Here is a 57671-nt window from a genome sequence, read left to right as displayed (position 1 = left end):
GTTGCCCGAAGATCACGGCATTATATTTCCGGGTGGCTATTATCTACAGACGGGTGAATATAAGCTGTTCGATGCCAACAGTGTCGGTGCCAAAAACCTAAAGTTTAAGCGTAAGATTATCTCAACGAATGGCGAAGACGTTCTCTTCTTATTTTACGATAGAGAGCTGGGTATCACGGGGCTGTTTCCTTATAACCTGATCAAAAAACAACTGGCGAATCCGATTTATTGTAATGGTATGGCCTTGGCAGACAACGGTCGCTTGGTATTGTTCAGTGACCAAAGTGAGCCGTCGCGCATTCATCCGATGCAGATATGGCACACCCCTTACGCCTCGCCTGAGTATGTGAGCGAGTTGCCTGAGAGCACGAGCTTCTATGGCAAAATCGGTAACAAAGAGCTGGTGCGCGGTATCTCTGATCTTTATAGCATTACCCGTCTTATCGACAACCAAAGCGTGTCGCAAAAACTTTATGAAGAACTGTCGGACAATACCAGTAGATTGTTTGATAGTTACTACTGGCTGTCTGAGCCTGAGCTGGGCGACGTCGCCAGTAGTATTAAAGAAGTGACAGCGACCGCTGAGCTGGTTATTGATGAATTTGCTAAAGTCCAAAGTATCCAGAAGCAAACCCAAACCGCGCTTGCCGATGCCGAATCTCAGCAAAATGAGATTTTGCGGCAGATACGCGTCACGACGTTTGAGTCTGCAAGCGACTATGTCGATCAGCTGTCGGCATTAAGACGACAAAAAGGTCGCTTGGTTAGCCTAGAGGATTTGCGCTATTTAGACAGTGATAAGTTAGAAGCGTTGCAGGCGCAGCTAGAAGAAGCAGAAAGCGATCTTGCCGAAAAAACTGTACTGTTTTTAAGCGGTGATAAAGCGCTATCAAGCTACGAAGGGATATTGGTCGATGTCAGTGAGCGCTTAAACACGGCGGAGACCAATGCCGAATTAAAGCCAGTGCTCGATAAAATTGATGAGACGGCACAAGGATTAGACTTGTTGACCGAGCTGCTCGGTACGTTGGATGTTGCTGACGCCACCGTGCGCACGCAAATCATCGATGACATCTCGACTATTTATGCCAGTCTCAATCAGAGCAAAGCCAAGCTCAATCACAAACGCAAAAATTTAGGATCGGCTGAAGCGGTCGCGCAATTTGGCGCGCAGTTTAAGCTGTTCGGTCAATCGATTGCCAATGCTTTATCCATTGCCAATACGCCTGAAAAATCAGATGAGCAAATGGCAAAGCTGCTCGTACAGTTAGAGGAATTAGAAAGCCAGTTCGCCGATCCTGAAACCAATAGTGGTGATCAGTTCTTAGCCGACATCATCAGTAAACGTGAAGAGATTTACGAAACTTTTGAAAATCATAAGCAGCAACTGCTCGATGCACGCAATCGCAAAGCACAAAACCTAGGCGATGGCGCGCTGCGGATGCTTGAGAGTATCAAGAAGCGCACGCAAAGCACTGGTGTCACGGGCTTTACCGAAGAAGAAGCGCTCAATACGTACTTTGCCTCCGATGGTCTGGTACAAAAAGTCTGCAACATGGCAAAAGAGCTACAAGCGATGGGCTTTAGCGTCAAAGCCGATGACATTGATGCGCGCCTAAAAGCCATCCAAATCGAGAGTTATAAAAGCCTAAAAGACAAATCGGACTTATTCGAAGATGGCGGTCAAATCATTAAGCTGGGTAAGCACCGTTTTTCAGTCAATACGCAGCCATTGGACTTAACCTTGCTTAGTCGTCAACAGTCAGATGGTACGCGCGTGCTCAATTTGCATCTGACAGGTACTGACTATTACGAAGTGCTCAATAACGCTGAATTAAATGCTTTGCGTCCGTATTGGGAGATAAATATTGCCTCCGAGTCCGACAAGGTGTACCGCGCCGAGTACTTGGCCTATAACATTATCGAGAGCGCCAAAAACAGTCAAGACGGTCTGACCGAAACGCGCCTATACCAAGCATACGACGAAACTGTCATCACGTTAGATATCAACGGTGATATCGATAATGACAGTCCGCTGGCAAAACTGGTCAAAGCCTACGCGACCCCGCGTTATCAGCTCGGTTATGATAAGGGCATTCATGACCATGATGCCACGCTACTATTGATGCAAATACTGCCAACGTTACGTGAGGCCGGGCTACTGATTTATACCCCGCAAGTCCGCGCACTGGCGCAATTATTCTATTGGCAGTTAAACATCGTGCAAGCGTTGGGGCTAGATAGTCTACGTCAATTTGGCTATGACAATTGGCTGGATGAGTCAGTGCTGACCCGCGCGAGCAACTGGACAGATAGAGCGGCGACCGCCGAGCAATTGCGCCGTGTGCTCGGTAGTGATACTGCCAAATCCTTATTGGTTGAGGATATGAGCCAAGTCATGCATCGTTTTGTCGCCGCCTATCGTGACGAGCGCGTTGGTAGTAGTAATGGTGCTCATCAGCCGTCAAACAATACGTTGGAGTCAGAGCCAGATTCAACTATCAGCGATGTTCATAACACCAATATTTTTAAGCCAAGCTATGTACAGCTGGCGAGTGAATACTTGGTCAGCGTCATGGGGCAGTCGGCTGAATCGAATGCTGCCTCATATAACACAATGAACTGGCAAACCAGCAAGCAAGCCGAGCAATTATGCGAGCAGCTAAGCCAAACGCTGAATAGCTCGCCCGTCAGCACGCAAAGTAATACCAGTTTTGCGCAGCTACAATCTTCCATCGGTAAGCTCGGTTTCCAACCAAAATCAGCCTATGAGCTATTAGCTACATGGTTTCATGCCTTACTCGATAAGACTCATGGTAATAGTGAGTCAGCTAACGCAGCAGATGATGACTTGGGTGAGGCAGGTGAGGCGCTCAGTGAAGCGCAGCTGGCTGAACGTCAAGAAAAAGACGCACTACGCAAACAGCAATTAGAGAGCGGTCGTCATTATGTGCCCGAAGCGATTGCTGTTTTACTTACTCAACTGAATGATGTGCAGCGTGAAGCCTTGGTACAACGCCTGATTGATTCAGGTGCACGTTTTGATAAAGGGGGCGTGAATAAAGGCACAGCTAATGCCGCTTCCGCCTTATCGTTCTCTTCACCTCAAGCGTCATCATCAACGTCGCTGACCAGTATCAATAATCCGCTCAATCAAGTGCAAAGCTTTGAGCGTCACACGGGCAAGGTGTCGCTTGAAATACAAGTGAATAATCTACTGGGTGAGCATACGCGTATTCATCAGCAGAGCCTAACCTTTGCCGTTGATGATTTTTTAAATCGTTTGCATCATCATGATACCCAAGTGATCCCTGCCTATAGACGCTATCTGGCCATGCGCTCAGAGATATTACACGAGTCAAAAGAAACCTTGCGACTGGACGAATTTATGCCGCGTCCCTTGTCCTCATTCGTGCGTAACCGTCTGATTAATGAGAGCTACCTGCCACTTATTGGTGATAACCTTGCCAAACAGATGGGCACGGTCGGCGAGGATAAGCGGACGGATTTGATGGGTATCCTGATGATGATATCGCCACCAGGGTATGGTAAAACTACCTTGATGGAGTACGTGGCAAATCGTCTCGGCCTGATATTTATGAAGATTAACTGTCCGTCACTCGGTCATGACGTCACTTCATTAGATCCAGAAAAAGCGCCCAATGCCACGGCAAGAGAAGAGCTGAATAAAATCAACTTAGCCTTTGAGATGGGCAATAATGTCATGCTATATCTCGATGATATTCAGCATACCCATGCGGAGTTTTTGCAAAAATTCATCTCGCTCGGCGATGGGACACGCCGTATCGATGGCGTCTGGCAAGGCAAGACCAAAGCCTATGACATGCGCGGTAAAAAGTTCTGCGTGGTCATGGCGGGTAACCCATATACTGAGAGCGGCGAAGCCTTTAAAGTGCCTGACATGCTCGCCAACCGTGCCGATATCTACAACTTAGGCGACATCATGAGCGGTATGGAAGATATCTTTGCGCTCAGTTATATCGAAAACTCCCTGACTTCTAATAGTGTCCTCGCGCCACTGGCAAACCGCGACTTAAGCGATGTGCATCGCCTGATTAAAATGGCAAAAACGGACAATGCCAACCTCGCGCAAGCGCAAAGCAGCGATCTAACTTATCCGTATAGCACCTCAGAGATCAACGAGATTATCGCGATCTTGCGTCATATGTTTGCCGTGCAAGCAGTCATTCTGGACGTCAACCAAGCCTATATTGCCTCCGCTTCGCAAGATGATAAATATCGCGTCGAGCCGATATTTAAGTTACAAGGCAGTTATCGCAATATGAATAAGATGACCGAAAAGCTGTCAGCGGTCATGAATGAGAATGAGCTAAACCAGCTGATAGACGATCACTATCTGGGCGAGTCGCAGCTATTGACCCAAGGCGCAGAGAGCAACTTGCTCAAGCTTGGCGAGATGCGTGGCACCTTAACCGAGGCAGAAAAAGAGCGCTTGGCGCAGATCAAAGCGGACTTCTTACGTAATAAAGCCATGGGCGGCGAAGACGGTGATACGGGCGCGCGTATCGTCGCGCAATTAGTGGACTTGGCGAGTGGCTTCAATGCCATTAGTCGTCAGTTTGAGACGTACTTAACCAAAAATGATCCAGAGCAAATCGCTCGCTTACGAGAAGTAGAGCGTAAGGCTCAGTTAGAGACTCAGATAGAGGCGCAGCTAGCCTCACAAAAAATCCTCGCCGATAGCGTGATCAATAATGCCAAAGTCGTCAGCGATAGCATCGATAATGGCTTTGAGAAAAGCGTGAGCCAATTGCTACAGATATATAAGCACGATCACAAAGCCGAGGGCGAGTACCTCAAGCAAAACCAAGACGTGCAAAAAGCGCTGATGGTGCAGCTAGTCGATGCCGTTGAACAACTGGCACATAATATGGCAGATAGCTTGTCTCGTAGCTTAGCCGAAAGCCTAATTAAAAATGATGACAGTAAAGCCGTAGAGAACGATTCGCCTGATATTCATGAGCAGACCACACTAATGGCCAATGCCCTTAAGCAAGCGCTGGCACCATTGACGATGCGCATGGATGAGAAGCTAGCGATTGATAGCAGTACTGATCAATCTGGCAAGCTGATCGTCAACAGTCTCAATCGCCTCAATAAAATATTCGACGATTATGAGTAGTAACTGTGACTAATGGCAATGATACGTAGTAGGCTATAGTGACACGTGACTGATGTCGTAAACAAACCAATGAGAAATGTATGGCGCACAAAAAGAAGAACGTTCGAAAAAAACTCTGTCCTGTCTGTGAGCGTGAGTTTAGTTGGACGAAGAAGCTGGATAAAAACTGGGAGAGCATGGTCTACTGCTCAGACCAATGCCGTCGAATTAAGAAGTATGAGGGTGTCGAGCATCAAAAGTAAGATTTCACCACAACACGAATAGTCAAAAGTAGATGGGAGCAAACAATGGCACATAAAAAAGTAAATTTACCGCAAAAAACCTGCCCTGTCTGCCAGCGTCCTTTTACGTGGCGCAAGAAATGGGAGAAGGATTGGGAGCAGGTGATTTATTGTTCGGAGCGGTGTCGGCGGGGGAAAGACAAATCAGATTGAGCTAAAACTGAAACAATAGTAAACCCCCATATTTTCTAACCCAACGTTGCCAGAGGAGAAGTGTAGAGGTGGCGGTTCTATTACTGTTGAGTCTATTATATTTTTGAAGTATCAAAATAAACTTTAGCAAAGTTAGAAATTTTTTCATGGCGATTTAAAATTTCATTTTCTTCCCATTGAGAGTTATTTCTGATCTCGGTATAGCTGATCAAGGCAGTGTTTTGAAATAGATCTCTTTTATCTTCGAAAGATTTGTTAGTAAACTGGCTATTCTGACTCCTTGTCAATAAAGCTAGATTTCCTGATAGGTGTAGATAATCTTTCTTAAATAACTCTGAATGCTCTTTATGTTTAGGGTTTTGAGGATTAATATGTTCAATTGTATATTGATCAAACAATGCTTTATCCATCAATAACCCTGAACGACTCTGAGAGCGTAGGTGGTTTTCATACTGCCATAATACAAACTTAATTCTATTTCCACTATAATGCATTTTATCACTATCAAAATAATTATTAATTATGTTCCTGAATTTATCATTATCATTCCAATACCAGTTAAACCCTACTTCAGTAGCTTGCTTTATTTCAATATAAAGAGAATTGAAATTATAATCCTTTAGTCTGTTAAAGTAGTTTCTTGCAAAAGTAGGGAGTCTATCAGTACGATAATCACCTAGCTTTAATTTAAAACATAGAATTTCAAGTAGTTTTAATATGTTTCGATATTTATCGCCAGAATTTTCACCTTTATAATATAAGGCTAGAGCAATAATCTTCCAGTTAGCAGCATTACCAAGCAAGAAAAGATTAGCTAGCGTGCTGTCATCTTTATTCGTAACTATACTTTTAGCACTGTGAGTGAGTTCTACAAAATTTTCAAAGAATAGTTGAATCCAATTTACTCTATCGGATTGTTTTTCTAATTGTTTTTTAACATCTTCGGTTGTACCTTGGATTCCATAAAATAAAAGACAATAATTATTAAGAAGTTCGCTTTCGCTAAAATAACCTTCTACACATTCAATATATCTATATACTTTAGAAATATTATTTTGGATGTCTTTTACTGCGTTATTTGCTTGTGCATTATCTGGGCTATGAATATAAAGCTGATGCATTAAATAAGCTTTAATTATTTCAAATGTAGATAAAGACTTGCCTCTATTGTTTTGATACTCAAAGACTTGTGTTGCCTCAACTTTACTTGATATATAAAAGGTATTTATAACAGCAGTTTCAAGAGAATGCTGTAACTGAGATAATCTATCATTATCTAAATCATCTAATTTAGTTTCAAATAATACAAATGCGTTAACAATTCGCTTTTGAGAAAGCGTTTCAGTATTATCGATTTTAGATATCAAATGTTTTTGGGTTACTTTTTTGAATATAACTTGATCATCTTCAATTGTTCTAAAAACATCAGTTAAGTAAGTATCTTTAATACTTGCAGTTTCTTCGCCTCTTACAGATTTAACTTTGTTTAGAGCAGAAAGAAATAGCAGAGTGGTGGTAAGACGTTGCTGTCCATCAATAATAAAAAATTTACTTCCATCTTTCTCAAATAATAGTTGACCTAAATAATAGCTTTTGCCATTCTGCTCCATGAGGTCTTCAAAGAATTGTTCGCAATTTTTCTGCTCCCAACTATAAGCGCGTTGATAGGCTGGTATTCTAATTTTCTCTAGTTTTTCAAATAATTGTCTAATATTTTTTGGATTTTTCAATGCATTGTCATACATTATGATAGATACCTTTATGTTATGGAGTAGATAGTAATAGTGTCATTAAGTAATTTATTTCACAAGAGATAAAGATGCGAAGCAACATGCTTTCACTTTTAAGAAAGAATTTGACTTATATGTATATTTCTTTCATTTATATAAATAGTTAGTATTGATCTACAAATTTGAATTCAACCATTTCTCAGCAGTTTTAATATCCCAACCTCTATGCTCAGCATAATTCTCTAACCGATCACGGCTAATCTTGCCGACGCTAAAGCAATCATAACCAAGACACAAAAAATAAATTCCCTACTTACCGTCCCTCTTAGCAAAAATATTCGCAACCAACGCGCCACTAAAGTTATGCCATACACTAAATATCGCACTCGGTAAGGCAGCGACAGGGTTGAAATAAGTTGCCGCAAGGGCAGCGCCCAGACCAGAGTTTTGCATACCCACTTCTATCATAATCGCGCGGCGTTGTTTCTCTGTAAATCCAGACAAGCGCGCAATCACATAGCCCAAGGTATACCCCAGCATATTGTGTAGAGCAACGACAATAAAGACGATTGCACCGCTATCTAGGATAGTCGCTTTAGACACTGCGACTACGGCCGCGATGATAATAGAGATACCCAACACCGACACCATTGGCAATACCTCGGTGACGAACTCGATTTTTTTACCCAAAAACTTATGGAATATAACACCGAGTAATATGGGCAAGATGACGATTTTAGTAATGGTTATCATCATACTGGCTAGGTCGATATCGATCAGCTGACCGGCAAACACGTTTAATAGAATAGGCGTCAAAAAAGGCGCAAGTAAGGTAGAGATAGAGGTAATCGCGACACTCAGCGCCACATCCCCTTTTGCCAAAAATGTAATCACATTACTAGACGTACCGCCAGGGCAGCAACCTACCAAGATGACACCGACCGCGATTAAAGGATCAAGGTTAAAGATGACGGTTAATAGGTAAGCGATCAATGGCATCAGCGTGAACTGTGCCAACAGTCCGACCAAGACAGGCTTGGGGCGTTTGACAATTTCTAGGAAATCTTCGGTTTTGAGTGTCATACCCATGCCAAACATGATGATGCCAAGTATCGGCACAATCAAAAAAGCTAATGAAGCAAAAAATGTAGGAAATACAAAGCCCAACACAGCACTGACCAATGCCCAGATTGCAAAGGTTTTGCCAATCCAACTAGAGAGTAATGCAATCTGATTCATAGCCTGTCTCACAACAATAAAAGTAATATAGCAGACAATAATCTAGCATGGTTATCGACCATGAATGATAAAAGTATTTTGCTATGAACGTAGCGATAAGTTTGCTGATAGTAAATAAAGGATGCGCCATAAAAAATGGCTTACTCATATTAAATGAATAAGCCAAAAAACAGCGATAAATTATTTAAGCATTGACTGAGTTTTAAAATCTACAAGTTCGGATTTAACCATTTCTCCGCCGTTTTTATATCCCAGCCTTTACGCTCAGCATAGCTCTCTAACTGATCACGACTGATCTTACCGACATTGAAGTATTCACTCTCAGGATGTGAGTAATAGAATCCGCTGACCGATGACGCAGGCCACATCGCATAGCTTTCAGTCAAGGTCGTACCGATTGCCTCGACCGTACCGAGCCAGTCAAACAATTTGCCTTTTTCGGTATGCTCAGGGCAAGCAGGGTAGCCAGGGGCAGGGCGGATGCCGACGTATTTTTCTTTAATCATTTCCTCATTGGTGAGTGACTCGGTTGGCTGATAGCCCCAATATTCTTTACGGATGAGCTCATGCAGATGCTCGGCAAAGGCTTCAGCTAAGCGGTCAGACAGCGCTTGCACCATAATGGCGTTGTAGTCATCGCCTGCCGCTTTATAGTGCTCAGCGAGCGCTTCTGTACCGACGATAGAGACGGTAAAACCGCCCAAATGATCGGTATGCGTGTCTGATGGCGAAATAAAGTCCGCCAAGCTCAGGTTTGGCTTACCACTGGCTTTGTCGCTCTGCTGACGTAAGTGTTCGAACTGATAGGTCGGTTTGCCACCATCAGCAGGCGCATCGTTATACACGGTAACGGTGTCTGAGTCAGTACGGCGCGCTGGCATGAGTTTGAACACGCCTTTTGCGACGATTGATTTTTCGTCAATCATTTTGTGTAGCAGCTCTTGCGCGTTTTCAAACAGATCACCCGCCGCTTCACCAACCACCTCATCTTGCAAGATTTTCGGGTATTTACCCGTCAGACCCCAAGAGATAAAGAACGGCGTCCAGTCAATGTATGGCAACAGATTGGTAATAGGATAGTCATCCAATATCACTTGTCCTAACTTGTTTGGCACTGGTGGTACGTAGTTTTCCCAATCATACTGAAAGCCAATTTTGACCGATTCAGCATAGGTGACCTTGGCGGCTTTTGGTTGACGCTTAGCCAGTCGCTCACGTACTTTGATGTACTCTTCGCGGGTCTCATCGATGAGGGCGGTACGGTGCTCTTTGGATAGCAGCTTGGTCACCACGCCGACTGAGCGCGAGGCATCCGAGACATAGATGACCGCATCGTTTTGATACTGCGGCTCTACCTTGACGGCGGTATGTGCTTTCGACGTCGTTGCGCCGCCGATCATCAAGGGTAGGGTCATGCCGCGCTCTTGCATTTGCTTGGCGACATAGACCATCTCATCGAGACTTGGCGTAATCAGCCCTGACAGACCGATGATATCGACTTTTTCTTTGATAGCGGTATCGAGGATGGTTTCGCACGGTACCATCACGCCCAGATCGACGATGTCGTAACCGTTACAGCCAAGCACCACGCCGACGATGTTTTTGCCGATATCATGCACGTCGCCTTTGACGGTTGCCATCAGGATTTTACCTTTGACTTCGCCTTCGACTTTTTCCGCTTCGATATACGGGTTTAGCCACGCGACGGACTGCTTCATGACGCGAGCAGATTTTACGACTTGCGGTAGGAACATCTTACCGGCACCGAATAGGTCACCGACGATATTCATACCGTCCATGAGTGGCCCTTCGATGACTTCTAGCGGTTTAGGATATTTCTCCCAAGCTTCTTTGGTGTCTTCTTCGATAAAGGTGGTCACGCCTTTGACAAGGGCATGGGCGATACGCTCTTCTACTGTGCCTTCACGCCAACTCATATCGACCGTGCTATCTTTTTTCTTGCCGCCATCTTGATAGTTTTCAGCGACCGTCATGAGACGCTCAGTCGCATCCTGACCCGTTTCACCTTGATTGCGGTTGAGCATGACGTCTTCGATAGCGTCACGCGCCTCGACAGGAATATCATCGTACAGCTCAAGCATGGCTGGGTTGACGATACCCATAGTCAGACCGTTTTTGATCGCGTGAAATAGGAACACAGAGTTGATCGCTTCACGAATCGGGTTACCACGGAAACTAAACGATACGTTGGACACCCCGCCTGAGACCATAGCATTTGGCAGATTCTCAGTGATCCAGCGCGTGGCATTGATAAAGTCCGCGCCGTAGTTGTTGTGCTCGATGATACCCGTGGCGACGGCAAAGATATTGGGGTCAAAGATAATGTCCTCGCTAGGGAACCCCACTTCATTGACCAGTACGTCATAGCTGCGCTTCGATATCTCAATTTTGCGCTCGTAAGTGTCAGCTTGTCCGTCTTCATCGAACGCCATGACAATAACGGCTGCACCATAGCGCATACACAATTTGGCGCGCTCGACGAACTCAGCATGACCTTCTTTTAGGGAGATGGAGTTGACGACAGATTTACCCTGCGTACGCTTGAGGCCTTCTTCGATGATGTCCCATTTCGACGAGTCAATCATCAGCGGCACACGGCTGATATCTGGCTCGCCTGATACCAAGTTGACGAAATGAATCATCGCTTGCTTGGAGTCAAGCATGCCCTCGTCCATATTGATATCGACGATCTGCGCGCCGCCCTCGACCTGATCGCGAGCGACATCAAGAGCCTCGGTATAGGCTTCGGTCTTAATCAAACGTAGGAATTTCTTTGAGCCTGTGACGTTGGTACGCTCACCGACATTGACAAACAAACTGTCAGCATTGATGGTAAAAGGCTCTAGCCCTGATAAGCGGCAGGCAGGCGGAATTTCAGGAATCACGCGTGGCGCATAGTTTGCTACCATTTTAGCGATTTGGCGGATATGCTCAGGCGTTGTACCACAGCAGCCGCCAACGATGTTTAAGATTCCCGCTTTGGCAAAGCCTTCGAGTAGGGCGGCGGTTTCTTCAGCGGTTTCGTCATACTCACCAAACTCATTGGGCAGACCTGCGTTTGGATGCGCAGAGACGTAAGTATCAGCGATATTTGACAATGTTTGGATGTGCGGACGCAGCGCATCCGCCCCAAGCGCACAGTTAAAGCCAACAGATAGTGGTTTGGCATGGCGAATCGAGTTATAGAACGCTTCCGCCGTTTGACCAGATAGCGTGCGACCTGACGCATCAGTGATTGTGCCCGAAATCATAATTGGCAGCTCAAAGCCGATATCTTCGAACACACCTGTGATGGCAAATATTGCCGCCTTGGCATTGAGCGTATCAAAGATCGTCTCAATCAAAATAAGATCGACGCCGCCTTCTATCAGGCATAAGGTCGCTTCACGGTAGTTTAGGACCAACTCATCAAAGGTAATGTTACGAAAGGCAGGGTCATTGACATCAGGTGATATCGAGCACGTGCGTGAGGTTGGGCCAACGACACCAGCGACAAACCGCGGCTTTTCAGGTGTTTTTGCCGTAAACTCATCAGCGGCTTCGCGTGCAATCTTGGCTGCTGTTTTATTCAGCTCGGGTACCAAGTACTGCATGTCATAGTCAGCCATCGACAGACGCGTACCATTAAAGGTATTGGTCTCGATGATATCCGCACCAGCCAACAGATGATCGTGATGAATATCTTTAATCATATGCGGCTGGGTTAGCACCAGCAAATCATTATTGCCGCGCACATCTTGGTCAATGTCGGCAAAACGCTCACCACGATAATCTGCTTCTTCTAGTTTATAGGTCTGAATCTGCGTACCCATTGCGCCATCTAACATCAAAATGCGTGATGCCATCTGCTCAGTAATGCGGGCGCGCGCGGTGAGTTGCTGCTCCTTATAAGGAAAGACAGCAGGCGGCGTCAAAATAAAGTCATCAGCGGATGATGCGTCAGAAGTAGTATCAGAGTGAGAAGAGGTCGGTGAGGTCATCGTTTGAGTCATAGGTGCGCTGCTTATATCGTCAATATTATAAAAGGAAGGAGTAACAAACCAATAGAGTACAAAGTCTTATAAAGGAAATCGTCAAATTTGAATTATTCTAGCATGAAAAATATAGCACACATGGATACTGCCCATTCTACTTTTACCATAGACAAGCAGATACCTATTCACTGAGCTGCTGAGCATAGCGTTACATTGTATTTCACGAAGAATATGTGCACAAATGAATATCATTTCGCTTATGGATTACACAAAGCTTTGCTTCTGCAAATGAAAGCCAACGCTTATGCTTAAAAGTCCGACACAGTTTACACCTGTACTACAAAAAGTTGCGTAAAGGCAGGTTGATAAAGGTTTCATACATGTTAATTTGATTTCAGAAGAATTAGGTCTTTGTAAGTTTTGCTTATAAGTCACTTATGGGCAAAAAGTTATTATTGTTCTGTTGGTCTATCTAGATGTTGCTTATCAAAAAGATAAGAATTGGACAGCACGAGCAACTGATATCAGAAGACAATCTAACCTGTAAGACAATAAGCAAATACATACTCAATCATTAAGGATAATGTTATGAAACTGACTAAAATTGCAACTATCGGTACGCTAGCTATCTCTATCGCTGGCCTAAGCGCTTGTAATAATATGATGCCAGCAAAAAGCGCAGATATGAAACCACCAATGCATAGCCAAACTATGGCAAAAATGAATGTGGTACAAGTTGCTCAAAGTAATTCTGATTTTTCAGTCTTAGTAGAAGCGGTACAAGCAGCAGGTCTAGCAGGTATGCTGTCTGATCCGAATGCACACTATACGGTATTTGCACCAACTAACGCTGCATTTATGCAAGCGCTACAAGAAACAGGTATGACCAAAGCGCAACTATTTGCTGATAAAGCAATGCTAAGAAAAGTATTAGGTTATCACGTCATAAGCGGTGATATGGCCATGTATGCCAAAGACGTGAAGCCTGGTAACGTCATGACCGCTAGCAAAGACACGCTAATGGTAACCAACCAAGGTAAATTGATGGACGAAAACGGCCGTACTGCAAACATCGTAAAAACAGATATTGCCGCTACTAATGGTGTTGTCCATGTCATCGATAGAGTGCTACTACCTAAATAAGCTTTAGCGAAATAACATCTACATTTGTGATGAAGCTTAAGTAAGCAGCTATTATTTGATGAGTTTATCATTTGATAATGGCTGTTTTAGTATTTGATAATCAATCATGCAGCATGAAATACAAATTACAGCAGTTTTAACGATTATAGACATCAAATAAGCGCAATTGTGTTTTAAAGAACGCAATAACGAGTATACAAGTTGATAATGCTATATACGTGATTGATACAGTGCTACTACTTAAGTAAGTATCAATTAAAAATTAAACCTTTAGAATTATAGTTATTGATATAGCGGACTTAAAACTATGGCTGGTTATTTAGTCATATCCACGATTTATCAGTCACTGTTAAATTTATTAAAAGTAACTGTCTGTTAAACACATGACGCAACCAATCATTTAAAAGGAAATACCCATGTTAAAGAAGAATCTATTATCTATCGCAGTCGTAACAGCAGCCATGTCATTAGCAGCATGTAATGACACTGAAACTGTCGCAGATCCAGTTGAGCCTGAGGTTACTACTGAAGAAGTCGTAGTAGAGCCAGTAGCTGAGACGGATCCAATGGTTGAGACTGAAGCAGCGCCAATGGCAGACGACATGAATATGGAAGCGACTCAAACCATCGCCGAAATTGCAGCAAACAATGAAAACCTAACCATTTTAACAGCTGCATTAAAAGCTGCTGGTCTTGATACGATGCTAATGGAAGATACTAAGTACACTGTATTTGCACCAACTGATGATGCATTTGCTCCAGTACTAGAAAAGCTAGGCGTAACGAAAGAAGAATTACTGGCTAACACAGACTTGCTGAAAAAAGTATTGCCTTATCACGTAGTACCTATGGAAGTGAAAGCGGCTGATATCCCTTATGGTACTGATATCGAAACGGCTAATGGCAAAACGATTTCTATTAGCGATGCCAACGTAATTACTGATGCGACTGGTAACACAGCTAACATCACAGGTACTGATATCATGGCAACCAATGGTGTGGTTCACACTATCGATGCAGTATTGATGCCTGAGTAAGTTTTTCTTTAACTCAGTTGTGATAAGAACTTAGCTGTCATAAGCTAATAAGTATATTAAAGAGGCCCAGCTATAAAGCTGGGTTTTTTTGTGGTTACAAATCAGGGATATAGTAGTTAGGTATCAAAACATAGGCTTTGCTTATTCGTGATAAAAGCACTATTCAGATGGTCCGAATTTTTTAGCAACTAAGAGGAACGTAAAGGGAAAAAGATTTAGAGCAATCGTCTAGAGACAAATAGCCGAGTGTTTTCTATAGGTTTATAGGACGCTGTAAATTGCGTAGGCCTAGTTTGAATATTGAATTGAATGGTAATGCATATGAAAGTACTTCAATAAAAAAGCCCGAGACCATTGCCTCGGGCTTTTAGTAAGACTGAATAAGATTGAGCAGTAGCTACGTTAGCGCATATTATTTATGTTACTTACGTAGTGGATCTACATTCGTTCTTTTTTGTTCTGCTAGATGACGCGCTTCCCAATAAGGTGCGTTTTTGATACCGAATTTTGCAGGATCAAAACTGTAGCGTGCCACACCAGCTTTACGTTGTGCTTCGTAGTCTTTAAGCATGGTAAGCGTTGGACGAGCCACGATAAAGATAACAAGGATACCAACAATGTTGAGCCAAGCCATAAGGCCAACACCAATGTCACCAATTGCCCAGATATAACCAGCTGAGTTTAGACCACCGTAAGCAACCATCACCATGATCAATACTTTTACTAAGAATAGACCTGTTTTATTGGCACCGCGACCGAGGAAGCGTGTCAAGTAAGCCACGTTTACTTCAGCGATATAGTAATAAGCTAGGATGGTTGTAAAGGCAAAGAAGAATACAGCGATTGCGATAAAGGCATTACCAAACGTACCGTATACCGATTCCATTGCCATTTGCGTAAAGGCAGGGGCGTTGATTTCAGTAGTAGCGGCAACGTTTTGAACGATGAACTGACCATCTGGTAATGTACCTTGGATGTTGTACATGCCAGTAGATAAAATCATAAAGGCAGTCGCAGAACAAACCAGTAGCGTATCAACATATACTGAGAATGCCTGAACAAGACCCTGCTGTGATGGATGCTCAACTTCAGCAGCAGCAGCAGCGTGAGGACCTGTACCCTGACCCGCTTCGTTAGAGTAAATACCACGCTTAACACCCCAACCGATTGCTGCACCAAAACCTGCTTGTGCAGTGAATGCATCGCCAACGATCATGCCGAATACATCTGGGATCAAGCTAAAGTTACTGAACATGATGATTAAGGCCAAGGCAATATAACCAATTGCCATAAACGGAACGGCAAACTCAGTAAAGGTTGCAATACGCTTAATACCACCAAAGATGATGACACCTAGTACGACTAAGATGATGGCTAAGCCGACCAAGCGCATAGAGCCGACTTCTAGGCCTGCCACGTTCATGATCGTACCTTCACCCATTAACTGTGCGAATGCACTGATAACACCGTTGGCCTGTACGCCAGGTAAGAACATACCACATGATAAAATAGAAGCGATGGCAAAGAGGATGCCGTACCACTTTTGACCAAGGGCACGCTCAAAGTAATAAGCAGGGCCACCGCGATATTCGCCAGTCACCACATCTTTTTCTTTGTAAATCTGTGCAAGGGTAGACTCGACATAGGCAGTAGATGCGCCTAGGAAGGCCACGATCCACATCCAAAATACGGCACCTGGACCACCGAAGCCGATAGCAGCAGCTACCCCAGCGATGTTACCCATGCCTACACGTCCTGCGAGGGAAACGGCTAGTGCCTGAAAGGATGAAATACCATCAGTACTAGACTTACCACTGAATAGCAATTTGATCATTTCACCGAACAAACGCACCTGTACGAAGCGCGTCAAGATGGAATAGAACAGACCAGCGCCCAAGCACAGATAGATCAGTGCTGGGCTCCAGATAATTCCGTTTACTAAGTTAACTAAACCTTCCATATGTATATTCCTAGTACTGTCTCAAGGTGGCTCTGTATGCTAGGAGTAAATTAACTGGTTAACTTACTTATTTAAGTTAAGCAGTTAAATTATCTGCATCGACTCATATCTATATTAGTTAAGTCTCATACGTGCTTAGCCACCAAGAATGGACTGTAGTTGTCTGTATTTATCCGCTTGGCTTCATCAGTGACACAGACTATTTTTATAGCGCTTATCATTGATAGCATTGATATCAGCTGTGTGTTTGATTGTTCTACAGCTTCAACTACTGCGGTGTCCTATCATCACGTTATGAATGAGATGAGTTATAAGTTAACCCGCGGATAAAACAGGCGGTTATATAATTGAATACTCATCATGATGAGGGTATTCAATTTGCTATGAGCCGTCCCGATTGGCTACACTGCTGGTATGGCGGATTGAATGTATTAGTGGAGTATCTAAGAGTGAGTAACTGCTTTTTTATCACAGCTGTCAACTCTCTAATACGTATCAAACTATAAGTCCACTACCAAATGTATTCAAACCGTACGGCTACGTAACTGCAATTTGCCATATTTTTGTACCAATTACTAGAAATTTCTTTGTGTATGGACGGATAATTTTTGTTTTGATGCCATCATTTCACTTACAACTGACTGCAATAATGACCTAGATCTATTCACTGTAAATTATTTAGTAGACTTTTGTTTTATATATTAATATTTAGCTCAAATGAATGCTTTTAAAACAAAATAGCAGTCGAAAGTTGCGGTTGTGTTTTGGTAACGGTCAATTGTAAAAGCATCATGATAGCGCCATTATGAGCAGTATATCTTGTAGCCTATAAGATTGAGCAATATGCATGAGAGGTTTTTCATGTTGTGTCTGTATATATAGAAGCTACAAGCACGCCTTTATACAAAATATAGAACGCATATGACCGTTAGATGATTGTGAAGGCATAAGCGCAAAAAAATTATTAAAAAACGTGTTACCAGATATTTGTTATTTATCATTATTAGGAGAAACAACGATGACGCGTAAATCTATTATGAAGCCGATGTTGCTAGCAGCACTATTGACGACATCTACTGTCGGTCTGAGCGGCTGTGGTTATAACAATCTTCAGGCGCAAGACGAGCAAGTAACGGCTTCATGGTCAGAAGTGGTCAACCAATATCAGCGCCGCAGCGATTTGGTACCAAACTTGGTCAAAGTCGTACAGCAGTATGCTGAACAAGAGCAAGAAGTGTTCACCCAAGTGGCGGAAGCACGTTCACGTGCGGGCGGCATCACTGTGACGCCTGAAGTACTCAATGACCCAGAAGCAATGGAGCGTTATGCTGAGGCGCAGGAACAAATGACAGGCGCACTGTCACGTTTGATGGCAGTGTCTGAGCGTTATCCTGAGCTAAAATCAGATGCGCTGTTCCAAGATTTGCAAGCACAGCTAGAAGGCACTGAAAACCGTATCGCAGTCGCGCGTAATCGCTATATCCAAGAAGTACAGGGCTACAATACCACTGTGCGCCAGTTCCCAACCAATATCACCGCAAAAGTATTTGGCATGGATACCAAGCCAAACTTTACCGTTACTGATGAAGATGCCATTTCGACAGCGCCAAGTGTTGATTTTGGCGATTCTGCAAAAGCAGAGTAGAAAGCATTAGAAATATACAAAAATAGAGCGGTGTATGCCGCTCTATTTATTTAGCTGATGACTATTAGTTAATGTCTATTAATTTATAAAAATGTCATTTGAGGTGGTAGAGATTAGATGAATAATTCAAAAGCAATCTTATCAGCATTACTGTTTACACTGAGCGTCAGCGGTGCATCAGTGCTGCATGCTGCGCCCAATACCGATGCTGGCAATAATGCTGCGGCGACAGATAGCACCTCGAATCTACAAAACCGTAGTGTCGAAGACTTGGTGGCCATTGCCAAAGCTGGGGAATCCAACGAAGCGATCAATGATGCAGTGCTGAATAATGACGCCATCAATGGTGCGGTGCTTGGTAATGATGCTATTAATCAAAGCGCGGCAAATGACGAGGCAACCGCTAGTGCGCAAGCGCCAGCTCAGCCACCAGTAACCTCAAGTGCCCAGAGCGTTGATGCTGACAAACTGATACTCAACGAGCCGGTCGTTGATCAGGCTAATATCTTAAATCCGCAAGAAAAGCAGCGCTTAGAGGCGCAGCTGAGAGATATCTATCAGCAAGGTTTGGCACAAGCGGCGGTTGTTATCGTACCGACCACCAATGGCCTGCCTATATTTGATTATGCCTTACAAGTAGCTGAAAAATGGCAATTGGGCGACAAGGATATTGATGATGGTCTGCTAATCGTCGTTGCAGTTAATGACCGTGATATGTATATCCTAACCGGCTATGGTCTAGAGGGCGTGTTGCCAGATGCAGCGGTCAACCGTATCATCCGTGCAGACATCACACCATTATTTAAGCAAAATGACTATGGCGCTGGGATACTGGCTGGCGTGGATGCACTCAAGGCACGTCTAACGGCTGATCCTGAGGTATTGGCACGTGCTGATGCGCAAGCTGCTGAGCGTAGTGCCGAGCAAGGCTCAGATGAGCTACCATCACCTATTTTCTTATTTATTATGGCTATGATATTTGGCAGTTTTATTACCAACATCTTAGGCCGAGTATTTGGTTCTATTATCACGGCAGGCGGCTTTTTTGCGGGTTCCTTGGCGCTTGGTGGCGGCTTTTTTATGACATTAATTATGGCGATATTTATATGGCTGTTTTTAATCTCACGTGGCGGCGGTGGTGGCAAAGGCGGCGGCGGTAAAGGTGGACGCAGAGGCGGCGGCATGATTTTCTTACCAGGTATGGGTGGGGGCAGTAGTGGTGGTGGTTTTGGTGGCGGCGGCTTTGGTGGTGGTGGCGGCGGTTTCGGCGGCGGCGGTGCTGGTGGCTCGTGGTAAGTGTCTATTTATTAAGAGCTCAGATTAGTTATTAGAAGCTCAGATTAGTAAAGACTCAAATTAATAAAAGCCAAAAATAGAGTCCCAGTAAATAGACCCAAATAACCATCAAAAATGACGTAATTGAGGAAAAATATAATGGCAGAAAACCACGCTTCAACTTCTAGCTTTGCTCGATGGTGGCGTCAGGTCTTGTTTGTACCTTTGCTGCATAGCAAGTGGCTGACAGCAGAAGCCAAGGCACGCCTGACAGATGAGGTGACACGCGCTGAGCGTGGGCATCGCGGTGAGGTGTTTTTGATTGTCGAAAACCATTTGCCAATTCAAGACGCTTACCATATGGATTGCCGCGAGCGCGCCGTTGACTTGTTCAGTGAGTATCGAATCTGGGATACCGAAGAAAACACTGGCGTCTTGATCTATGTCAATATTTGCGAGCATCAATTAGAGATTGTGGCTGACCGCGGTATCAGCACTCATGTAAGCCCAACCGTCTGGCGTGCCATGTGCGAAAAAGCAGTATCAGGTATCAGTAATAAGAAAACAGAAGAGAGCTTGGCTGAATTGTTGGATGAAGTGGGACAAGTGCTGCGCCAGTACTATCAGCTTGAGCAAAATCCAGCAGGCAATGAGCTGTCTGATACCGTGGTATTTTTAAAATAGTAGCACGGCATCTCTAAACACATGATTGATAGAGTCGAAGGTGGCTGTTCTCGTCTCTAGGGTTTTGATGCTAAAATATCGCACGTAACATATCCGTACCGTCTAAAGAGGGTGCGAATATATATAAATTGTCCACAGCGCGTCTCGATAACACCATTATTGGAATACTATGATTGATTTAATACAGAAACTACCAAAAGCGGAACTTCATTTACACATCGAAGGGTCATTAGAGCCTGAGCTGATGTTCAGACTGGCAAAAAAGAACAACGTAGAAATTCCTTATGACAGCGTAGAAGACGTGCGCGCCGCATACAACTTTAATAATCTGCAAAGTTTTTTAGATATCTACTATGCCGGCGCGAATGTCTTACTGACCAAAGATGATTTTTATGATTTGACGTGGGAATATATGCTTAAGTGTGTTGAAGACAATGTCATTCACACTGAAATATTCTTTGACCCGCAGACACATACCGAACGCGGCGTGCCTTTTGAAGCGGTAATCACAGGTATCAAAGAAGCACTTGCCGATGCCAAAGAAAAGTACGGCATCACCTCTTGTATCATCATGTGTTTCTTACGCCATTTATCGCAAGAAGAAGCATTTGAGACATTAGAGCAAGCGCTGGACTATAAAGATGACATCATCGGTGTCGGTCTGGACTCGTCGGAGCTTGGTAACCCACCATCGAAGTTCAAAGAGGTATTCAAAAAAGCCAAAGAAGAAGGTTTTAAACTGGTCGCCCATGCGGGTGAAGAGGCTGATTTTTCGTATATCTACGAAGCATTGGACTTATTGAATATCAATCGAATCGACCATGGGGTGCAATCGATAAAAAGCCCAGAGCTGATGCAAAGGCTCAAAGACGAGCAGATGCCATTGACTGTGTGCCCGAACTCAAATATCGAACTGCGAGTATTTGATAATTACAAAGAGCATAATATCAAAGAGCTTTTGGATTATGGTCTAAATATCAGCGTCAACTCAGATGATCCTGCCTATTTCAAAGGTTACGTGAATCAAAATTTTATCAATCTACATGAGAATCTGCCGATAACAGAAGAAGATGTTATTACGTTAGTAAAAAACTCGTTTAAATCGGCATTTATCAGTGACGAGCTAAAAGAAGATTACTTGGCGAGAGTGGACGCGTTATTGCAATAGATATTGATTGGCTATTAGTATAGTAAAGGCTTAACGATTGATAGCAATCGTTAAGCCTTTTTCATTGTTTATCAGATAATGACATTTATAAGCAGTCGCAGTTATAAAGCAGTAATCTCTGCTATCAACAGCGGCAAAATTACTCCAGCTTTTTCTATTAGCGTGATATCGACGATGGTATTCGGTGTTGGATCGGGGTTTATCTCGATAACTTGCGCACCGTTCTGCTTGGCTAACTGTGAGAGTCCGGCCGCAGGGTAAACCAAGCTCGACGTACCGATACTGATAAATACATCACAGTTAGCCGCAGCCTCTTCGGCAGTCTGCCATGCTTGTACAGGTAGTGCTTCACCAAACCACACAATATCTGGTCTGATGTAACCGTCGCAATGCGGACAAGTAATCAGCTTATCATCCAACCGTATAGTATCTTGCTCGGTATAGGCGGCTCTTGATTGTTCTGGATAAGGTATCTCACACTGACCACAGCGATTACGCCACAGATGACCGTGCAGATGAGTTACCGAACTACCAGCTTGCTCATGTAAGTCATCGACATTCTGCGTGATAAGTGTGACTTGCTGATCGGAGGTTTGCGCATGATACTGCCACTGAGCCAATGCATGATGGGCTGGATTTGGTGCTTTATCTGCAACCATCTGCCGCCGCCATTGATACCATGACCATACTAGCTTTGGATCGCGAGCGAATGCTTCAGGGGTTGCCAAGTCTTCCGCGCGATAATTCTCCCACAAGCCCGTTTGCTTATCTCGAAACGTCGGAATACCACTTTCTGCTGAAATGCCTGCTCCTGTCAGAATGCAAATGCGCTCTTTCGATGCCAACAATGTTGCCGCAAGTTTTACTTCTGCTATTACCGCTGGTGATAATTCTGCTAACATGAGCCAACCCTTGTTAGTAATGGATATTTTTTCTTATGATAGACGGAATTTGGTGGCTTGTCATATTGTTCGCCATCATCGTAATTTTATGGTTGGTAGCGAAATCGCGCGGGGCAAAAGCAGGCGAAAAGCACGGTAGTGCCAAGTCAAAAAATACAGTACCGAATGATGCCCTGCAAAAAACATCCGCATTATTAAAGCAGTACTTTCCTGATTATCGAGTCACTCGTAAGGCAAATCACTTGCTCATCAGCCAACAAGGCAAAAAAATGGCGATGATTACGATTGATAAAAAAATTGCTGAGGGTCAGCGTCGTTTGGGTGAGGTACCAGTAATTAATTATCACCGTATACCTAGCCGTGCTCAGCTAACAGCTAATTTACAAGACGCAGAGTGAGTTTTATATAGGTGAGAGCACTATATGTATGCGCACACAGAAAGACTGCTAACATTTTGATATGTAGGTTTGATGAGTAGATCAGTTTAGGATAGCAATAAGGAATTGATGGAGCGAGGTTGTAAACATCATAATTGGTGCGCTCGGCGGGAATCGAACCCACGACCCTCGGCTTCGGAGGCTAGAACCACCATATTTCATTAAGTTATATTAATGTATAACAACCTACCATACTATACAAATAAAGGGATAGGAAGGATTTATCGGTGTGACGTTTAGCGTCTTTTAAAGGAGTTTATAGCAACATGAATATCAATTTTGGTCACTAGTTAAGTATAGAATTCAATCATTTTTTATGGTTTTAATGTACGTATTTTATACTTAAATTTTTCAGAAATTACTGATTAAGCGAATTATTAACTCATCAAAGTAATATCGGAATAAATTACTGTAGAAATGGGCTGCTATAATTTCGAAAAAACAGTCAGGCATTTCAGCCGTAGTTTAGATCTTAACGATTTTTCGAATGCATTGAAGAAACGGTTCTGGACTACACTTGCAAATACTCCGATATTGAGTTTTTGACAACAACGTTTTGAGTTTATCTTCTTTTGATTTACCTTGTTAAGCCATCAATAATCTTACAGTAACCTCAAAAAAATACTCATCTTTGATAGTGATACCAACCGTACCTTTATGTGCATTAGCGATAGCCTGCACGATAGATAATCCCAACCCTGTACCTGCATACTTATGGCTAGTTTTATCATGACGATAAAATCGCTCGAATAATTTATCGGCTTGACTCTGATCTAACGGTTTGTCTAAACGATTGGTTATCGTTAGTCTCAACCATGGCTGCTTTGAGGGTCGAACCTCGTCTTCTGCTACATTAAGTGAGGTGGTTGAGGTGAAGACGGTAGCGGATATCATGATAGTACTATCACTAGCTGCATAATAAATCGCATTTGACATCAGGTTGGCAAACAGCCGTTGCAATAAGCCTTCATCACCTAATACTCTTTCGAACTTACCTGATTTCTCAAAAGTTATCCCTCGATCTTCTGCAATCATTTCATAGTAATCAACGAGCTTTGTGATTAAGCTGTCTGTATCCACGTGACTGATTTGCGAGTCACTTAATCCTTTTTGGGTTTTTGCCAGTAGCAGCATATTGTTAATCATGGCGGATAACTGCTCTAACGTATCATGCTGATGATGTAGCTGCTCGATATATTCGTCGCCTTCTCTTGGCTTAGTTAACATGACCTGCGTTTGTGTACTCAGCGTCGCTATTGGCGTACGTAGCTCATGGGCAATATTGTCTGAAAACCGAGACAAAGACTCAAAGTTACTTTCAAGCTTGACCATCATTGAATTGTAAGATTCTGCTAGTGGCCTCAGTTCTAACGGCATATCGTCAACCGCAACTCTTTCGTCTAACCTTTGGATGTTTATGCCTTTCATTTTTTGTACGATAGTGGACAAAGGCGCAAACCCCCAATACACACTTAATGCCGCTACTGAAACCAACAACAAGGTGATGGCTGTGAGTATCAAGCTCAGCTGGCGATTAAACTGGATAAGATATTGATGATGCACATCGATAGGTAATGCAATAAACGCCAAAACCTCTTGATTTGGAATAATAATTGCTCGGTAATGCCTATTATTTATCTTGATCATAAACTGCTGCTCGTGATGATCCTGCCATAGTGATAACAAGCTAAAATCGGGCGGTAAATTATGAATGAAATTACTAGGGTCACTGGATAATAATTTGCCTTTTTTATCTGCTACTAAGGTTTTTAAATCATAATCTAGCCAAGAGGAATGCAAGTGATTGTCATTAATGAGTGATTGGGACTTTGACACTGTGAATGGTTCTATGTGATCGTTAACATCAATCATGCGTTTGCGCAGGTTAAAAGCCGCATGGGTGATAATCTCTGAGTCCATTTGCTCAAAGTGTCCACTCACAGAGCGCTGCACCCATGCATAGATGATGACCTGAGAGATAATAACGAAGACTGTCAATAAGGAAATCGTTCGCCATAGCAGTGACCAGCGCCGGTTTCTGAGTGTATGGTTCATGCTATTTAGAATCGTCTCCGTCCGCATCAATTTGGACCTCAGTAGCCAGCGCCTCTAAGCGATAGCCCATGCCGCGCACAGTATGAATGAGCTTTGCCTCATGACCATCGTCTATTTTTATACGAAGACGTCTGATCGCCACATCAATCACATTGGTATCGTTATCAAAATTCACATCCCATACTTGGGAGGCGATCACGGTACGTGGTAGCACTTCACCTCGGCGCTCTAATAAAAACTGTAGTAAGGAAAACTCTTTTGCCGTGAGCTTAATAGGCTTGCCGCCTCTATGTACCGTGCGCTTGGCAATATCCATCTTGAGATCTGCTATTTGCAGGATCGTACTTTGATAATCGGCTTGATTGGCGCGTCGTAACAGACTCTTTATTCTGACGATCAATTCTGCAAACGCAAAAGGTTTAGTCAAATAATCATCGCCTCCAATCTCAATCCCTTTTATCTTATCGCTTAAGTCATCTTTTGCCGTTAGAAAGAGCACAGGTGTTTGCTTACCCGCTGCTCGGTAATTGCGCACCAGCTCAAAGCCACTAACATCAGGCAGCATCACATCCATTAGGATCACGCTAAACTCTTCTGTCATCAATGCGTGATAGCCATCTAGGCCTGTTAGGTGATGCTCGACAATAAACCCAGCTTCACTCAGACCTTTTTTTATATACTCGCCTAGTTTCAACTCATCTTCTACCAGTAGTATTTTCATAGTAACCCCTCAATACGATTATGATTCTTTGACATCCTAATCAATATAGATGACAAAAACGTTTTGTAACTGACAAAAATGTCATGTGCTCGTAATCAGATTGTCAGTCTTCTTTTGCTAATCTATATGAATGAAACATAGTGGCTCGTTCCTAATATCTAGCAGCTATGAATTATTTTTACAGGTCATTAATTTAATGACCTAATAACTCAAACACCTAACAACTTACAAAAGAGGCTTTATATGAAAATTCACGGCTCATTCAAAAAAGTAGTACTGCTGTCGGTATCTGTACTTATCGGTATTACCACTGCTAACGCGCACACTACTGATATAAGTACGTCCATCATCAATAACTGTGATGCGGTTACTGACTTTGCAAAAAACTTGGATCATAACGATGCTCAGCTTTCTAGCGCCCAAATGAAAAGCTATATCGATGCTAGAGTGGCTTGTGAGATTGAACACAAAGATCAACATCTACAGTCTGAAAAATACTTCATTAACAAATATGGTAGCGATAAGTAATATCAGCGTTAACGTCATACTAAAGGATTGCTAACAATATTAAAAACCATAAATAGCAAGATGACAGAATTGTAATCTTGCCGTCATCTCTCTGTCAGAATCAATAAAGTATGCTTTAAAGTAACTTAATAGTTTGAAGTCTAGTCGACTTCAAACCCAATCAAATAAGGATTTACCATGTCACTATCTAAATCAATCGTAGCAACTGCTATAGCTTTAGTCGTTTCAACGTCAGCTTTGGCGCATGATCCTAAGATGCATGCTGAAAAAGACCAAATGAACTGTGAAAAAATGCAAAAGCACATGCAAATGATGGGCAAAATGGATCATAGTAAAATGGATATGAATGATCCTGCCATGAAAGCAATGATGAGTAATATGGGTAAAATGAAACAGATGTACCAAAAACACTGTGTTACTAGTAAAAGTGACTCTTAGGCATTGATCTTATAGAAGTGGATCGTAGAAATTCAATATTATTGTTAGATGGTTTTGTCGAGCAGTAATTGGATATTAACAAAAATGGATTTTTAGGACAAACCTATGAAGTTTTTACTAGGAATACTGTTTACCGTCTTTGTCGCGATTGTGGGTATTTTTATTGTAGTGACTAGTGGTGTGATAAATATCGGCGCTGATCAAGCCCATAGTCCGCTAGTTTACAATTTTTTAGAGACTGCCCGCACGCGTTCAATAGCGAATGCTAGTAAGGACATTACGGTTCCCAACTTAGAAAAGACAGAAATGATCAGCTCGGGCGGTGCCGATTACAAAGATATGTGTGCAGGGTGTCATTTGTCTCCTGGGGTGGAAAGCACTGATTTTAGCGCCAGTTTATATCCTAAGCCGCCAAGTTTTACCAATGTTGACTTGGTTAAACGCTATAAGACCGATGCCGGTGCTCAGCAAGCTTTTTGGGCCATCAAACACGGCATTATGGCATCAGGTATGCCAGCATGGGGCGCTTCGCACGATGACGATAGAATGTGGGCAATGGTTGCTTTTATCAGATCGTTACCTGACTTAGATGAAAATCAGTACACCATGCTAACGACTAGGATAGACGATGATGTGTTGGACATGTCATTTGATGGTGAGATGGATATGTCTGGTGATGGATCCGGCATGCAACATTGATTATTCGTAAGAAATGCAGTACTCAAGAGTGCTGCCTTTTGCGATTTGAGTTTTAAGCTTTACCAATACCACTTTGGTCAGTGTTACGGCTTTAATTTTTATAAATTTGATCGTCAGATAAATGCTCAGGAGTGATTTTATGAGACGCTATACCAATATATTTTCTAGTGAACACAACCGGTTATCTGGTCGTGTTCTTTTAGTGATGATGACATCTTCACTATTATTAGCGGCTTGTAGTCAACCTAACGCTGCTGCTGACTCAACACCAGCGACTGAGCCAACTACCGCTACGCAAACCGCGCAAACAGAGCAACCAAAAGCGGAAATAATGCCTGTCAGTGCTCATTCAGACACCCAGCCAACTATCCTAAAAAATATCTCAGTCACCGTTTATAAAGATGCCAATTGTGGCTGCTGTAAAGAATGGGTCGGTTATGCCGAAGGTCATGGCCTAAATGCAACCGCACAGAACGTCGAAGATTTGTCCTTGTTTAAAGAGCGCTACAGCGTACCGCAGCAGATGCGCTCTTGTCATACCGCTGTCACTACTGACGGCTACGTATTTGAAGGTCATGTCCCTGCCAAATATATGGCACAGTTCCTAAAAAACCCACCAAGTGATGCGATCGGTCTTGCCGTACCTGGGATGCCAGTTGGTAGCCCTGGTATGGAATATCAAGATAAATTTATGCCGTATAAAGTGATGCAGCTTAACAAAGATGGCTCAACAGCCATTTATGCAACCATTGAGTCACCGCAGCAGCAATTATAGTTTGAGTGACGTTTAAATAGCTTATCCAGCTCTACTAATGGGCTGTCGAAGACATAAGCTTGACTGATAAATATATAGACTCAACTCCCATTTCATGGATTAAGTTAGGTAAATAATTATGAACAAGAATATGCTTAACCGCAGGCGTTTTTTGACAGGGTCCTCTACTCTATTAGGGGCATCCATGCTATCCACACTGCCATCTATTGCCAATAGTGCGCTCGGTAAAGGTCAACAAAACGTAGCCGTCAACAGTGATAAATCTGACCATATCGTACCTATCCTAACCGGTAATGAGTTTGACCTGTATGTCAGCAAGAAGCCCGTTACTGTCAATGGCAAGTCGAGTATGGCAACCCTCATCAATGACTCGCTGCCAGCGCCAACGCTAAAGATGCAAGAAGGCGATACCGTGACCATCCGTGTCCATAACCAGATGAATGAGTCGACCTCTATTCACTGGCATGGCTTGCTCGTCCCATTTGAGATGGATGGGGTGCCAGGTATCAGCTTTGATGGTATTCCTGCGAACAGTACCTTTACCTATAAATTCAAACTCATTCAATCGGGTACGTATTGGTATCACTCCCATACTGGCTTTCAAGAGCAAACTGGAATGCGCGGCGCTATCGTCATTGAGCCTAAAGGCCGCGAACGTCATCCAGTCGCCGAAGATCACGTGATTTTATTGAGTGATTGGACACATCGTGATCCGCATAACTTGCTAAAGCTATTAAAGCAGCGCGCTGACTTTGATAACTACCACTTGCCAGATTTTAAAAAGCTATTGTCTGATATTGCCGCAACAGATTTAGAAGCCGCTTATGACAAGCGCAAAATGTGGAATAAGATGCGCATGATGCCGACAGATTTTACGGATCTGTCTGGTGAGAAGACATTCACTTACCTTATGAATGGTAAAACCACCGCCGCCAATTGGACACAGCTAGTGAAAGCGGGACAGCCCGTCAAACTGCGCTTTATCAATGGCTCGGCGCAGACGATATTCGATGTGCGTATACCGGGTCTGAAGATGACAGTCGTCTCAACGGATGGTAATGATGTCGCGCCTGTCGATGTTGATGATTTCCGCATTGGGGTGGCTGAGACTTATGATGTCATCGTCACGCCGACCAAAGATGCACATACCATATTTGCCCAAAACATTGATCGTTCGGGCTATGTCGCGACCACGCTTGCGACCAAAAAAGGCGCTCGTGCTGCAATACCTGCTATGGATAAGATCGAATGGCTGACCATGGCTGATATGATGGGGGCTATGGGTGACAAAGGCTACAAAGCAAAGCACGCTAAGACCGAGTACGACTTTAAATCTGATATGCGTGTCGACAGTCCACGTATGAACCTCGATGACCCCGGTATTAACCTGCGTGATATTAATAGAAAGGTGTTGACTTATGACCAATTGCGCTCCGTGGATGAGCAAGTACTGGCAGAGCAGCGCAAACCTACTAGAGAGATCGAATTACATTTGACTGGCAATATGGAACGCTATATTTGGGCGTTAGATGGTGTCATGTTTAAGGATGCAACGCCTGTCAATATTAAACCTAACGAGCGCGTACGCATTACCTTAGTCAATGACACCATGATGAACCATCCGATGCACCTGCATGGTATGTGGAGCGACTTGCGAACCCCATCTGGAGACTTTCAGGTACGTAAGCATACGATTGTGGTGCAGCCAGCGCAAAAGATTAGCTTCGATGTGACGGGTGAAGTTGGACGATGGGCATGGCATTGCCATCTGCTTTATCACATGGAAGCCGGTATGTTCAGAGAAGTTGCCGTCGTTTAACAAACCTTCGAATATGAGGCTTATTATGAAAATATCTAAGAAAAATCTGCCATTCATTGGTTTGTCATCGCTAGTCTTGCTCACATCATCGTTTGCAACGGCTGCTGATATGTCTGGTATGGATCATAGCGGTATGGATATGTCAGGCGATATGTCTGGTATGGACCACAGTGGCATTGACATGTCAGGCGATATGTCTGATATGGATCACAGCGGCATGGATATGTCGGGCGATATGTCTGGTATGGATCACAGTGGCATGGACATGTCGGGCGATATGTCTGATATGGATCATAGCGGTATGAGTATGTCGGGCGACATGTCTGGTATGGATCACAGTGGCATGGACATGTCGGGCGATATGTCTGGTATGGATCACAGCGGTATGGATATGTCAGGCATGGATCACAGCGGCATGGATATGTCTGGGATGCAAGGCGGGCAGCCGCCAGCCGATGCTCGTAGTCCAGACTATTCAAATGGGGTTCCCTACGGGCAGTATGGTAAGCCAATGATGATGGGCAGCATGCCATTATGGGGAGTATCAGTAGACGACTTGGGCTATCAGTTTGATGAGGATCAAATCAACTTCGAGGCGACGGGTTGGTATGGTACTGACAGTAATCGTATCAGGCTACGCACGGAAGGTAGTGCTCAGACTAAAGATGATAAAGAAATCGATAGCTTGAGCTCGCTTGCTTATTGGAAACCACTGAGCATTTTCTGGAATGGTGAAGCTGGTGTCGCTTACGATACTGAAAACGATAACGCTGCCCTTATGGCAGGTATTGTCGGTACCGCGCCGTATTTTATCGAAACAGATGCGAGAGCCTATTTATATACCGATGGTCAACTTCGTCTTGATTTAGGCGCAGAGTACGAATGGCGTTTGGATCAGCATTGGGTGGTCATACCGGAGGTGGGACTGACTGCCTTTAGTAAAGATGACCATGATAATGGCATTACCAAGGGCTTTAATGAAATGGAAGCCGAGGTTAGGCTGACTTATGAGACGTTCAGTCGCCAGCTAGCCCCTTATGTGGGTGTGAGTTATGAGACAGCGCTTGGCAAGGCTCGTGGTCAACGACGTCAAGAAAATGAATCGGTTGATAGCAGTAGTTTGACTGCGGGGGTCAAATTCTGGTTCTAATATTATTAAAATAATAGGGGATATACTATGAATGCTTCAGATCAAAACACCATGGATCATCAACAGGGCATGAACCCTTATGTAAAGTTCACTCTGATGATTGTGACGTCTACGATTGTGATGTACATCATGATGTATTTCAATACTTATGAATGGGATCATATTTATTTTAGTGAAACCCGAGCTTACATGGCGCTCTACATGGGTGCCGGTATGGCAGTGGTCATGTTGGCATTTATGACGAATATGTATAAGAAGACCAAAGTCAATTTAATGATCTATGGTCTAAGCGTATTGATGTTTGCTGTTGGTATTTGGGGTGTTAGATCACAAGCAACTGTCGATCAAGTCGATTGGATGCAAGCGATGATACCCCATCACTCGATTGCCATTCTCACTAGTAGTCGCGCTGATATTGAAGATCCGCGTGTACAAAAGCTTGCTGACGATATTATTAAAGCGCAAAAGCGTGAAATCGCTGAGATGAAGCAATTGATTGATGAGCTTGAATAACGATCTATACTGATAGGAATATTTTAAACAAATAAAATAATGGTCTATCAAATGATAGACTTAAGCATATAGGTCTTTTTATTCAAAGCTACTTTCACTACAGAATCAAAACATTGCTCATGAAAAAGCAATAAAAGGCTGAGTATGCATGGTTCACTTTCCCTACTGGCCTTCTGGCTGCTGCAATTGTTGTCTCTTTTAGTGCTTACTCCTATATCAAAATCTCTAACGCTTACCCGTCAGCTGGCGGTGCTGCGACGTACTTGCATCAAGTATATGGAGACTGTTTGACGACCGGTTTTAATGCTCTACTGATGTAATTTTCTATAATTATTGCGCAAAGCTTTCTGGCTCGGATGCTCGGGTCATATACCATACCGTTGTTTGGTAGTGACGAAAGCGGTGTATAGCATCCACCAAGGAGAGTCAAGATGAACGAATTGAATTCAAAAGCGAATACTTTAAGAATTGGTCCTGTGGGCAATAGCGTTTCTCTGTTTCTGCTCATTAGCTATCTCTTGTGCATAGGCTTTGGCCTACTCGCACCTGAGCAGATAAGCATGCATGAGGCTTGGGCACCGCTGCTACCTGGTTTTGAATGGCTGACATGGTCAGGTTTCCTAATTGGATTTGTCGAATCCTATCTTTATGGTTGGTATTTTGCGATTGTGTTTGTACCGCTATATCGCTGGTTTGCTAAAGCAGGATGAGTCTAGCGTAGCCATTGAATCTTCGGCTCAGATAGGTCAGCTATGCTGAGAAAGACGAACAGTGCACCAATCTTGAATGGGATCAAAAGCTAGCGACTTAGCCCTAAACTATCATTGCAATCAATAACGGGAACATAGTCATGAAACACGATACGACAAAAAATACTTCGGACAGCGAAGCCCCTGATTGCTGTGACAGTACAGCGAATACAGGCATAGAATCTAATAAAGATACCACTTACGATAAGGTGCCAACTTGCTACAGTGGAACCATTTATACCTGTCCGATGCATCCGGAAGTCAGAGACATTACAGATAGAGGCTGTCCCATATGCAAAATGTCTCTTAAACCTGAAGACACTGTTGCCGAGATGGTAGCAATGAAAGATGACCATGCAAGCTGCCATAGCATGTCAAATACCGATGCCCATCCTACTAAAGAGAGTAATTACGACAAAGTACCTGAAAATTATAGCGGAACCGTTTATACCTGTCCTATGCATCCAGAAGTGAGAGATGTGGAAAAAAGCGATTGCCCAATATGCGGTATGTTTCTCAAACCTGAGAACGAGGTTACTGATGAAGACAGTCATGCACACTGTCATGGAAAGGATACTTCTAACAGCACTGATGTAAAATCTATCAAAGGCGGTAAATACGACAAAGTTCCTGCTGATTATGATGGCACGGTCTACACCTGTCCTATGCACCCTGAAGTCAGAGATGTTGAGAATAGTGGCTGTCCAATATGCGGCATGGCACTTGAGCCTGAAACGCTTACTATCGGTGAAGAAGATACCTCAGAGCTCGATGATATGACTCGTCGATTCTGGGTTTGTACAGTACTGACTGTACCGCTATTAATATATGTGATGAGCGGTATGTTTGACGTAAACGTAGTTAATTTCAGTCAGTATGGTATCTCATCACAGATCTTACAATGGGCTGAGTTAGTGCTTGCGACCCCTGTCGTGCTTTGGGGCGCCGCCCCGTTTTTTGTCCGTGGTTGGCAGTCTATAAAAAGCCGCAATCTCAATATGTTTACTTTGATTGCGATAGGCGTAGGCGCTGCTTATATTTTTAGTATTGTCGCGACCTTTTTTCCCAATATTTTCCCAGACAGTTTCAGAGACGCTAATGGTCAAGTCGGTGTGTATTACGAAGCGGCAGCTGTCATTGTAACCTTAGTACTTTTGGGTCAAGTATTAGAGCTCAAAGCCAGAAGTCAAACTTCAGGCGCGATTCGAGCATTGCTTGAGCTCGCACCGCCGACTGCAAGACGTGTCGATGAAAATGGCAACGAAGTCGAAGTCTCGCTTGATGAGGTCGTCACTGGCGATAAGCTACGGGTTAAACCGGGTGAGAAACTACCCGTAGATGGTACAGTGATCGATGGCAATAGTAATGTTGATGAATCAATGGTAACGGGTGAGCCAATCCCTGTGTCAAAAGCACAAGGAGATACGGTTACTGGCGGTACGGTAAATGGCACTGGAACGCTATTGGTCGAAGCGGTCAATGTTGGAGCAGATTCGGTATTATCCAAAATTGTACAAATGGTTGCCGAAGCTCAGCGTAGCCGCGCACCTATACAGAAATTGGTAGATAAGGTAGCTGGGTGGTTCGTACCGATCGTGCTTATCTGCTCCGTCATTACCTTTATTGTCTGGGCGATATTCGGCCCTGAGCCCGCTATGGCCTTTGCACTGGTCAACGCTATTGCAGTGTTAATCATCGCTTGCCCTTGTGCTTTAGGACTCGCCACACCTATGTCGATTATGGTCGGTACTGGCAAGGGTGCTCAGAATGGCGTGCTTATCAAAAATGCTGAAGCGTTAGAGAGTATGGAAAAAGTCGATACTATTGTCGTCGACAAGACCGGAACACTGACCGCTGGTAAGCCCGAGCTTACTGCAATTGACGCGCAGGTAGGTCAAGATGAAGACGAGTTCCTCGCATTGGTAGCCGCAGTAGAAAGTGCAAGCGAGCATCCTTTAGCAGAAGCTATCGTTAGAGCGGCTCAAGAAAGATCACTCATTATTCCTAAAGCTACTGACTTTAATTCGACTACTGGCGAAGGCGTACAAGCCGTGGTCGATGGTAAGAAAGTCGCTATTGGTAACTCTAAGCTTATGGAAAGCCTAAATAGTTTTGATAATGAGCTGTCCATTAAAGCTGATGTCCGTAGAAAAGACGGTGAAACGGTAATGTTTGTGGCTATAGATGGTAAAGCTGCTGGTATTATTTCAGTTGCTGACCCTATTAAACCAAGCACCAAAGAGGCTATTTCACTGCTTCATGACGCGGGACTAAAAGTCGTCATGCTAACGGGTGATAACGAAAAAACCGCGCAGGCAGTCGCCAATAAATTAGGTATCGATGAAGTCCATGCCGACGTCTCACCAGAGGACAAAAACCGTATCGTCAAAGAGATGCAAGATAGCGGTAAATTGGTAGCAATGGCAGGTGACGGTATCAACGATGCGCCCGCACTAGCGCAGGCTAATGTTGGTATCGCTATGGGAACGGGTACCGATGTGGCGATGGAGAGTGCGGGTATTACCCTGCTAAAAGGTGATTTAATGGGCATTGCTAAAGCTTATAAGCTTAGCCACGCCACCATGCGCAATATCAGACAGAACCTGTTTTTTGCCTTTATTTACAATGCACTTGGTGTCCCAATTGCCGCAGGTGTGCTCTATCCCGTATTTGGGCTTCTACTTAGTCCAATGATAGCAGCGGCAGCTATGAGCTTGTCGTCATTCTCGGTGATTGTTAACGCGCTTAGACTACGTAGGTTGGACTTGTGATATGAATGTTAGGAAAAATTGTCAAAACGTAATGCCCAATACGGGTTTTATTAGAATTTAAAAATAAGGATATCGTTATGGGTAGTTTTTCTATTACACATTGGCTGATTTTGTTAGTAGTCGTAGTGGTTGTATTTGGTACCGCTAAGCTCAAAAACGCGGGTAAAGATTTAGGCGGTGCGGTAAAGGGCTTTAAAGAAGCGGTAAAAGATGAAGAGACCGAGCATACTCGCAAAAACCGCGCACTTAGTCATGAAGGCAATCTGCCAGTACCAGATACTGACTCAAATACACAGGCTGATGATATAGAAATCAACCCTGCTACCACTGATAATAAGCAGAAAGTATGAAATGCGCCGCTATAGATGGCGATACTCAATAGCCTATTAATTAATATATTTGTCTGTTATGTTTGATATCGGGTTTTCCGAGTTACTCTTGTTTGGCGTCATAGCCTTAATCGTATTGGGCCCAGAAAAACTGCCGCAGGCCGCACGTACGGCTGGGCAATGGTATGCCAAACTGCGCCGTACAGTATCCATTTTACAGTCTGAAATAGAAGCTGAGCTTGATCTGGCTGAAACGCGCCAACAAATGCAAAATGAGCTTGCAAAAATCCGTCAGACTGAGTCAGATATGAAGCGTGAACTAGCAGAGATGCGCGGTAGTATGCAAAAGTTTGAAGACTCGCAGAATCAAAGCTTAGACGCTTCACATCAACCAACCGATCCTCATCAGCCAAATATTTCTTCTTCACCTATAGAAAAGGTGAATGAATGAGCTTATTTAAACGCCAAAAAAATCGACAAAAAAAGTTAGCGGATACAAATATTAAAGCCCCAGACACTGCCCATAGTGATGAGGCTGATAATGTGCTGAATGCGCTCAGTGATATGCCTATTACTGAACACTTGATTGAACTACGCAAGCATCTCATCAAAATATGCGTAGCCGTTTTGATTGTTTTCTTAGCATTGGTAGGGTTTTCGCGTGAACTCTACAACCTTTTATCAGACCCTCTAGTTGCACAGTTGCCTGCGAACTCGACTATGATTGCCACTGACATTACCTCAAACTTTATGGCACCTATTCGCTTGACAATTTTCGTTGCTGCATTTGTAGTGATGCCTTATATTCTGTATCAAATTTGGTCATTTATAGCTTCTGGCTTATATAAAAAAGAGAAGAAAATTGCCATTCCTGTGCTGTTTTCTTCGATATTTCTATTTTATACGGGTGTTGCCTTTGCCTACTTTGTGGTACTCAAAGGCGTATTAAAGTTCTTTATCCTATTCGCTCCGCAGAATGTCATACCTATGACCGATATTGATAGTTATCTGAGCTTTGCACTCAAGTTGTTTATGGTGTTTGGACTGACTTTTGAGATTCCAGTGGTTACTTTACTATTGATAATGGTCGGTATCGTATCCACTCAGAGTCTAGAGAGTAAGCGCCGATATATCATTGTTGGTTGTTTTGCTGTGGCAGCTGTAGTTACACCACCCGATGGTGTCTCAATGCTATTGCTAGCGATTCCGATGTGGCTACTGTTCGAGTTAGGTTTGTTTTTAGCAAAAGTGCTAATCAAAGAAGAGCATAAAACTGTTTAACCTCGCAAAGTAGCTATGGCGCACAATGACTATTTTATAAAACAACTATAAAAACAACCTTATCTTAAACATTTCAAATACCTTTTTTACTTTGGCTGTCTTCTAAACCTTATCAGCATACCCACTAAACTTAGTAATGAGATTTAAATGGAACACCTAAGCAATAACCAAGATAAAGTGAATGACAATCTTGCAGATCAACTTAATAAAGAGTGCTATTGCCGTACTTTAGATCGTAAAGTACTTAATACTAGCCTTCAAAATCAATTGTCAGACACTAGAGACAACCCAATAGGAGCTAATGAGCTTAATAAAATTTTTTCAGCAACACCGGTGTTTGTCCCCAAAACAGAGATAGAGACAATGGTGCGAATTGTCGCAGCTATTGAGTCGGCTGCTAGACTTCCATCTTACCAACAGCAAGTATTGTCATGGGCACCCAAAATTGCTGCTTTCGATCCAGGGCCAATAGGAGCCTTTATGGGTTATGACTTTCACTTAGGTAGCGATAGCCCTCAACTTATTGAGATCAATACTAACGCTGGAGGCGCATTTTTAAACGTAGCACTTGCCCGCGCACAAAAACAATGCTGCCACCCTTCCGAGCAAAGTGCTGATACTACTAAAATGCTTGATGGCTTTGAAGAAGCCGTCACTAACATGTTCATACAAGAGTGGCAGCGACAATCGGCTACTGCCATGCCTAATCGCATAGCTATTATCGATAATGATCCCAAAAGTCAGTTCATGTATTTAGAGTTTCAGCTGGCTTGCCGACTACTTCAAGCTAAGGGCATTGATACCGTTATACTTGATCCGTCTGAAATTAACTATGTTGATGGCAAGCTGACAGCGCATGGTAAGCCCATTGATATGATCTATAATCGGTTGGTCGACTTTGCATTTGAAAACCCTAACCACGCCGTGCTTAAAAGTGCCTATCTAGAGGGTGCGGTAGTAGTAACGCCTAATCCTCATGTCCATGCTATATTTGCGAATAAGCGCAACTTAGCCTTACTATCCGATCCGCAAACTTTGCAGTCGTGGGGACTAGATAATGATGATGCAAAATGTCTAGAAAGGGCAGTGCCAACTACCAAAATGGTTATAAAAGAGGATGCAGCAGAGTTATGGCGTACTCGGGGACAATTGTTTTTTAAGCCAGTTGCTGGATATGGAAGCAAAGGCGTCTATCGCGGTAGCAAGCTCACTCGACGCGTTTTTGAGAACATTCTGGATGAGGATTATATTGCACAGACCTTTATACCTGCTACAGAGCGATCAATAAAAATCGATGATGTTGTGACGACCAAAAAAGTAGATATACGTCTTTATACCTATGCAGGACAGCTGTTACTAACTGCTGGGCGTATCTATCAAGGTCAAGCGACTAATTTTCGCACACCAGGGGGTGGATTTGCGCCTGTTTTCCAAGTGTGATCATTTGGGTTTGGCTTTTAAGCAGTGTTTACTATTTGGATTATTCTAAGTACTAATGCAATAATCAAAATATCATGCTGAACTGGAAAAATGATGATTCAACTCTTTATTCATTACTTTCTGCATCAAAATAATTGGCTTAGGATTACTATATCCGATACTGAATAAAAGGGATACGTTATCTTATGAGGCGAAACGGGCATAAGTTTTTCTGGCTTATTGTGCTTACACCGATAGGAAGAAACAACTACAGTTGATAGATAGAGCGTGGTAATCTGTGCCGTTCCTTCGACTATAACATGACTTTCTTGAAGAGGGTAAAAAGTGGTTCTGGCAATCATAATGGCAGCGATTCTGATCGCTGTCTGCACGACAATACATTACGGCGCGTTAAAGTTCTCGTCACAGTTTGTGACGCCGTCTCGCCGTCTAGGACACTGTCTTGGGGTCGCAGTCGGCTCAATCGTACTTGCCCATACGTTCGAGGCGTTGCTCTACGCTGCTGGCTTCTGGTTTGCTGTGCACGACCTTGAGGTCGGTAACCTCGTATCGTCCTCATCTAGCGATGGTAGCTCTCTTAATTTTATGGACTACTTTTACTTTTCGCTAGTCAACTTCACAACGCTTGGGCGAGGCGATCTCATGCCCAACGGACATCTACGATTCATGACTGCTATGGAGGCTTTCCACGGTTTCCTATTGATTACAGTATCCGGAACCTTTGTTCTTCAGATCATGAGTGGTAAAAAACCCCTTTCAAATTAGCTAAACGCCCTCTCAACGATATATCGAGCAGAGTTTCATACCTCAGGTCAGGTCAGGTCAGGACATGGATGTTGACTGTTCCGGAAGCGCTTTGAGAGAATGTGGTTGTCTTTACTCGATCTACTCGCGTTCGGTACGCTTCGAAACCAGCCACCCAAGGAACATCCATTTGACAGCGTAGATTAATATTATCGGAATGACCATCCACTGAAAGAGCGGCAACGCACCTATGCTTAGTAACGGAACATCAGGCATCAGACCACTATAATTCCACCTTTGGCCAGCTCCAGTTGCCCAGTATTCAAAGAGTATTGTCACAATCAGGCCAACGCCAAGGTATATCGATAAAGTCGACAGAAGCCACTGCTTTGAAATCCAGAACCAGTCTTTTACAAACAACGCCCCAAGCACGTAGGCGCCAAAGGCAATATTGGCATCACCGAAGGTCGCACGTGTACAAAGCCAGACCACCTCCCAGTGGCTCGCTTCTGCCATGCCTGAGAAGAACGGTACCTGTGCCATCTCCCAAAAAAAATGGAGAAAGAAACTTACGCTCCACACCATCAGGGCAAGCACAGCTAACGCTGCTGCTCGGCACGATTGGTTTACAAGAGTCATAATTCCTCCAAAAATAGCCATAGCAATAAATACAGTTGCATGTTTACTCGTTCCTCATTACCAGACCGAGTTACCGTTTACTGGCGTCTCTCAACGGTAGATTAGCATGTTACCTGCTGCGCGTGTTTATCACGGTCAGATGACCAACTTCCGTATGCCAGGTGGTGGATTCGCGCCTGTCTTTCAGGTGTGAAGGTATACCTCAGATCGTGTATGATACTCTTAGAACACTTTCTAAAACACCCTCTTAAATCGGAAAAAGCGATGACTCAAACCGTTATCCATTATTTTCTACACTTTGGTATGCCGTTTATCATCGCCTATATGTTTTTTCGTAGTGACTATAAGCGAGTTTATTTGATCCTATTAGCAACCATGCTAGTTGATTTAGATCATCTGCTAGCGACACCTATCTTTTCGCCCAATCGTTGTAGTATTAATTTCCATCCGCTACATACTTATTATGCGATGGCAGTATATGCGGGCATGTTGTTTTTACCAAAGCCCTATAAGGTAATTGGTTTAGGGTTATTACTACATATGTTGACTGATTTAAATGACTGCATAATGACCTATATTAATTGTCCGCAGTGTTTGAGTCAGGCTCCTGCCCGTGAGTTGGTAGCGTGGTTAGGCAGAGCTATTAAGTTTTAATACGGTTGTGAATACATCCCTTTGTATCTCTCTCATAAATCATCTCTTTAATGACTCCTAGAAGTAGATATATCGCTATCCAATCCTGAATAAGTCCTCGCATTAGATCGCTTGTGTTCCAATTCGAGGATTAAGGTTGTCTAGCTTGTTACTCTAAGCTTAGTGAGATAGCTCTGTTTCTAATCAGGCATAGCGGAAAGAACTAACCGCTACTTCTTTAGTTTAGTATGACTATTCAATGTGCCACGTGTTGTATCAAGCAGATCGGCGACGTTATTTAATAAAATGTAATCTTTTGGGGTTTTTGATTCCCTATTGAATATTTCACTCCATATCTGACTTTTATACTCTTGCGTTATTGTTTTAAGACTTGGATACATAAGCCCAGGTTTAGCTAACGAGAGTATTGATATTGCTCGGATAAAGTCCATGTATATAAAGTCAATCACATCCTGATCAAATTCTTTCTTAACTTGTTTCTTATGCTCAGGCTTAGAGTCTTTTTTAGAGGTTTTATAACTTAAGAAAATAGTGTTGTTGTTATTAAGATCTTTTAGGTTAAATACAGGTAAAAAACAACCACCAATGAGTAAATACTCATTCACATCATTATTCACTAACGATACATTATGAATAGGTACACTGTTATAACAATCAAACTTAGTATGCATAGATTTAATATAGGCTTCTTGACCACCAATTAAGTAGGCTTTCACTATTAGCTTATTTAGTTGGCTAGCCAACGGATGAAGACTAATTTTAGTGCTATTGTTAATGCTGATAGACTTTGCTGACAGATTCATGGCTTGTGATCTCCTAAATTAATTCTTTGCCCTATCATAATGAAAGCGTAATGACAGAAAATTTGTAAAGTTCTAACGGTCCATTGCTTGATTGGGAGATTTGATTTCTCTCTATTATTAAGCCTAGTCTGCTCAGTTTGGCTAGATAGTGATAATTCAGCACGGATCTTCTTTTTGTATACGTTGCCGTTCAATTTATCTGCTACATTACAATTTTTTATTTGAGATGAGGCAAGTAATTTCATTACAGGTTGCCATTCCTTTTTATCGTCATCTTTAGCTTGTGCATAATGGTATATTTTTAAATTAATATTCTTCTTTAAGACTAGTTGTCTCAGTATTTGTATATAACTATATAGATCCAGAGCTTCATTAAAACTAATATGATTTTTGTAGTATTGAGAGTTCGTAAGCGTAAGCCCTACAAACTGAAGCATAGGTTCTCGATTGTCTTTTATCTTATATAAGTCACGAAATTTATTGGTCATCTGCATGAGCATGTGGTTGTCTTCAGCATACCTATCGAGAACTGGTAATAAACTCCTGTTATCATCAGAGGCAAACAATCTGGAATTACCGTGTGTGGTTTTAAACGCAGAATCGTTTCTGAGCCGTCTAGCATTCTCAAGCCACATTTCAAAAGTATTTTGATCAAGTTTATAAACATCCATTTTTTCCTTGAAATCTTCCTCTCTATTATGTACCTCTAGAATCTGACGAACTTCATCGAATGAGTATCTTTTTGGCTTTGTAGATTTTTTATCTGCTCTCTTTAGTCGTTTACTATGTTTTGGTTTAGGCAGTGGTTTAAGTTTGAGCTTGTTAAGCAGATAGTCATTAACTGCAACAGGTGAAGCGGCTAACTGCTTTTTCAAACGTCTAGGAATGCTTATTAATTCATGGTGTTTAGACGTTAGGTGGTAATCCATATGCCAAAGTAACAATCCAATCTGAATGTCAGTCAAATGAACATAAGATTCAAAAGTGGTACTAGGACTGGCATGACCAGCAACCCCTGCTAAGGCATAGATTTTTTTGTATTGTAGTGATGTCTCAATATAAGCTAATATTTCACAAGACTTTTCTTCGTCATAAGGTAATAGGTCTTTTAAAGCCTGAGTACATTTGTGTCCCTTAAAATTATTAGCTTGGTCATACATAAATGACATTAATTGAAAATTAGTCAAAAAGCTGTGTCTTAGATGATGAGTCGTAAGATGAGGAAGTCCTGTAACAGTTTTAATTAACTGAGATAAAATTTTAGATAAATCACTGGCACGATAAGCCATACCCGCTTGGTTAGCGATTAAGGTGTCACCTTTACCCTCACCACGAATAAGCTCGACTTTTCTAAAAAACAACATATCTGAATCTGTCAAAAGTTGTTCTAACAACGTCCGTCTTAATGCAGAACCCGTTTTATTATTACCATATTTGTTGTCACGCACCTCTAGATAAGCTGAAGTTATAGCCACATCTTTTAATCTAATCTTAACTATCTCACCTATTCTAAGTCCACAGCGTTGACCTAAAATCAGAGCGAGCTTTACCGCTTCTAGCTCATCTTTAGTCATTTCAAGATTGTCAGCACTGCTAAGAATAGCCTGAAACATAGTTTCTGAAAGATAACCTGTCCTATGATGTGCTCTCTTGGTAGACGAAAGAGGTGCAATAGGTTCAATATTATGTTGATTAACTAAATATTCATGAATCTCATCAATACGAGTAGCAATAGTATTCTTAGCGTCTTTTGACTTCCCAAGTTCAATAAGTTCGCTATAAAATTGAATATAATCCTCTTCAGTGTGCTCCTCAAGAGCAACACCCTGCGTCAGAGATAACCATCGATTCGTAATAGTGCCGCTGTAAGTCTGAACACTACTTACTTTTTTGCAAGTTACTGTTTTCGTCAGTAACCAACCTACAATTGCGATCTCACTTAAAGGAGCATCGCTCGTGGATAAACGTTCATATAGCTGTTTGAGGCCAGCTGAGAATGTAGTCATTGAGATTTTTTCATCTTTATTCTTTTTGAATAGCTTAGCAATCTCGACAGTGATAGTAGGGTTAGCTTTTCTAGGCTCTACAACGACATCGTTATGATACTCAATGCTAGTAGTTACATTGGCAAGGGTCTCATGAGATATGTTAAAGATTAGAGACTGCCAATTGGCTGTTGACAGACCATAGGTAGAGTCCCAACCAATTAATAGATACCAAGTATGTTCTGGCAGATCTAAAAATAGATAATCTTCTAAAACATAGACTGCACCTATTAAAAACTTCTTTAAAGTCATAGATAGTTGGTTTTGACTAAGAGATTTAGTCATCTGCAATGTTTGGTATAGCTTATGAATATCAGTACTAAGCGATACCTTTTTAGTCTTGCCCTTTTTGTTATAGAGCTTAATTAAATAGCTCGTTAATGGCGATAAAAAGACTTTTACTTCATGTACAGCTGTTGAATCGTTGTAAGTGTTAGTATGGTAGCTATCGTCATCAATAATGAGTGTTGTCACAGGCAGTTCAAATATGCTTTCTATAGTTAATGATTTGTCACTGATGCGAGATATAAGCGTTTGTAATATTGGCTTTTTTAATACAGCACTATGGAAAATTAACGATAGCATTAAATCTGTGATAGTAAGCTCATAAGCTTTGCTAGCTATACCATCTATCCAATACAAATAAAAATCTAATATTTGTTGGTTTTCAGAAAAGGTTACTTCATTTCTAAAAGACTTTGGACGGTATGAGGTAACAATAAGCTTTGGAAAACCAATATCAATGTCCTTATTTTCAATATAATCTTGACAGCACTTTACTGCTTCGTTATATCCTTCTACATAACCAAGATAGCCCTGAAAATGTTTGTTTTCTAATAATCTTTTATCAAGCTGCTCCCACATAGCATTAAATATTGTTTGAGGATCATTTGATGCAATAATTTTGTCAAAATCTATAGACTCTCTAACTATTCGTTTAGACAAGTTTTTACGCTTTAAGGTTTCTTTGCTTCTATTCTCTGCACGCTCCTTGATACCTGATTTACGCTGAGCCATTAATTATTCTCCAAATAGATAATTTTAAAGCCGTTATACTCAAGTATTTTATTAAGCTCATAAGCAAACCTGCGCAACTCACTTCTTTTAAGACCACTATGCTTATCGTAGTAATCGAAACCAAGTTCATCAGCATGCCCCATCCAAGCTCCAATAACATCATGACCAAAACTATCAGATAATGATGAACTGCTTTTAGCAGAAAAGATTCCAACTTCTGGGCTTTTATATGAGCGTATAAAATGACGATGCCAGTTTGACGGTAACTCTAAAATCCTAGATAGTCTTTCTTGAATAAATGTTTGAGTGAGACTGACTTCAGTAATAGTATTAGTTTTTTCATCCAGCTTTAGATAACTGATAAGTCCAATATTGCTAGCAAGAATATTTGAATAAATATCGCATAGACTATTATCTAGATTATTTAAAATAAAGACATTTGTCTTTAAATACTTGATGTACTGCTCAATCTGATGATTTGCTATATCAGGTAGATAAATATATCTACCTCGAGTATGTTGGCGGTTTTCCTTGTCGCTGATGAAATATTTCTTGGTTCTAACATCTATATCTATAAGCCTACCAAAAGGTTCACGCACTGGACGATAACCACTTGAAACCGATAGCAAAATATATAAGTAATCAGTAAAGGTATTATGTAGGTCAACTATAGATCTAGAGTTTAGGGTATTCCTATCTAGCAATGAAGAATTGATCCGAGTGATTAAATCGCTAACTATAGATGTTAAGCGGCCTTCTTGTACGGCTAAAACACTACCTATCTGTTTGTCCCAGTAATTTATTTCTCTATCATCAGGTAATTTAAAAAATAGATATTCCTGATTTTTTTTTGATTCATCGTTGACCTTATCAAATGTTATTTCATACAAATGCTCATTAAAGTCGTCCTGGCAAAGGAATAAATCTAGTTGGCTAACATTGAAATAAGGAAGTGCCGAAGAATGGTGTATTGGTTTACTAATTAGGACATTGATTAAAGCGTGATCTCGTCCACTGTGTATAAGGAAGTGCTCTAAATAATTCTTAATTTTATTAATAGTTAATCTAGTTTTGCTTTTCTTATTTAGAGCTTTTAAATTTTCATTAGCCTTGTTTCTAATTTCTTCTAGATCCTTTATGCTTATGTCATGTAATAGATAATAGTGTATATCACCAATAACGGTAGGGTAGATAAGATGAAGGATGGAACTATTTTCTGCATATAGTTTAGAGTCCCAGCTTTCTTGAGCTTTACTACGAGTAGGTGTGAATTCCAGTGGATACCGATAGCACAGGTAACTCTTCTTTAAATCTTCGGATATTAATAATTGAGGTCTACCTGTCAATAGAACTATTAGTAAATACAAAGAAGCTTGATGGTCCAGATCATATTCAATATTTGAAGGTTTTTTTTCGCTGTTCTCATTATCATTTATCCTTCTGAGATCTAAACTCATCAGATTTCTCAGCAAGTATTTGACTAAAACCTGTATTTCATCAGCATGTGCAACATTTACATCAGTTACCTGACTTAAAGTCCGTTGATGTCTACAGTTAACTTGTTGTTCAGCTCTAATTTTATCTAAATAGTAGTTTGTAGGCTGCTCGAAACTGACTTGTTCAAATGATTGCTCTTCATCGTCTTGTCGTTCTCGATCTTCAAATCCGTTTTCTTCGCTAGTATTTTCTGATATGTAGGTAAGATCGCTAACGGTATTACCAGTGATGTCATCCTTATCTTGTAAGATAGTTATAATCTTATGAGTCTCAGTCGTTACTCGGGTAATACCTGAGTCATTTTTAAAGTAGTTTTCGAGTGGTAGGATATACTCATACAGATATTTGGCTATACGTTCGTTAATCTCAAACTGAGCATCGCTAGAGAATAATGAAGCTCCTGCGCTTAATAGCTTATTCTTATATCTTCGCACCTCTAATTCGAATGTTTTTGGAGATCTATTTAGCCATCTAGTGTAGTTATCATCTTCTTGCGTTTGAATAAGACGCTCTTTAATATCTTGCAGATTTTTCGACTGAGTGACGTCTGGTAAAAACGGAACTAAAAATTCACGAGTTTTGTTCGTTAAAAATCTGCATTCATCGAGCGTAGTTTCAATTCGACTATCATAGTCAGTTAACTCAACCATCCTTAAACATAGAAAAAAGTAGACAGCACGGATAGTATTTATTTTAGACGAGTCTGCTCGATGGATTAAAAAGGTAATTAGATAGAGCTCTTTTAAATGCAGATGAGGCTTTCTAATATTTTCTAAAAATACTTTATGAGCAATTCCATTTTCGTATATCTGTAATTCATGCGTCTTCGTCAAATTACTATCCACATCTAATGTTTTTATCCATTCAGACAATGTTCGATACTCATCTTTCAATTCTGATCTAAATTGCTCAGGTAAGGTATCTTTTAAAAATTTTAGCTCGATAAGTAATATTTCAAGATCATGGCCATTAGCGAAATCAAGGAGATTTAGCTTCAACCAATCCTTAATATTTGTAGAGTTACTATCTTTACTAGCCATTATTCTGCTACCGTTACAAGGCATTCAAATAACTGTAGCTTCATTAATGTAAAGCATCCAGCATTAAAATCGAAAAAAGACATCTATTTGGATGTCTTTTTGTTAAACATAGGTATTTTCATGGATTTTGTATTATACCTCGCTCTATCAGTAGCTTATCTAAAGCACTCCCATCCTGACGAGTTAGATTGGGCACATAACGTGAATACACTGTGAATAACATTGTAGTGCTGCTATGACCCATTTGCGCAGCAATCCACTCAGGAGACTCGCCTGCAGCAAGCCAAAGAGTGGCAGCCGTATGTCTACTTTGATAGGGATTACGTATATCAAGCTCTAGATATCGCAATAACGGATACCAAACTCTCTTTGTCACATTGCGATGACTCAAAGGAGTACCTGCTTTTGTACTAAAAACAAACTCACTTCGATGTTTAGTCAAGCTCTGCTGCTCAATCAATGCATCGTAAACCAGTTGATTCATGTGGATAATACGATTAGAGCTGGAAGTTTTAGTGTCACCTATAACACCTCCAACAATTGCTTGATCAATAACGATTTGTCTACGTTCAAAGTCAATATTTTTCCACGGTAAACCGTCAATTTCACCTGTCCGCATGCCTGTAAAAAACCGTACTGTGAAATATGGCTTATAGTCTACTCTGACGTTGTCAATGATGAGCATGACTTCCTCTAAGGTAAAAGGACTAACATTACTTTTAGGTACACTTAGTGGCTTTATATTCTTCCAAGGGTTCTCAAAATCAAAACGCTCAGATGCTTCGGTAATCACCATACGTAATGGCGTCATAATGTGGTTGATTCGAGATGCTGATAAAAGTCGTCCACTATTTCCTTCCTTGACTAGATTACCCCGAAAAGCCATTATTTTAGCTTTGTTAATGGTATTTAGTGGCACATTGCCAAAATAGGGAAATAGATAAATCTTAAGTATGTTTTCTACATTAGTTATCTGAGAGCACCGCCATTCCGGTTTTTTTTCCTCTAACCAAACTCTGCTAAAGCAATCAAATCCTGAGCTTGAGTCCTTATGGCTATTCGTTGATCTCATGAGCTCTAAGCTTTGAAACTGCTCAAGCTTTTTACTCTGCGGAAAATAGTTTTCATATCGAAAACTACCTAGTTGAATCTCTGCTTGCATTTTACTAACGAAATTTTCTAGACGCTTTCGATTAGGCTTAGTGTCTGCCAGTAAGGTTTGCTCTCTACAACGTTGGCCTATGTATCGGAAATCTACATATAGGTTGCCATTACGGCTATTGATACTCGCTATGATTACGCTCCCGCTGCAAATGGAATGTTATCGTCGTAGCCTGTCAGCATTAACTCTTCAATCTTTTGCCATATGAAAAGAATTTTTCTACCTCCAAATGGTTTGATGTAATGAACGCCCTCAATGAATACCGCATCCTTAAGTTGATTGCGTATTGTCTTGCTGTCATATTTAATACGTTGTGACAGCTCTTCGGTTGTTAAATAGGTATAACTCATAGTAAAATCCTTACTAAAGATTAAAGTGTTATTATCTAATAGCTTTATGACCTGCTATAGAACATAATTTACACTAAAAATCATCTTTTGCAAGACATTTTTATCTACAGTAGGTTATTTTATTATGGAGGAGGTTGTGGTGAAATGTAATTTATCTAGAATTATGGGCGAAAAAAGACTTAAGATTGCCGATGTGTCTAGAGATACAGATGTCAACAGAGGCACAATCACACGTATGTATAACGAAGAAGCGACCAGAGTGGATCTAGAGGTAGTAGAAAAGCTATGCTTATATTTGGATATTGAAGTGGGCGACCTTTATGAGCTAGTTAAGGAAGAAGAATAAACTTTCCTCCTTTTAAAATTCAAGATAGTGCTGCGCTTATCAGTTATTACACCAAATAATACGCAGCAATATAGTTTCTCAAATGAGTTAAATGTTCTATTAAGTAATAAAAAGTTCTATAGAAGGTTATTTTGAGTTGCATCAGCTCAAAATATATGTATAATTCAATCTGTAGGGAGTCATTACGACTAACAGAAAGAAATATTAATCTACAGGAGATTATACATGAACACCTTTATTAAATCGCCGCATGCTTCAATCTGGTTAAGCGCCGAAGCGATATCGCTATCTACCAAGCTTATGGTAAATCTGCAAATACAACAGGGCTCGCAGTTAGCAAGAATGCTAGGGGTTAACCCCCTTTTCTACAATGATGAAGCGGTTAGGATATGGGTCCAACGTGAGCTCAATGAGGGGTTAGTGCTAAATCATTATGCATTAACGAATCTTGAAACCAAATTTTTGGCCATTATGAATCATTACGAGATTCCTTATTCGTTGTGATTACTATCAACTATTTGGTTTGGAGATAACCATGAGCTTAAAACTTATTTTTAGCGCCAATGCAGATCAGTCCGACATACAACTATGTGAAGACTATTGGGCATACGGGCATGATGGATGGTATGTAGAGCATATAGAAATGCTCTGTAGACAGTATAGTGTTGATTATCATGTTTTGTTTGGTGTATTAGCAGAGTGTCAGGCTTACTTAGATGATGTGCACTGTGAGTACTGTGGACGGCCGTATCAACTTGATGTACCAGCGGATATACCTTATATCAGAAAACGATCATCTTGGTTCTGCGAATCATGTATTAGCTTTGCTGGTGGTCAGCTTACAATGGGCAGGTAACAATTTGAAATGTACTTGATAACCAGATTGCTAATGCTCTCTGGTTTTTTTGATTAAGGATTTCTATATTTATCTTCTCTAAACATTCTTTCATGCTACTATTTTCAGTATACTGATATTAGTGAAGGTAGTTCAGCTATGGCATTAGAAGGTGGTGGGTTTGCAGATAAATTCGGTAATAGCTACGAAGAGTTTTGGGTTGCTGAGCAATTATTAAGACTAGTTGAGGAAGAGATAACCTCCGTAACTGTAGAGCCATTAGGTGAAGATGAAACAGGCGTAGATTTGATTGTTGAAAAATCAAACGGATCTAGAGAGTTTCATCAATGTAAATCTAGTCACAATAATTCGGATGTATGGACCTTATCATCACTAGAGATTTCGGGTGTATTGATAAAAGCCTTTAATCAAATACAGAGAACAGATTGTACCTTTAAAGTCGTATCTCCATTATCATTCACTCAGCTATCCCAACTAAGTTTGAGCGCTAAAAATACAACATCTAATCCTCAAGATTTTATTGAACATCAGGTTGACCAGAGCGGTAAACGTCGAAAGTTATTTGAAGATTTGTGTCATAAGTTAGGTTTAAACATTAATGTAGAGATTGATATTGCAAAAGCTATTCAGTTTTTGAAAAATTTTGAGGTTATTGCTTTTCCTGCTAACTCTGAATCTCAACGTAATATTATTGGAAAAATCGATAAGAATTTTAGTAGTAACTCTAATAACATAGTTGACTACTTAAAAAATTATCCCACTGATAACAATTTACGCTCATCAATTACATCGTTTCAGCTCCTCGAAAGTATGAAAGGCCAAGGTTTTAACCAAAGAATTTATGAAAACGACACAAGATTATTCCCTATTATAGAGCGTGTTAATCAGGCTTTTCGAGATTCAATTACACCCTTTTTAATTGAAGGTAGTTTAATTGAGCGTTCTGAAATGGCAAATTGTATTGACTCAATAGATAACTATCCAATTACCTTGATTAAAGCAGAAGCGGGTATGGGTAAAAGTGCTTTTCTATTGCAGTTGTGCGATGAGATGCAAAAGAAGGGTCATATATGTCTACCAATACGATTAGATCGAAACCGTCCTAAAAAAAATGCAGATGCTTTTGGAGATGATTTAGGTTTTAGCCATTCACCTGTATTTAGCTTAAATAAGTTTGCAGGCGCTAAAAAAGCTATTATTATTTTGGATCAATTAGACGCCATACGTTGGACAGCTAGTCACTCAAGCAGTGCTTTACAAGTCTGTCAACAAATTGCGTATCAAGTGATTCAACTAAGGAAAGATAACTATGATATTAGTCTAGTTTTAGCTTGTAGAGACTTTGATTTAAACGAAGATATTCAATTACAAAGTTGGATTTCAAGTCTAAATAATAAAGTAGCGCATATAACAATAAAAGAGCTATCTGTTGTAGAAGTTAAAAAATTACTTTCACCATACGAAAATTATGACTCGTTATCACCTGTCAAGCAGACTATTTTGAAAATTCCAATATGGTTAAGTTTTTACATACAGCTTATAAAGAATGATCAGGGCAGCCTCAATTTTAACAGCAAAAGCGACCTTATAAGTTTGTATTGGGTTGATAGATTGAAGCAACTAAACAATGCTATAAATGATTTAAGTTCGGCTAACACCATTATTGATGACTTTATAGAAAAAGCAAGCCGAGAGATGCAGTTTTCTATATCAATTAACGCTTTATGCAGTCACAATCCCAATGTTCTTGAGGCAATAATATCTGTCGGTATTTTTAATAAGACAGGTAATCAGGTTAGCTTTCAGCATCAAGCACTATTCGATTACCACTTGGGAAAACGCCTTTTTGATATTGCTCGACAGTCAAGCGACGACTTTCTTAAAGAAATTGGCTCTAAGTCTGAACAAACACTAATACGAAGAGAGCATATCAAATATGCCTTAAAACTATTATCACAATCCAGACAATCAGTGTTTTGCGAAAATATTTCAGCATTGTTTGATAGCTCCGAAATTCGTTTCCATGTCAAGTACTTAGCTATAAATATGGTTGGCGAGATCAAAGTTATTAAAACGCCTATGCGTAATTTGATTACAAGTCTTATAAATAATGAAGAGTTAAGTCAGCCTTTTATTGACCATGCTTGTTTTGGACATTCACAACTAGTTACGGTGCTTTCAGAAAAAAATATAATTTCCAGATGGCTGAATGGATCTGACTCGGAAATTGGTTCGGCTATTCGATTGTTAAGCTCTATAGCTGACAAAGCACCTGATATTGTTTTAAAAGAAATTGAGCCATTTATCGGTATATCTGAGGAGTGGAATAATAGATGCTATTCTGCTTTGAGCTGGAACATTCAAAATGATTCAGAAAAGATGTTTGAAGTACGCAAAAAGCTTTTACAACTAGGTTGTGCAGTCAATTACATTGATTGGAATGAGTTAGCAAAAAGCTATCCGAGAAAGGCGATTGATTTAATACAGTTAATTTTAGAAGGTTATAAAGAAGAATTAACAGACTCGAGTCTGGATATAAAGGAGTCTGAAGAGTCGGTTAAGCATCTACACCGAAAGGTATGGAGAGAAGGTCAAATCGAAGACTTAGAAAGTATCTCAGAAGCTCTGCCTTACGATGTTCTTAAAGAGTTAATGCTTCAGGTCTTCGAAATAATTAATAGCTCAATTAATGAAAGCTCTTATACAAGAATATGGCTCTACAGCGCAAGACATTCATTTAATGAACATAGAGATTCTTTAGTAAGAGGTGTATTAGGTATTTTTTTCGAAGCAGGTAAACAGTATACAGATAAACCAGATGAGCTATTCAATTTACTGACGTTATATTTAACGAATAAGCATCCAGTTGTAGAGCACATTATTGCAAATCTGTTGCTCAATCTACCCATTGGGTATTCTGATCAAATTATTAAATGGCTCCTAGATAATCCGACTACTAGGTTAGCTTGTGGGAATGATTATGAAGAGCCGAGATGGGTACTGGCTGGAAAATTGATTGATAAATTTTCACCATATTGTGAGGACGAGATTTTTAATTGCCTTGAAATTGTAATATCAGGTATCGGGCTTAGTAAAGATCTTGAGAGTATAGAGTATGCGTTGGAGATGAGAAGAAAATTTGGAAACTTTTGGACAAGTTATTGGGGAGAAGCTCAATATTTCTTACTTAATAAACTTGATGATAATCGTATCAGCAAAAAATCCATAGACTTATATAATGTTTTACAAAGAAGATTTAAAGGTTGTAGCGATACTTATTTTTATTCATATGATTCTTCATATGGTGGTGCAGTTGTTTCACCTATACCACAAGCGAATAAATTATCTGATAGAGCATGGACAAAGCTTATACTCACAAACGAAGAACGTTTCAGTACTTGGAAGATGAAACCTTTAGATAGGGGGAATATTACAGAATCCAGTATACGCGCATTTTCTAATAGTCTAAGTACAGCTGTAAAAAATGAGCCTGAGAGGTTCGCAAAACTATCATTAACACTGCCAAAAAATATCAATGAGAAGTTTATTGAGAATATTTACTATGGACTGGCAGATAACAATTCATCTAATTTAGCGGAAGATTTTAAAGAAAGCTGGCAACCTTGCCTATTAGACCTTCGTTACAAAGTTATTAGACATTTTGAAGGTTTTGATGAGAGTCAAGCACTGACAAGATTATTAACAGATACTCCAAAGATTATAGACCATCCTGATATGCTAGATAAGCTTATTGATATTGCTCTTCACTCATCCAATCCGAACAATAACAAGCTCAATGTATATGACCCTCAAGAGGGAGAAGGTGCTGAGCACACTACTGCTGAGAGTCTAATGCAAAATTCTATAAACTGTTATAGAGGGATTGCATACGGTGGTATTGCCAAAATATTTTGGGATAATGAAGAGTATGCACGGGATAATCTGAGTTTGATTGACTCTGCTATAAATGATCCTCATCCAGCTGTAAAAATAGTAGCAGTCAGATTATTGACTCCTTTCTTAAATTACGACATAAATTATGCATTGCAAAGGTTTCTAGATTTATGTAAATCTGACTTAAGAATGAGCTGTGCTTATGAATCTTATAATTTTTTTAATTCAGCTTTCATAGATAAATTTAAAGATCAGTATATAGATTTAGTTAGACTTATGCTTACTTCTGAGTACGAAGAGGTTCGTAGGCAGGCTGGCACACAAATTTTCGCCCGTTACTTCTTTAACGATTTATTTGCAAAAGAAATATTCTCTGTTTTAATGGCTGATGAGTCAGTTAAGCTAGGTGTTGCTCAAGTTTTAGTTCAACTTCTGACCACGGATGATTATGCAGAACAAGAACATAAACTAGTTGAAGTATATAGGTCCTTACTTAACGATGATTCACAGAAAGTAAGAGGAAATTTGCTATCTTGTATTCGAGAAAAGAATTTTTGGAATAAAGGTATTACTGAAGAACTAGTTGATATATATATGAACTCTCAAGTAGTGAACAAAAAGCTATACCATTTATTTTACGCTTTAGAAAACCATGTTTTATGTTTAAGTGATTTTAAAAGTATGTTATTACAGTTATTTATTGAAATAGCTACAGCCAGTCTATCTGATGAAACTAAACAAATTGTTTACAGTGAAATGGATAAATTAACCAAAATATTGCAGAGAATATATGATGAAGCGGTCGATGATGAGGATGATGTTACTCTGAGTCTATGCTTAGATGTTTGGGATAATTTATTAAAGTCAGATAGCTATGAGGTGAAGCGAGCAACTAGGTATATTGAAAATGGGTTGCTAAGTTAGCGATTAACTACCTCGACAATGGAGTCGATAACCATCACCGACCTTCAACAACCTTGGTCACAAAATGGTCACCGTTTGGTCACCGAGCAGGTGGTCACCAATTTTTAAAGGGTAGAGTGCATGCCCACAAACTTATCGCGATTATGTTATTAAAGAGTAGACTGCTTCTTAAGGGTTGATGAAGACACAATAGCTAGGCTTTATAGATAAAGGTTTTAAAGGAAATTATAGACACAAAAAAACCTCAAACAATATAATGTTTGAGGCGAAACTTGAATAAAACTTAAGCTATAAATAATGGTGCGCTCGGCGGGAATCGAACCCACGACCCTCGGCTTCGGAGACCGATACTCTATCCAACTGAGCTACGAGCGCATATGATAACGATATGTCTGACTGTCACGCTTAGATGCGCATGATAACCAGCATAAGATGCCTAGAAATAAAGACCGCTTAGTCTAACAAATAAAACGCATAAAGCCAATAAATGACAGTCGTGATTGAGGTTTTTTAAGAAAAAACAGCCAAGTCATTAAACAAGCATGGCAATTTACCTGCCTTTTCCCTTATAATGTTGGGGAGAATTCATATTTATAATCACCGATTGCAAGTGCGCTGGCACGCGGGATGGCTGTCTGCTATTGAGGACTTAGAGGTCGTCAAAGGAGGACAGACAGAATGTCCGAGCTGTGCTAGTCCTTGTATACGTAATAAGAGAACGTGACGAATGAGAAAAGTAGTTATGTTATCGGCAGCTGCCATTCTAGGAATCGCTAGTATCGCGGTGAGCCAAGCTGAAGATATTGTCGACACGCCTGTAACTGTGACTGACGTCGCAGAAGGCCAAGAAGTCGTAGAAGAGGCGCCGCAAACGCTAGGTGGTGAGCCCCAAGCTGCTGCAGACACAACAGATGGCGCTGCACCTGCTGATGGTGCCGCTCCAGCAGAAGGCGAAGAGACCGCCGCTGCAGCACCTGCCGCTGAAGAAGAGCCGATTCCACAAGATACGCCACAAGTACAAAAGCTGATTGCTTTGTATCCTAATCTGATTGCCCGTATTCAACCTGTTGCAACGGTATGCTTCGAAGACGATGAAGTTTGTGATGTGACGGCACGCTCATCTGGCCCATCTGCTGGCGACGGTCCTCGTGATGGTAAAGCAGTATACAATGCGGTATGCCATACTTGTCACGCCGCCGGTTTGTTAGGTTCACCTATCTTTGGTGATGCTGGCGCTTGGGGACCACGCATCGCGAAAGGTAAAGATACGCTATATACCCATGCTATCAACGGTTTCAATGCGATGCCTGCTAAAGGCGGCGCGGACATCCCTGATGAAGAAGTCCAAAACGCTGTAGACTATATGGTTGAAGAAGCAAGCTAATTTTTGCTAACGGCTTTGCTGGCTTTTACAATAGTTATCGATAAAGCGCCTATTTCAGTAATGAGATAGGCGCTTTTTTATGATGAGTATTATTAATACGGTACTTCAAATATAAAGCAGTTGAAATTTGCGATTAGTAGCCTCATTTTATGAGATTACACCGTGTCTTCTAGATAGTAGAGCGTGTTGAACATTTTTACATGGCCTCGGTCAGTATGATAATGACAGTCGAATGTTCAACACGGCCTATTATTCTAAAATCGTGTTTTATACAAATTGATAAAAAATAAGAGGTCTTCATGTCTGATGTACCAGCACTTTCTATCCAAGGCTTATCCAAAACCTATGACAATGGGTTTTCGGCATTAAAAGGGGTTGACTTAACCGTACCACAAGGGGGATTCTTTGCATTACTTGGGCCAAATGGTGCAGGTAAGTCCACCATGATTGGCATTATCAGTTCACTATTTAAGCCAACCACGGGTAGTGTCCATATTTTTGGGACAGATCTATTAGAGAACCCTTCGATTGCCAAACAGTACCTTGGAGTAGTACCACAAGAATTTAACTTCAACATGTTTGAAAAAGTCGAAGATATCTTGATTACCCAAGCAGGTTACTTTGGTATTCCAGCAAAAGAAGCCAGACCAAGGGCAAAAAGACTGCTAACAGCACTGGGGCTTTGGGACAAGCGTGACAGCAAATCACGCGAATTGTCTGGCGGTATGAAACGCCGTCTGATGATTGCGCGAGCGTTGATTCATAAGCCAAAATTATTGATTCTCGATGAGCCAACGGCTGGTGTCGATATTGAGCTGCGCCGCTCGATGTGGGAGTTTATGCAGCAGATCAATATCGAAGAAAACACCACGATTATTTTGACCACCCATTATCTGGAAGAAGCCGAGCAGTTGTGTAAACGCATTGCGATCTTGGACCACGGTGAGATTCGTATCAATACAGAAATGAAAGATTTATTGGCGCAGTTATCTGTAGAGACGTTTGTCTTTGATTTAGAGACGCCGCTCACCGAGCAATTGGCCTTGACCGGAGTGACAGATATCTCACAGCCAGATGAGCAGACGCTAGAAGTCACCCTGACAGAAGGCGAGTCATTAAATGGTGTCTTTGATCAGTTGTCTGATAAAGGCATTAAAGTCGGCAGTATGCGTAATAAAGCCAACCGTCTAGAAGAGTTGTTTATGCGCTTGGTTGACAAAAATATTGAAAGTGCAAACAGCATGAAGGAGGCGGGATTATGAGCCAGGAACTAATCGATCATAATAAAACGATGTCACTGAGCAAAAAGTGGATTGCTTTTCGTACGATATGGTTCAAAGAAGTGCGCCGTATTCTGCGTATTTGGCCGCAGACGCTATTGCCGCCAGTCATCACGATGAGTTTGTATTTTGTCATCTTCGGTAAAATGATAGGCTCGCGCGTGGGTGAGATGGGCGGCGTGCCCTACATGCAGTTCATCGTACCAGGTTTGATTATGATGTCGATCATTACCAACAGTTACTCGAACGTGGTTTCGAGCTTTTTCAGTGCCAAATTCACGTCCAGTATCGAGGAGCTGCTCGTTTCACCCGTCTCCAAACATGCGATTTTGATGGGTTATATCAGTGGTGGTATCTTCCGTGGACTGGCCATCGGTGTCATTGTTTCGATTGTCGCGCTTTTCTTTACCGACCTTGGTATCGAGCATTTATTTGTCACTGTATTTACGGTACTTGGTACGTCTATTCTGTTCTCACTAGGCGGTTTTATCAATGCGGTGTTTGCGCGCTCATTTGATGATATCTCTATCATTCCAAGCTTTGTATTGACCCCGCTCACCTATCTTGGCGGTGTGTTTTATTCGATGGAAAACTTATCGCCATTTTGGCAAAATATTTCGCTATTAAACCCTATTGTATATATGGTCAACTCATTCCGTTACGGTATTCTTGGCTATTCTGATGTCAACGTTTGGTATTCGATGGCGGCTATTTTTGTGTTCTGTGCGATATTTTATACCATCGCTTATCGCTTGCTCAGTAATGGTTCGCGCGTGCGTTTATAGTTTGAACTGCTGGTTATGAGTAGTTTGACGCCTTGTCTTTTTTCTTATTCAATTTGGTCGCATTATTTTTCGGATAGGTGTGTAGGTCTTGGTAATTTCTTTTGTGATAAAAGGAAGCACCAGTCTTATCATACCTATCCGTTTTTTTTGAATAAAATGACACTTGTTAC

The 57671-nt window shown here is 41.4% G+C and carries 44 protein-coding genes and 1 tRNA gene (1 of these 45 only partly in view); 31 read left to right on the top strand and 14 right to left on the bottom strand.

Annotation, left to right across the window (positions count from 1 at the left end):
• The 3 genes from QO189_RS10910 to QO189_RS10900 all read left to right on the top strand — a co-directional run.
• Positions 1-5164 carry the 3' portion of a DNA repair ATPase gene (locus QO189_RS10910; RefSeq protein WP_371532733.1) on the top strand. The gene continues 1043 nt to the left of window position 1, outside the view, so only the last 5164 of its 6207 coding nucleotides appear in the window; its start codon lies off the left edge, out of view; the stop codon is at positions 5162-5164.
• A gap of 80 nt (positions 5165-5244) precedes the next feature.
• Complete coding sequence (locus tag QO189_RS10905; protein WP_075106903.1) at positions 5245-5406, top strand: DUF2256 domain-containing protein; 162 nt, start codon at positions 5245-5247, stop codon at positions 5404-5406.
• Between the two features lie 45 nt (positions 5407-5451).
• A complete protein-coding gene (locus QO189_RS10900; protein WP_371532732.1) occupies positions 5452-5598 on the top strand; it encodes a DUF2256 domain-containing protein in 147 nt (48 codons plus the stop codon).
• A 95-nt stretch (positions 5599-5693) separates the two neighbouring features.
• Here the strand turns inward: QO189_RS10900 and QO189_RS10895 are convergent, their stop codons facing one another.
• The 3 genes from QO189_RS10895 to metH form a co-directional block, all read right to left on the bottom strand.
• Positions 5694-7343, bottom strand: coding sequence for a DUF262 domain-containing protein (locus QO189_RS10895; protein WP_371532731.1), 1650 nt, complete (start codon positions 7341-7343; stop codon positions 5694-5696).
• Between the two features lie 294 nt (positions 7344-7637).
• Positions 7638-8567 (bottom strand): bile acid:sodium symporter family protein, encoded by a 930-nt coding sequence (locus QO189_RS10890; protein WP_371532730.1) that lies wholly within the window; start codon positions 8565-8567, stop codon positions 7638-7640.
• A gap of 209 nt (positions 8568-8776) precedes the next feature.
• Complete coding sequence (gene metH, locus QO189_RS10885) at positions 8777-12580, bottom strand: methionine synthase (RefSeq protein ID WP_371532729.1); 3804 nt, start codon at positions 12578-12580, stop codon at positions 8777-8779.
• A gap of 570 nt (positions 12581-13150) precedes the next feature.
• Between metH and QO189_RS10880 the strand changes: the two genes are divergently transcribed.
• Complete coding sequence (locus tag QO189_RS10880; protein WP_201599130.1) at positions 13151-13705, top strand: fasciclin domain-containing protein; 555 nt, start codon at positions 13151-13153, stop codon at positions 13703-13705.
• 416 nt (positions 13706-14121) lie between these two features.
• Positions 14122-14742: a fasciclin domain-containing protein gene (locus tag QO189_RS10875; protein ID WP_371532728.1), complete on the top strand. Its 621-nt coding sequence runs from the start codon at positions 14122-14124 to the stop codon at positions 14740-14742.
• Positions 14743-15163: 421 nt separating this feature from the next.
• Here the strand turns inward: QO189_RS10875 and QO189_RS10870 are convergent, their stop codons facing one another.
• Entirely contained in the window at positions 15164-16702 is a 1539-nt protein-coding gene (locus tag QO189_RS10870; protein WP_371532727.1) for an alanine/glycine:cation symporter family protein, read from the bottom strand.
• A 1018-nt stretch (positions 16703-17720) separates the two neighbouring features.
• Here QO189_RS10870 and QO189_RS10865 point away from each other — a divergent pair.
• The 4 genes from QO189_RS10865 (at position 17721) to QO189_RS10850 (ending at position 21474) form a co-directional block, all read left to right on the top strand.
• Positions 17721-18347: a LemA family protein gene (locus QO189_RS10865; RefSeq protein WP_371532726.1), complete on the top strand. Its 627-nt coding sequence runs from the start codon at positions 17721-17723 to the stop codon at positions 18345-18347.
• A 117-nt stretch (positions 18348-18464) separates the two neighbouring features.
• Positions 18465-19643, top strand: a complete 1179-nt coding sequence (locus tag QO189_RS10860; protein ID WP_371532725.1) for a YgcG family protein — start codon at positions 18465-18467, stop codon at positions 19641-19643.
• A gap of 138 nt (positions 19644-19781) precedes the next feature.
• Positions 19782-20306, top strand: coding sequence for a TPM domain-containing protein (locus tag QO189_RS10855; RefSeq protein WP_371532724.1), 525 nt, complete (start codon positions 19782-19784; stop codon positions 20304-20306).
• Positions 20307-20475: 169 nt separating this feature from the next.
• Positions 20476-21474, top strand: a complete 999-nt coding sequence (locus QO189_RS10850) for an adenosine deaminase (protein WP_371532723.1) — start codon at positions 20476-20478, stop codon at positions 21472-21474.
• A 101-nt stretch (positions 21475-21575) separates the two neighbouring features.
• On the opposite strand, the gene QO189_RS10845 is transcribed toward QO189_RS10850, so the two are convergent.
• Positions 21576-22376 (bottom strand): NAD-dependent deacylase, encoded by an 801-nt coding sequence (locus QO189_RS10845; protein WP_371532722.1) that lies wholly within the window; start codon positions 22374-22376, stop codon positions 21576-21578.
• Between the two features lie 35 nt (positions 22377-22411).
• On the opposite strand from QO189_RS10845, the gene QO189_RS10840 reads away from it, so the two are divergent.
• On the top strand, positions 22412-22774 hold the full coding sequence (locus tag QO189_RS10840; RefSeq protein ID WP_371532721.1) for a hypothetical protein: 363 nt from the start codon (positions 22412-22414) through the stop codon (positions 22772-22774).
• Between the two features lie 624 nt (positions 22775-23398).
• Here the strand turns inward: QO189_RS10840 and QO189_RS10835 are convergent.
• Entirely contained in the window at positions 23399-24868 is a 1470-nt protein-coding gene (locus QO189_RS10835; RefSeq protein ID WP_356639141.1) for an ATP-binding protein, read from the bottom strand.
• A gap of 1 nt (position 24869) precedes the next feature.
• Entirely contained in the window at positions 24870-25589 is a 720-nt protein-coding gene (locus QO189_RS10830) for a heavy metal response regulator transcription factor (protein WP_290176797.1), read from the bottom strand.
• A gap of 243 nt (positions 25590-25832) precedes the next feature.
• On the opposite strand from QO189_RS10830, the gene QO189_RS10825 reads away from it, so the two are divergent.
• From QO189_RS10825 to QO189_RS10760, 14 genes are all read left to right on the top strand, one after another.
• The gene (locus tag QO189_RS10825) at positions 25833-26117 is read left to right on the top strand and encodes a hypothetical protein (RefSeq protein ID WP_290176795.1); all 285 of its coding nucleotides are present in this window, start codon (positions 25833-25835) and stop codon (positions 26115-26117) included.
• 177 nt (positions 26118-26294) lie between these two features.
• Positions 26295-26555, top strand: coding sequence for a hypothetical protein (locus QO189_RS10820; RefSeq protein ID WP_371532720.1), 261 nt, complete (start codon positions 26295-26297; stop codon positions 26553-26555).
• Between the two features lie 105 nt (positions 26556-26660).
• Positions 26661-27254 carry a cytochrome c gene (locus QO189_RS10815; protein WP_371532719.1) on the top strand — a complete coding sequence of 198 codons (594 nt, stop codon included), beginning with the start codon at positions 26661-26663 and terminating at the stop codon, positions 27252-27254.
• Positions 27255-27393: 139 nt separating this feature from the next.
• Complete coding sequence (locus QO189_RS10810) at positions 27394-28029, top strand: DUF411 domain-containing protein (protein WP_371532718.1); 636 nt, start codon at positions 27394-27396, stop codon at positions 28027-28029.
• 118 nt (positions 28030-28147) lie between these two features.
• On the top strand, positions 28148-29848 hold the full coding sequence (locus QO189_RS10805) for a copper resistance system multicopper oxidase (protein WP_290176791.1): 1701 nt from the start codon (positions 28148-28150) through the stop codon (positions 29846-29848).
• A gap of 25 nt (positions 29849-29873) precedes the next feature.
• Complete coding sequence (locus QO189_RS10800; protein WP_371532717.1) at positions 29874-30998, top strand: copper resistance protein B; 1125 nt, start codon at positions 29874-29876, stop codon at positions 30996-30998.
• Between the two features lie 27 nt (positions 30999-31025).
• The gene (locus QO189_RS10795) at positions 31026-31511 is read left to right on the top strand and encodes a DUF305 domain-containing protein (protein ID WP_290176789.1); all 486 of its coding nucleotides are present in this window, start codon (positions 31026-31028) and stop codon (positions 31509-31511) included.
• Between the two features lie 431 nt (positions 31512-31942).
• Complete coding sequence (locus QO189_RS10790) at positions 31943-32221, top strand: DUF5676 family membrane protein (protein ID WP_057758573.1); 279 nt, start codon at positions 31943-31945, stop codon at positions 32219-32221.
• Between the two features lie 140 nt (positions 32222-32361).
• On the top strand, positions 32362-35031 hold the full coding sequence (locus QO189_RS10785) for a copper-translocating P-type ATPase (RefSeq protein WP_290176788.1): 2670 nt from the start codon (positions 32362-32364) through the stop codon (positions 35029-35031).
• Between the two features lie 77 nt (positions 35032-35108).
• A complete protein-coding gene (tatA, locus tag QO189_RS10780) occupies positions 35109-35381 on the top strand; it encodes a Sec-independent protein translocase subunit TatA (protein ID WP_240216650.1) in 273 nt (90 codons plus the stop codon).
• A 58-nt stretch (positions 35382-35439) separates the two neighbouring features.
• Entirely contained in the window at positions 35440-35811 is a 372-nt protein-coding gene (gene tatB, locus QO189_RS10775) for a Sec-independent protein translocase protein TatB (RefSeq protein ID WP_240216649.1), read from the top strand.
• 113 nt (positions 35812-35924) lie between these two features.
• Entirely contained in the window at positions 35925-36641 is a 717-nt protein-coding gene (tatC, locus tag QO189_RS10770) for a twin-arginine translocase subunit TatC (protein ID WP_371532759.1), read from the top strand.
• 147 nt (positions 36642-36788) lie between these two features.
• Positions 36789-38081 carry a hypothetical protein gene (locus tag QO189_RS10765; protein WP_240216647.1) on the top strand — a complete coding sequence of 431 codons (1293 nt, stop codon included), beginning with the start codon at positions 36789-36791 and terminating at the stop codon, positions 38079-38081.
• A gap of 342 nt (positions 38082-38423) precedes the next feature.
• A complete protein-coding gene (locus QO189_RS10760; RefSeq protein WP_371532716.1) occupies positions 38424-38846 on the top strand; it encodes an ion channel in 423 nt (140 codons plus the stop codon).
• A gap of 120 nt (positions 38847-38966) precedes the next feature.
• On the opposite strand, the gene QO189_RS10755 is transcribed toward QO189_RS10760, so the two are convergent.
• Positions 38967-39464 carry a hypothetical protein gene (locus tag QO189_RS10755; RefSeq protein WP_290176787.1) on the bottom strand — a complete coding sequence of 166 codons (498 nt, stop codon included), beginning with the start codon at positions 39462-39464 and terminating at the stop codon, positions 38967-38969.
• 264 nt (positions 39465-39728) lie between these two features.
• Between QO189_RS10755 and QO189_RS10750 the strand changes: the two genes are divergently transcribed.
• Complete coding sequence (locus tag QO189_RS10750; RefSeq protein ID WP_290176786.1) at positions 39729-40118, top strand: DUF6122 family protein; 390 nt, start codon at positions 39729-39731, stop codon at positions 40116-40118.
• A 209-nt stretch (positions 40119-40327) separates the two neighbouring features.
• Here the strand turns inward: QO189_RS10750 and QO189_RS10745 are convergent, their stop codons facing one another.
• The 5 genes from QO189_RS10745 to QO189_RS10725 all read right to left on the bottom strand — a co-directional run bounded on the left by QO189_RS10745 (position 40328) and on the right by QO189_RS10725 (position 48032).
• The gene (locus tag QO189_RS10745) at positions 40328-40921 is read right to left on the bottom strand and encodes a hypothetical protein (protein ID WP_290176785.1); all 594 of its coding nucleotides are present in this window, start codon (positions 40919-40921) and stop codon (positions 40328-40330) included.
• Entirely contained in the window at positions 40918-43983 is a 3066-nt protein-coding gene (locus QO189_RS10740; protein WP_371532715.1) for a tyrosine-type recombinase/integrase, read from the bottom strand. The genes QO189_RS10745 and QO189_RS10740 overlap by 4 nt, the downstream gene beginning before the upstream one ends.
• Positions 43983-46520 carry a hypothetical protein gene (locus tag QO189_RS10735; protein ID WP_371532714.1) on the bottom strand — a complete coding sequence of 846 codons (2538 nt, stop codon included), beginning with the start codon at positions 46518-46520 and terminating at the stop codon, positions 43983-43985. The genes QO189_RS10740 and QO189_RS10735 overlap by 1 nt, the downstream gene beginning before the upstream one ends.
• 118 nt (positions 46521-46638) lie before the next feature.
• Positions 46639-47814 (bottom strand): Arm DNA-binding domain-containing protein, encoded by a 1176-nt coding sequence (locus QO189_RS10730; RefSeq protein ID WP_371532758.1) that lies wholly within the window; start codon positions 47812-47814, stop codon positions 46639-46641.
• Positions 47815-47816: 2 nt separating this feature from the next.
• Positions 47817-48032 carry a hypothetical protein gene (locus QO189_RS10725; protein WP_021813684.1) on the bottom strand — a complete coding sequence of 72 codons (216 nt, stop codon included), beginning with the start codon at positions 48030-48032 and terminating at the stop codon, positions 47817-47819.
• Between the two features lie 124 nt (positions 48033-48156).
• Between QO189_RS10725 and QO189_RS10720 the strand changes: the two genes are divergently transcribed.
• The 3 genes from QO189_RS10720 (at position 48157) to QO189_RS10710 (ending at position 54052) form a co-directional block, all read left to right on the top strand.
• The gene (locus QO189_RS10720; RefSeq protein ID WP_371532713.1) at positions 48157-48378 is read left to right on the top strand and encodes a helix-turn-helix domain-containing protein; all 222 of its coding nucleotides are present in this window, start codon (positions 48157-48159) and stop codon (positions 48376-48378) included.
• A 225-nt stretch (positions 48379-48603) separates the two neighbouring features.
• Positions 48604-48882 carry a hypothetical protein gene (locus QO189_RS10715; protein WP_371532712.1) on the top strand — a complete coding sequence of 93 codons (279 nt, stop codon included), beginning with the start codon at positions 48604-48606 and terminating at the stop codon, positions 48880-48882.
• Between the two features lie 490 nt (positions 48883-49372).
• A complete protein-coding gene (locus QO189_RS10710) occupies positions 49373-54052 on the top strand; it encodes a hypothetical protein (protein ID WP_371532711.1) in 4680 nt (1559 codons plus the stop codon).
• Between the two features lie 298 nt (positions 54053-54350).
• On the opposite strand, the gene QO189_RS10705 is transcribed toward QO189_RS10710, so the two are convergent.
• A tRNA-Arg gene (locus tag QO189_RS10705) sits at positions 54351-54427 on the bottom strand.
• A 367-nt stretch (positions 54428-54794) separates the two neighbouring features.
• Here QO189_RS10705 and QO189_RS10700 point away from each other — a divergent pair.
• The 3 genes from QO189_RS10700 (at position 54795) to QO189_RS10690 (ending at position 57501) form a co-directional block, all read left to right on the top strand.
• On the top strand, positions 54795-55436 hold the full coding sequence (locus tag QO189_RS10700; protein ID WP_371532710.1) for a cytochrome c5 family protein: 642 nt from the start codon (positions 54795-54797) through the stop codon (positions 55434-55436).
• 299 nt (positions 55437-55735) lie between these two features.
• A complete protein-coding gene (locus QO189_RS10695) occupies positions 55736-56698 on the top strand; it encodes an ABC transporter ATP-binding protein (protein ID WP_371532709.1) in 963 nt (320 codons plus the stop codon).
• 29 nt (positions 56699-56727) lie between these two features.
• Complete coding sequence (locus QO189_RS10690) at positions 56728-57501, top strand: ABC transporter permease (RefSeq protein WP_057762348.1); 774 nt, start codon at positions 56728-56730, stop codon at positions 57499-57501.
• Positions 57502-57671: the final 170 nt, after the last annotated feature.

The sequence above is a fragment of the Psychrobacter sp. Arc29 genome, from assembly GCF_041431175.1.
Lineage (GTDB): Bacteria > Pseudomonadota > Gammaproteobacteria > Pseudomonadales > Moraxellaceae > Psychrobacter.
Note: the sequence above shows the minus strand (reverse complement) of the source record. Positions and strands in the feature narration are given on the sequence as shown.

Coding starts and splice junctions, on each gene's coding strand:
- QO189_RS10905 (WP_075106903.1), top strand. CDS start 5,245: ATGGCGCACAAAAAGAAGAACGTTCGAAAAAAACTCTGTCCTGTCTGT.
- QO189_RS10900 (WP_371532732.1), top strand. CDS start 5,452: ATGGCACATAAAAAAGTAAATTTACCGCAAAAAACCTGCCCTGTCTGC.
- QO189_RS10895 (WP_371532731.1), bottom strand. CDS start 7,343: ATGTATGACAATGCATTGAAAAATCCAAAAAATATTAGACAATTATTT.
- QO189_RS10890 (WP_371532730.1), bottom strand. CDS start 8,567: ATGAATCAGATTGCATTACTCTCTAGTTGGATTGGCAAAACCTTTGCA.
- metH (WP_371532729.1), bottom strand. CDS start 12,580: ATGACTCAAACGATGACCTCACCGACCTCTTCTCACTCTGATACTACT.
- QO189_RS10880 (WP_201599130.1), top strand. CDS start 13,151: ATGAAACTGACTAAAATTGCAACTATCGGTACGCTAGCTATCTCTATC.
- QO189_RS10875 (WP_371532728.1), top strand. CDS start 14,122: ATGTTAAAGAAGAATCTATTATCTATCGCAGTCGTAACAGCAGCCATG.
- QO189_RS10870 (WP_371532727.1), bottom strand. CDS start 16,702: ATGGAAGGTTTAGTTAACTTAGTAAACGGAATTATCTGGAGCCCAGCA.
- QO189_RS10865 (WP_371532726.1), top strand. CDS start 17,721: ATGACGCGTAAATCTATTATGAAGCCGATGTTGCTAGCAGCACTATTG.
- QO189_RS10860 (WP_371532725.1), top strand. CDS start 18,465: ATGAATAATTCAAAAGCAATCTTATCAGCATTACTGTTTACACTGAGC.
- QO189_RS10855 (WP_371532724.1), top strand. CDS start 19,782: ATGGCAGAAAACCACGCTTCAACTTCTAGCTTTGCTCGATGGTGGCGT.
- QO189_RS10850 (WP_371532723.1), top strand. CDS start 20,476: ATGATTGATTTAATACAGAAACTACCAAAAGCGGAACTTCATTTACAC.
- QO189_RS10845 (WP_371532722.1), bottom strand. CDS start 22,376: ATGTTAGCAGAATTATCACCAGCGGTAATAGCAGAAGTAAAACTTGCG.
- QO189_RS10840 (WP_371532721.1), top strand. CDS start 22,412: ATGATAGACGGAATTTGGTGGCTTGTCATATTGTTCGCCATCATCGTA.
- QO189_RS10835 (WP_356639141.1), bottom strand. CDS start 24,868: ATGAACCATACACTCAGAAACCGGCGCTGGTCACTGCTATGGCGAACG.
- QO189_RS10830 (WP_290176797.1), bottom strand. CDS start 25,589: ATGAAAATACTACTGGTAGAAGATGAGTTGAAACTAGGCGAGTATATA.
- QO189_RS10825 (WP_290176795.1), top strand. CDS start 25,833: ATGAAAATTCACGGCTCATTCAAAAAAGTAGTACTGCTGTCGGTATCT.
- QO189_RS10820 (WP_371532720.1), top strand. CDS start 26,295: ATGTCACTATCTAAATCAATCGTAGCAACTGCTATAGCTTTAGTCGTT.
- QO189_RS10815 (WP_371532719.1), top strand. CDS start 26,661: ATGAAGTTTTTACTAGGAATACTGTTTACCGTCTTTGTCGCGATTGTG.
- QO189_RS10810 (WP_371532718.1), top strand. CDS start 27,394: ATGAGACGCTATACCAATATATTTTCTAGTGAACACAACCGGTTATCT.
- QO189_RS10805 (WP_290176791.1), top strand. CDS start 28,148: ATGAACAAGAATATGCTTAACCGCAGGCGTTTTTTGACAGGGTCCTCT.
- QO189_RS10800 (WP_371532717.1), top strand. CDS start 29,874: ATGAAAATATCTAAGAAAAATCTGCCATTCATTGGTTTGTCATCGCTA.
- QO189_RS10795 (WP_290176789.1), top strand. CDS start 31,026: ATGAATGCTTCAGATCAAAACACCATGGATCATCAACAGGGCATGAAC.
- QO189_RS10790 (WP_057758573.1), top strand. CDS start 31,943: ATGAACGAATTGAATTCAAAAGCGAATACTTTAAGAATTGGTCCTGTG.
- QO189_RS10785 (WP_290176788.1), top strand. CDS start 32,362: ATGAAACACGATACGACAAAAAATACTTCGGACAGCGAAGCCCCTGAT.
- tatA (WP_240216650.1), top strand. CDS start 35,109: ATGGGTAGTTTTTCTATTACACATTGGCTGATTTTGTTAGTAGTCGTA.
- tatB (WP_240216649.1), top strand. CDS start 35,440: ATGTTTGATATCGGGTTTTCCGAGTTACTCTTGTTTGGCGTCATAGCC.
- tatC (WP_371532759.1), top strand. CDS start 35,925: ATGCCTATTACTGAACACTTGATTGAACTACGCAAGCATCTCATCAAA.
- QO189_RS10765 (WP_240216647.1), top strand. CDS start 36,789: ATGGAACACCTAAGCAATAACCAAGATAAAGTGAATGACAATCTTGCA.
- QO189_RS10760 (WP_371532716.1), top strand. CDS start 38,424: ATGGCAGCGATTCTGATCGCTGTCTGCACGACAATACATTACGGCGCG.
- QO189_RS10755 (WP_290176787.1), bottom strand. CDS start 39,464: ATGACTCTTGTAAACCAATCGTGCCGAGCAGCAGCGTTAGCTGTGCTT.
- QO189_RS10750 (WP_290176786.1), top strand. CDS start 39,729: ATGACTCAAACCGTTATCCATTATTTTCTACACTTTGGTATGCCGTTT.
- QO189_RS10745 (WP_290176785.1), bottom strand. CDS start 40,921: ATGAATCTGTCAGCAAAGTCTATCAGCATTAACAATAGCACTAAAATT.
- QO189_RS10740 (WP_371532715.1), bottom strand. CDS start 43,983: ATGGCTCAGCGTAAATCAGGTATCAAGGAGCGTGCAGAGAATAGAAGC.
- QO189_RS10735 (WP_371532714.1), bottom strand. CDS start 46,520: ATGGCTAGTAAAGATAGTAACTCTACAAATATTAAGGATTGGTTGAAG.
- QO189_RS10725 (WP_021813684.1), bottom strand. CDS start 48,032: ATGAGTTATACCTATTTAACAACCGAAGAGCTGTCACAACGTATTAAA.
- QO189_RS10720 (WP_371532713.1), top strand. CDS start 48,157: ATGGAGGAGGTTGTGGTGAAATGTAATTTATCTAGAATTATGGGCGAA.
- QO189_RS10715 (WP_371532712.1), top strand. CDS start 48,604: ATGAACACCTTTATTAAATCGCCGCATGCTTCAATCTGGTTAAGCGCC.
- QO189_RS10710 (WP_371532711.1), top strand. CDS start 49,373: ATGGCATTAGAAGGTGGTGGGTTTGCAGATAAATTCGGTAATAGCTAC.
- QO189_RS10700 (WP_371532710.1), top strand. CDS start 54,795: ATGTTATCGGCAGCTGCCATTCTAGGAATCGCTAGTATCGCGGTGAGC.
- QO189_RS10695 (WP_371532709.1), top strand. CDS start 55,736: ATGTCTGATGTACCAGCACTTTCTATCCAAGGCTTATCCAAAACCTAT.
- QO189_RS10690 (WP_057762348.1), top strand. CDS start 56,728: ATGTCACTGAGCAAAAAGTGGATTGCTTTTCGTACGATATGGTTCAAA.